67 protein-coding genes (1 of these 67 cut by a window edge) are annotated in these 54,229 nt (G+C 57.3%); 24 read left to right on the forward strand and 43 right to left on the reverse strand.

All coding sequences use genetic code 11. From position 1 onward, the window contains the following. Positions 1–181 precede the first annotated feature (181 nt). Positions 182–523, reverse strand: a complete 342-nt coding sequence (locus A4E33_RS02605) for a hypothetical protein (protein ID WP_292346122.1) — start codon at positions 521–523, stop codon at positions 182–184. Positions 524–623: 100 nt separating this feature from the next. Then, entirely contained in the window at positions 624–827 is a 204-nt protein-coding gene (locus A4E33_RS02610; RefSeq protein ID WP_292346123.1) for a hypothetical protein, read from the reverse strand. Between the two features lie 132 nt (positions 828–959). Here A4E33_RS02610 and A4E33_RS02615 point away from each other — a divergent pair, with 132 nt between their 5' ends. Both A4E33_RS02615 and A4E33_RS02620 read left to right on the forward strand, forming a co-directional pair. Beyond that, positions 960–1,772: a uridylate kinase gene (locus A4E33_RS02615; protein WP_292346124.1), complete on the forward strand. Its 813-nt coding sequence runs from the start codon at positions 960–962 to the stop codon at positions 1,770–1,772. A gap of 195 nt (positions 1,773–1,967) precedes the next feature. Next, complete coding sequence (locus A4E33_RS02620) at positions 1,968–2,363, forward strand: hypothetical protein (protein ID WP_292346125.1); 396 nt, start codon at positions 1,968–1,970, stop codon at positions 2,361–2,363. 92 nt (positions 2,364–2,455) lie between these two features. Here the strand turns inward: A4E33_RS02620 and A4E33_RS02625 are convergent, their stop codons facing one another. After that, positions 2,456–3,094 (reverse strand): formylmethanofuran dehydrogenase subunit E family protein, encoded by a 639-nt coding sequence (locus tag A4E33_RS02625; RefSeq protein ID WP_292346126.1) that lies wholly within the window; start codon positions 3,092–3,094, stop codon positions 2,456–2,458. Between the two features lie 122 nt (positions 3,095–3,216). Beyond that, the gene (locus A4E33_RS02630) at positions 3,217–3,774 is read right to left on the reverse strand and encodes a hypothetical protein (RefSeq protein WP_292346127.1); all 558 of its coding nucleotides are present in this window, start codon (positions 3,772–3,774) and stop codon (positions 3,217–3,219) included. A gap of 242 nt (positions 3,775–4,016) precedes the next feature. Here A4E33_RS02630 and fdhF point away from each other — a divergent pair, with 242 nt between their 5' ends. The 5 genes from fdhF (at position 4,017) to A4E33_RS02655 (ending at position 10,390) form a co-directional block, all read left to right on the forward strand. Next, a complete protein-coding gene (gene fdhF, locus A4E33_RS02635; protein WP_292346128.1) occupies positions 4,017–6,083 on the forward strand; it encodes a formate dehydrogenase subunit alpha in 2,067 nt (688 codons plus the stop codon). A gap of 2 nt (positions 6,084–6,085) precedes the next feature. Next, positions 6,086–7,345, forward strand: a complete 1,260-nt coding sequence (locus A4E33_RS02640) for a Coenzyme F420 hydrogenase/dehydrogenase, beta subunit C-terminal domain (protein WP_292346129.1) — start codon at positions 6,086–6,088, stop codon at positions 7,343–7,345. A gap of 146 nt (positions 7,346–7,491) precedes the next feature. After that, complete coding sequence (locus A4E33_RS02645; protein ID WP_292346130.1) at positions 7,492–8,130, forward strand: DUF2284 domain-containing protein; 639 nt, start codon at positions 7,492–7,494, stop codon at positions 8,128–8,130. Between the two features lie 482 nt (positions 8,131–8,612). After that, entirely contained in the window at positions 8,613–9,305 is a 693-nt protein-coding gene (locus tag A4E33_RS02650) for a methyltransferase domain-containing protein (RefSeq protein WP_292346286.1), read from the forward strand. A 152-nt stretch (positions 9,306–9,457) separates the two neighbouring features. Further along, positions 9,458–10,390, forward strand: coding sequence for an MBL fold metallo-hydrolase (locus A4E33_RS02655; RefSeq protein WP_292346131.1), 933 nt, complete (start codon positions 9,458–9,460; stop codon positions 10,388–10,390). A gap of 71 nt (positions 10,391–10,461) precedes the next feature. Here the strand turns inward: A4E33_RS02655 and A4E33_RS02660 are convergent, their stop codons facing one another. From A4E33_RS02660 to A4E33_RS02695, 8 genes are all read right to left on the reverse strand, one after another. Continuing rightward, positions 10,462–10,872: a hypothetical protein gene (locus A4E33_RS02660; protein ID WP_292346132.1), complete on the reverse strand. Its 411-nt coding sequence runs from the start codon at positions 10,870–10,872 to the stop codon at positions 10,462–10,464. Then, complete coding sequence (locus A4E33_RS02665; RefSeq protein WP_292346133.1) at positions 10,862–11,182, reverse strand: hypothetical protein; 321 nt, start codon at positions 11,180–11,182, stop codon at positions 10,862–10,864. Before A4E33_RS02665 ends, A4E33_RS02660 begins: the two co-directional genes overlap by 11 nt. Before the next feature lie 24 nt (positions 11,183–11,206). Next, complete coding sequence (locus tag A4E33_RS02670; RefSeq protein ID WP_292346134.1) at positions 11,207–12,052, reverse strand: Mrp/NBP35 family ATP-binding protein; 846 nt, start codon at positions 12,050–12,052, stop codon at positions 11,207–11,209. 63 nt (positions 12,053–12,115) lie between these two features. Continuing rightward, a complete protein-coding gene (locus A4E33_RS02675) occupies positions 12,116–12,475 on the reverse strand; it encodes a NifB/NifX family molybdenum-iron cluster-binding protein (RefSeq protein ID WP_292346135.1) in 360 nt (119 codons plus the stop codon). Between the two features lie 159 nt (positions 12,476–12,634). Beyond that, complete coding sequence (gene atwA / locus A4E33_RS02680) at positions 12,635–14,233, reverse strand: methyl coenzyme M reductase system, component A2 (RefSeq protein ID WP_292346136.1); 1,599 nt, start codon at positions 14,231–14,233, stop codon at positions 12,635–12,637. Between the two features lie 335 nt (positions 14,234–14,568). Then, positions 14,569–14,934, reverse strand: a complete 366-nt coding sequence (locus A4E33_RS02685) for a DUF134 domain-containing protein (RefSeq protein ID WP_292346137.1) — start codon at positions 14,932–14,934, stop codon at positions 14,569–14,571. Between the two features lie 64 nt (positions 14,935–14,998). After that, positions 14,999–15,298 carry a hypothetical protein gene (locus tag A4E33_RS02690; RefSeq protein ID WP_292346138.1) on the reverse strand — a complete coding sequence of 100 codons (300 nt, stop codon included), beginning with the start codon at positions 15,296–15,298 and terminating at the stop codon, positions 14,999–15,001. Between the two features lie 20 nt (positions 15,299–15,318). Beyond that, positions 15,319–15,546: a hypothetical protein gene (locus tag A4E33_RS02695; RefSeq protein WP_292346139.1), complete on the reverse strand. Its 228-nt coding sequence runs from the start codon at positions 15,544–15,546 to the stop codon at positions 15,319–15,321. Positions 15,547–15,749: 203 nt separating this feature from the next. Between A4E33_RS02695 and A4E33_RS02700 the strand changes: the two genes are divergently transcribed. Next, on the forward strand, positions 15,750–17,480 hold the full coding sequence (locus A4E33_RS02700) for a histidine kinase N-terminal 7TM domain-containing protein (RefSeq protein WP_292346140.1): 1,731 nt from the start codon (positions 15,750–15,752) through the stop codon (positions 17,478–17,480). A gap of 270 nt (positions 17,481–17,750) precedes the next feature. On the opposite strand, the gene hgcB is transcribed toward A4E33_RS02700, so the two are convergent. The 5 genes from hgcB to A4E33_RS02725 all read right to left on the reverse strand — a co-directional run bounded on the left by hgcB (position 17,751) and on the right by A4E33_RS02725 (position 20,585). Beyond that, the gene (hgcB, locus tag A4E33_RS02705) at positions 17,751–18,095 is read right to left on the reverse strand and encodes a mercury methylation ferredoxin HgcB (protein WP_292346141.1); all 345 of its coding nucleotides are present in this window, start codon (positions 18,093–18,095) and stop codon (positions 17,751–17,753) included. Position 18,096: 1 nt separating this feature from the next. Further along, positions 18,097–19,167: a mercury methylation corrinoid protein HgcA gene (gene hgcA, locus A4E33_RS02710; protein WP_292346142.1), complete on the reverse strand. Its 1,071-nt coding sequence runs from the start codon at positions 19,165–19,167 to the stop codon at positions 18,097–18,099. A gap of 10 nt (positions 19,168–19,177) precedes the next feature. Beyond that, the gene (gene hgcC, locus A4E33_RS02715; protein ID WP_292346143.1) at positions 19,178–19,468 is read right to left on the reverse strand and encodes an HgcAB-associated protein HgcC; all 291 of its coding nucleotides are present in this window, start codon (positions 19,466–19,468) and stop codon (positions 19,178–19,180) included. 108 nt (positions 19,469–19,576) lie between these two features. Next, positions 19,577–20,137, reverse strand: coding sequence for an isoprenylcysteine carboxylmethyltransferase family protein (locus tag A4E33_RS02720; protein ID WP_292346144.1), 561 nt, complete (start codon positions 20,135–20,137; stop codon positions 19,577–19,579). Positions 20,138–20,171: 34 nt separating this feature from the next. Beyond that, the gene (locus A4E33_RS02725; RefSeq protein WP_292346145.1) at positions 20,172–20,585 is read right to left on the reverse strand and encodes a hypothetical protein; all 414 of its coding nucleotides are present in this window, start codon (positions 20,583–20,585) and stop codon (positions 20,172–20,174) included. Between the two features lie 110 nt (positions 20,586–20,695). Between A4E33_RS02725 and A4E33_RS02730 the strand changes: the two genes are divergently transcribed. Next, positions 20,696–21,331, forward strand: coding sequence for a helix-turn-helix domain-containing protein (locus A4E33_RS02730; protein WP_292346146.1), 636 nt, complete (start codon positions 20,696–20,698; stop codon positions 21,329–21,331). Positions 21,332–21,412: 81 nt separating this feature from the next. On the opposite strand, the gene A4E33_RS02735 is transcribed toward A4E33_RS02730, so the two are convergent. From A4E33_RS02735 to A4E33_RS02800, 14 genes are all read right to left on the reverse strand, one after another. Beyond that, positions 21,413–22,108 (reverse strand): tetrahydromethanopterin S-methyltransferase subunit A, encoded by a 696-nt coding sequence (locus tag A4E33_RS02735; protein WP_292346147.1) that lies wholly within the window; start codon positions 22,106–22,108, stop codon positions 21,413–21,415. After that, positions 22,101–22,514 carry an arsenate reductase ArsC gene (locus A4E33_RS02740; protein ID WP_292346148.1) on the reverse strand — a complete coding sequence of 138 codons (414 nt, stop codon included), beginning with the start codon at positions 22,512–22,514 and terminating at the stop codon, positions 22,101–22,103. The genes A4E33_RS02735 and A4E33_RS02740 overlap by 8 nt, the downstream gene beginning before the upstream one ends. Before the next feature lie 45 nt (positions 22,515–22,559). Beyond that, complete coding sequence (gene arsB, locus A4E33_RS02745; protein WP_363053716.1) at positions 22,560–23,639, reverse strand: ACR3 family arsenite efflux transporter; 1,080 nt, start codon at positions 23,637–23,639, stop codon at positions 22,560–22,562. 26 nt (positions 23,640–23,665) lie between these two features. Then, positions 23,666–24,103: a C-GCAxxG-C-C family protein gene (locus A4E33_RS02750; protein ID WP_292346150.1), complete on the reverse strand. Its 438-nt coding sequence runs from the start codon at positions 24,101–24,103 to the stop codon at positions 23,666–23,668. A 52-nt stretch (positions 24,104–24,155) separates the two neighbouring features. Then, positions 24,156–24,845 carry a DUF166 family protein gene (locus tag A4E33_RS02755; protein ID WP_292346151.1) on the reverse strand — a complete coding sequence of 230 codons (690 nt, stop codon included), beginning with the start codon at positions 24,843–24,845 and terminating at the stop codon, positions 24,156–24,158. Beyond that, positions 24,842–25,240 (reverse strand): DUF2703 domain-containing protein, encoded by a 399-nt coding sequence (locus A4E33_RS02760; RefSeq protein WP_292346152.1) that lies wholly within the window; start codon positions 25,238–25,240, stop codon positions 24,842–24,844. Before A4E33_RS02760 ends, A4E33_RS02755 begins: the two co-directional genes overlap by 4 nt. Then, complete coding sequence (locus tag A4E33_RS02765; protein ID WP_292346153.1) at positions 25,237–25,587, reverse strand: putative zinc-binding protein; 351 nt, start codon at positions 25,585–25,587, stop codon at positions 25,237–25,239. The genes A4E33_RS02760 and A4E33_RS02765 overlap by 4 nt, the downstream gene beginning before the upstream one ends. Continuing rightward, positions 25,584–25,865 (reverse strand): ferredoxin-thioredoxin reductase catalytic domain-containing protein, encoded by a 282-nt coding sequence (locus A4E33_RS02770; RefSeq protein WP_292346154.1) that lies wholly within the window; start codon positions 25,863–25,865, stop codon positions 25,584–25,586. The genes A4E33_RS02765 and A4E33_RS02770 overlap by 4 nt, the downstream gene beginning before the upstream one ends. 38 nt (positions 25,866–25,903) lie before the next feature. Beyond that, the gene (locus A4E33_RS02775) at positions 25,904–26,368 is read right to left on the reverse strand and encodes a putative zinc-binding protein (RefSeq protein ID WP_292346155.1); all 465 of its coding nucleotides are present in this window, start codon (positions 26,366–26,368) and stop codon (positions 25,904–25,906) included. 4 nt (positions 26,369–26,372) lie between these two features. Continuing rightward, a complete protein-coding gene (locus A4E33_RS02780) occupies positions 26,373–26,609 on the reverse strand; it encodes a thioredoxin family protein (RefSeq protein WP_292346156.1) in 237 nt (78 codons plus the stop codon). 38 nt (positions 26,610–26,647) lie between these two features. Next, positions 26,648–27,427 carry a pyrroline-5-carboxylate reductase gene (locus A4E33_RS02785; RefSeq protein ID WP_292346157.1) on the reverse strand — a complete coding sequence of 260 codons (780 nt, stop codon included), beginning with the start codon at positions 27,425–27,427 and terminating at the stop codon, positions 26,648–26,650. 125 nt (positions 27,428–27,552) lie between these two features. Then, positions 27,553–27,819 (reverse strand): hypothetical protein, encoded by a 267-nt coding sequence (locus tag A4E33_RS02790; protein WP_292346158.1) that lies wholly within the window; start codon positions 27,817–27,819, stop codon positions 27,553–27,555. Between the two features lie 2 nt (positions 27,820–27,821). After that, the gene (locus A4E33_RS02795; RefSeq protein ID WP_292346159.1) at positions 27,822–28,895 is read right to left on the reverse strand and encodes a permease; all 1,074 of its coding nucleotides are present in this window, start codon (positions 28,893–28,895) and stop codon (positions 27,822–27,824) included. 9 nt (positions 28,896–28,904) lie between these two features. Continuing rightward, on the reverse strand, positions 28,905–29,291 hold the full coding sequence (locus A4E33_RS02800) for a cupin domain-containing protein (protein WP_292346160.1): 387 nt from the start codon (positions 29,289–29,291) through the stop codon (positions 28,905–28,907). Positions 29,292–29,373: 82 nt separating this feature from the next. Between A4E33_RS02800 and A4E33_RS02805 the strand changes: the two genes are divergently transcribed. The 5 genes from A4E33_RS02805 (at position 29,374) to A4E33_RS02825 (ending at position 33,288) form a co-directional block, all read left to right on the forward strand. Continuing rightward, complete coding sequence (locus A4E33_RS02805) at positions 29,374–29,778, forward strand: metalloregulator ArsR/SmtB family transcription factor (protein ID WP_292346161.1); 405 nt, start codon at positions 29,374–29,376, stop codon at positions 29,776–29,778. A 31-nt stretch (positions 29,779–29,809) separates the two neighbouring features. Beyond that, positions 29,810–30,268 carry a nitrophenyl compound nitroreductase subunit ArsF family protein gene (locus A4E33_RS02810; protein WP_292346162.1) on the forward strand — a complete coding sequence of 153 codons (459 nt, stop codon included), beginning with the start codon at positions 29,810–29,812 and terminating at the stop codon, positions 30,266–30,268. Position 30,269: 1 nt separating this feature from the next. Next, complete coding sequence (locus tag A4E33_RS02815; RefSeq protein WP_292346163.1) at positions 30,270–31,001, forward strand: aromatic aminobenezylarsenical efflux permease ArsG family transporter; 732 nt, start codon at positions 30,270–30,272, stop codon at positions 30,999–31,001. 109 nt (positions 31,002–31,110) lie between these two features. Continuing rightward, complete coding sequence (locus A4E33_RS02820; RefSeq protein ID WP_292346164.1) at positions 31,111–32,883, forward strand: aldehyde ferredoxin oxidoreductase family protein; 1,773 nt, start codon at positions 31,111–31,113, stop codon at positions 32,881–32,883. 105 nt (positions 32,884–32,988) lie between these two features. After that, on the forward strand, positions 32,989–33,288 hold the full coding sequence (locus tag A4E33_RS02825) for a ubiquitin-like small modifier protein 1 (RefSeq protein WP_292346165.1): 300 nt from the start codon (positions 32,989–32,991) through the stop codon (positions 33,286–33,288). A 280-nt stretch (positions 33,289–33,568) separates the two neighbouring features. Here A4E33_RS02825 and A4E33_RS02830 read toward each other — a convergent pair whose 3' ends face one another. Beyond that, the gene (locus A4E33_RS02830) at positions 33,569–35,218 is read right to left on the reverse strand and encodes a PAS domain S-box protein (RefSeq protein ID WP_292346166.1); all 1,650 of its coding nucleotides are present in this window, start codon (positions 35,216–35,218) and stop codon (positions 33,569–33,571) included. Positions 35,219–35,426: 208 nt separating this feature from the next. Here A4E33_RS02830 and A4E33_RS02835 point away from each other — a divergent pair, with 208 nt between their 5' ends. From A4E33_RS02835 to A4E33_RS02865, 7 genes are all read left to right on the forward strand, one after another. Next, complete coding sequence (locus tag A4E33_RS02835; protein ID WP_292346167.1) at positions 35,427–35,573, forward strand: hypothetical protein; 147 nt, start codon at positions 35,427–35,429, stop codon at positions 35,571–35,573. Positions 35,574–35,630: 57 nt separating this feature from the next. Next, positions 35,631–35,795, forward strand: a complete 165-nt coding sequence (locus tag A4E33_RS02840; RefSeq protein WP_292346168.1) for a hypothetical protein — start codon at positions 35,631–35,633, stop codon at positions 35,793–35,795. 44 nt (positions 35,796–35,839) lie between these two features. Further along, positions 35,840–37,951 carry a methyl-accepting chemotaxis protein gene (locus A4E33_RS02845; RefSeq protein ID WP_292346169.1) on the forward strand — a complete coding sequence of 704 codons (2,112 nt, stop codon included), beginning with the start codon at positions 35,840–35,842 and terminating at the stop codon, positions 37,949–37,951. 13 nt (positions 37,952–37,964) lie between these two features. Continuing rightward, positions 37,965–38,519, forward strand: coding sequence for a chemotaxis protein CheW (locus tag A4E33_RS02850; RefSeq protein ID WP_292346170.1), 555 nt, complete (start codon positions 37,965–37,967; stop codon positions 38,517–38,519). Positions 38,520–38,556: 37 nt separating this feature from the next. Then, the gene (locus tag A4E33_RS02855) at positions 38,557–38,859 is read left to right on the forward strand and encodes a hypothetical protein (RefSeq protein WP_292346171.1); all 303 of its coding nucleotides are present in this window, start codon (positions 38,557–38,559) and stop codon (positions 38,857–38,859) included. Positions 38,860–38,888: 29 nt separating this feature from the next. Then, positions 38,889–39,062, forward strand: coding sequence for a hypothetical protein (locus A4E33_RS02860; RefSeq protein ID WP_292346172.1), 174 nt, complete (start codon positions 38,889–38,891; stop codon positions 39,060–39,062). A gap of 89 nt (positions 39,063–39,151) precedes the next feature. Beyond that, the gene (locus A4E33_RS02865; RefSeq protein WP_292346173.1) at positions 39,152–39,625 is read left to right on the forward strand and encodes a response regulator; all 474 of its coding nucleotides are present in this window, start codon (positions 39,152–39,154) and stop codon (positions 39,623–39,625) included. 40 nt (positions 39,626–39,665) lie between these two features. Here A4E33_RS02865 and A4E33_RS02870 read toward each other — a convergent pair whose 3' ends face one another. Beyond that, on the reverse strand, positions 39,666–40,910 hold the full coding sequence (locus A4E33_RS02870; RefSeq protein ID WP_292346174.1) for a DsrE family protein: 1,245 nt from the start codon (positions 40,908–40,910) through the stop codon (positions 39,666–39,668). A gap of 294 nt (positions 40,911–41,204) precedes the next feature. Between A4E33_RS02870 and glp the strand changes: the two genes are divergently transcribed. Beyond that, on the forward strand, positions 41,205–42,413 hold the full coding sequence (glp, locus tag A4E33_RS02875; RefSeq protein WP_292346175.1) for a gephyrin-like molybdotransferase Glp: 1,209 nt from the start codon (positions 41,205–41,207) through the stop codon (positions 42,411–42,413). A gap of 2 nt (positions 42,414–42,415) precedes the next feature. Here glp and A4E33_RS02880 read toward each other — a convergent pair whose 3' ends face one another. The 3 genes from A4E33_RS02880 to A4E33_RS02890 all read right to left on the reverse strand — a co-directional run bounded on the left by A4E33_RS02880 (position 42,416) and on the right by A4E33_RS02890 (position 45,998). After that, positions 42,416–44,464, reverse strand: coding sequence for a hypothetical protein (locus tag A4E33_RS02880; RefSeq protein ID WP_292346176.1), 2,049 nt, complete (start codon positions 44,462–44,464; stop codon positions 42,416–42,418). Positions 44,465–44,531: 67 nt separating this feature from the next. Further along, complete coding sequence (locus A4E33_RS02885) at positions 44,532–44,921, reverse strand: YkgJ family cysteine cluster protein (RefSeq protein WP_292346177.1); 390 nt, start codon at positions 44,919–44,921, stop codon at positions 44,532–44,534. A 42-nt stretch (positions 44,922–44,963) separates the two neighbouring features. Further along, positions 44,964–45,998 (reverse strand): hypothetical protein, encoded by a 1,035-nt coding sequence (locus A4E33_RS02890; protein ID WP_292346178.1) that lies wholly within the window; start codon positions 45,996–45,998, stop codon positions 44,964–44,966. Positions 45,999–46,233: 235 nt separating this feature from the next. Here A4E33_RS02890 and hisD point away from each other — a divergent pair, with 235 nt between their 5' ends. Further along, positions 46,234–47,478, forward strand: a complete 1,245-nt coding sequence (hisD, locus tag A4E33_RS02895) for a histidinol dehydrogenase (RefSeq protein ID WP_292346179.1) — start codon at positions 46,234–46,236, stop codon at positions 47,476–47,478. Positions 47,479–47,487: 9 nt separating this feature from the next. On the opposite strand, the gene A4E33_RS02900 is transcribed toward hisD, so the two are convergent. The 6 genes from A4E33_RS02900 to A4E33_RS02925 form a co-directional block, all read right to left on the reverse strand. Then, complete coding sequence (locus A4E33_RS02900) at positions 47,488–48,279, reverse strand: hypothetical protein (RefSeq protein WP_292346180.1); 792 nt, start codon at positions 48,277–48,279, stop codon at positions 47,488–47,490. A 322-nt stretch (positions 48,280–48,601) separates the two neighbouring features. Then, on the reverse strand, positions 48,602–49,129 hold the full coding sequence (locus A4E33_RS02905) for a hypothetical protein (protein WP_292346181.1): 528 nt from the start codon (positions 49,127–49,129) through the stop codon (positions 48,602–48,604). Positions 49,130–49,175: 46 nt separating this feature from the next. Then, complete coding sequence (gene brxD / locus A4E33_RS02910; protein WP_292346182.1) at positions 49,176–50,477, reverse strand: BREX system ATP-binding protein BrxD; 1,302 nt, start codon at positions 50,475–50,477, stop codon at positions 49,176–49,178. Further along, on the reverse strand, positions 50,458–52,266 hold the full coding sequence (locus A4E33_RS02915; protein ID WP_292346183.1) for a lipopolysaccharide assembly protein LapB: 1,809 nt from the start codon (positions 52,264–52,266) through the stop codon (positions 50,458–50,460). Before A4E33_RS02915 ends, brxD begins: the two co-directional genes overlap by 20 nt. Beyond that, positions 52,263–52,970 (reverse strand): dolichyl-phosphate beta-glucosyltransferase, encoded by a 708-nt coding sequence (locus A4E33_RS02920; protein ID WP_292346184.1) that lies wholly within the window; start codon positions 52,968–52,970, stop codon positions 52,263–52,265. The genes A4E33_RS02915 and A4E33_RS02920 overlap by 4 nt, the downstream gene beginning before the upstream one ends. 133 nt (positions 52,971–53,103) lie before the next feature. Beyond that, positions 53,104–53,337, reverse strand: coding sequence for a hypothetical protein (locus A4E33_RS02925; RefSeq protein ID WP_292346185.1), 234 nt, complete (start codon positions 53,335–53,337; stop codon positions 53,104–53,106). A gap of 14 nt (positions 53,338–53,351) precedes the next feature. Between A4E33_RS02925 and A4E33_RS02930 the strand changes: the two genes are divergently transcribed. Next, positions 53,352–53,900: a PaaI family thioesterase gene (locus A4E33_RS02930; RefSeq protein WP_363053675.1), complete on the forward strand. Its 549-nt coding sequence runs from the start codon at positions 53,352–53,354 to the stop codon at positions 53,898–53,900. Between the two features lie 235 nt (positions 53,901–54,135). On the opposite strand, the gene A4E33_RS02935 is transcribed toward A4E33_RS02930, so the two are convergent. Continuing rightward, positions 54,136–54,229, reverse strand: partial view of a tetratricopeptide repeat protein gene (locus tag A4E33_RS02935; protein ID WP_292346186.1) — the end only. The gene runs 686 nt beyond the window's last position; the window shows 94 of its 780 coding nt (coding positions 687–780); its start codon lies beyond the right edge, outside the window — the gene reads right to left on this strand; the stop codon is at positions 54,136–54,138.

Genomic DNA, 54,229 nt, shown 5'->3' on the forward strand with positions numbered 1-54,229 from the left:
ATTTATCTGTGAAGAGTGACATGATATCCTTGGATACTGAGGCTGCTGATTTTACAGCAATATAGAGACACTACCATTGCAGGTTCATATAACCTGCCAGGATCTTCCACATGAAAAGTACAGACAGCGGAATATAATTCAATCATCGAATGACACCAGGAAAAACCCGGGTAATCCGATATCAGGATTTCCTGAACAGTTCTTCAAGGACTGTTGTCCCGAGGATCCCTTCGGTCTCTTTCCGGTAGGTATCCCGCATCAGTCTGATCATCTTCTTACTGCCTTTTTTTGTCGTTACGATTCCTTCCCGTTCAGCTTTGATCACGAGATCTTCCTTCTCCATCATAGCAAATGTGCGGAGTACCAGATAGTGCGGAGTTCCGAGGAATTCCGCAAGCCTGCGGATAGTCGGGATTTTTATCCTGACTGAATTATCGGCAGCAAAGGAAATGACGATCGAACGCTCCAGCAACTGGATGCGGACAGCAGCATCAAAAAGGAGATCAACGGAAAGGTCTGCCATCGCTGATTTCACCGGACCCGTTTCATGCGCACACAGCGTAAAAAAATCCCCTGCGAATCCCGATATCCGGCACCTGCCGGACATTGTCTGCAGAAAAAAATTACTTTTTCTTCTTGTGTTCGTCAGCAACCGGCTTCATGAACACGACTTCTGCTTTTACATCCTTTGCGATCTGTTCGATCTCAAATTTCCGGAAATGGGTTGCCTCAACCTGGATCTCCCCGCCGGTGACGGCAACGATGCGGTACTTGGGGGACTCAACACCCTCGCCGACTTTCTGGCGCTCACGCACATAAATCTTCATGGTCTTTACCTCCATGCCAATACAAACCCGTGGCGTGTAAATCCTGCACGTCCGGTAATATCGGCTCTGATATACCAATTGGTTTACATGGACTTATAACTTTTGATGTTGATAGGCTAACCGGCTGATCATATGGCAAAACGGTTAGAACTGGAAAGCGGCCTGCGGGGCGAGACCCTTGTCAGGAAAGGGATAATGAAAGAGAGGCGGAAACCGTCCCCACAGATCCGGATCGCTCCGGATATCAATATCCTCAAGATCGGGGGCCATGGTGTCATTGATTACGGGCGGGAGGTGATGCACCCGCTCTGTACGGAGATCGGGGCGTTGTCAAAAAAGCACAAGCTCCTGATCGCCACAGGCGGGGGCGGACGGGTCCGCCACATCATGGACATAGGGATAGACCTCGGGATGCCCACCGGTGTGCTTGCCGAACTGGCCGGAAAGATCTCGGAGCAGAACGCGATCATGGTCTCGATCCTGTTGTCAAAATATGGCGGGACGCGGATCCATACCGGGGACCTTCTGGAACTCCCGATGCTCCTGAAACTGGGAATCCTGCCGGTCACCCATGGCACACCGCCGTACGGGCTGTATGAGCACCCGGCCCGGGGTGAGATGATCCCGCCCCACCGCACCGATACCGGTGCGTTTCTCATCGCTGAAGTACTCGGGGCAAGGAGCTGCATCATCGGCAAGAACGTCGACGGGCTCTATACCGAAGACCCACTGAAGAATCCCGATGCAGAGCTGATCCGGGATATCACAGCAAAAGAACTGATCCGGATGAACCTGGAGGATATGGTGCTCGAACCGATGGTTGTCGAACTCCTGAAAGACGCTGTCCATATCAGGGAAGTGCGGATCATCAACTGCCACAAGCGGGGCACTATCGAAAAAGCGATCAACGGCCGGAATATCGGGACTATCATCCGCGCCGAATAGATGCCCTCTTCTTTTATTCCCGTTCTGTTTCGGGAAAGAATTTTTCTCTCGCGCCGGTACCTGCAGGCAAATCTTCGACGGAAAAAGGGGAATGTCCCGGATAAAAGTAAATATAGTATATTTAACACAGATTTTTTATCATTCAACAAAGTAAGTTAACAGTGGTGTGTATCAATGGGTATCTGCTCGGATATCATGAACGATTTCGTGCTGCAGGAGATCAAGCGCATCTGGTCGAGTTACGACGGCTGGACTATCACTCCGAAAAAGAAGGGTTCCGGATACGATACGCTTGTGGTCCTCGAACGGTCGAACAACGGCCACAAGGAAATCACCAAGGCACTCGTTCTGTTTAAAAAGGAAGTGACGCTCGACATGCTGGACGACCTGACCCGGCCGGAGCCGGTCTTCGACGGCAGCCGCCCGCGCTATGACTATGCGGTCATCGTACCGGGCAATGCAGATACCTCTGCCCTGCCAAAAGATCTCAAGGTCTTTGTCATGAAGTCCTTTGCCTTTGAGGGCAAGGAATTGATCTGGCTCAAGAAGCCTGTCCGAAAGGCTGATGAACCGGCAAAGAAAGCTGGATAATCTTTTCTCTCTCTTTATCCCGGGAGCGCGGGAACCGGATCCCGGTAAAAAAAGGAGGAAACCCCTCCCGGTGATGGTTTATCGTCCGATGGTCAGATCCGTTTGTAGTATCTCATTGATCCGCAGGCACCGCAGCGGTCGCCTTGGAACAGGTAATCTGGCACGGTCTCCCAGCAGCAGGGGCAGGTAACTGACGTCCATTTCTTCTTCTTTATGACAGGAACCCGGACGTTCTCAAACGAGAGGATATCCCGGCCGGCCCGGAAGATCTCGTCCCGAAGGCGACCCTTCATGGTGTGCCTGTCATATGCCGGGCTGTTCGCGTACCATAAATCGATTGTCGGGAATTTTTTAAGTTTCTGAAGATCCACGTAAACCCGCACCGCATCCGCGGTTTCACTCTCGGTCGGTGTATTCAGGGTAATGGCAAACTTCCCTATGGGCACGACCCGGAGCCGGTTGTTTCCCGTGGTACAACGGGCAAGTATCTGGAGTGCATCGGGAAGGCACTTGGGCGTTTCGCAGATCGCATAGAGTTTCCTGTCCATGGAAACCCCGAGAAGCTCCAGTGCAAGGTCCACCATGAATGCCCCGATCAGGACGCCGGGCGCGGGATAGGTATGGAATTCCGACAGCCGGAGGATCTGCTCCTGGAGATCCGGTTTTATCCCGGCCTTCTTCATACCGGCCTTCAGCGCTTCCGGGGAGCATTCGTGGTGACCTGCTTGCATGAATATGCTTAGGCAGGTAATCTGATAAACATTTTATGAAAAGCAATCACTGGCACTAAACTGCAACGGCCGGACAGCTGCTTGCCTGACCGGGAGGACCGGCCTTCCACGTCCGCACCTATTCAGTCCGGCAGATGGCTGGCGGAAGGATACCCGAATGCCGCGAGCACGGACCGGGCATCCATACGCCTGCCTTCAGGCAGGGTTCCGGCAAGGGTGGAGAGCGATACCAGCGAAAGCGGGACCCTGACACCAAACATATCGGCCGCGGGGACCGGGAGGGTGTTGCCCTTCACATAGTTCCGCACGCTCCAGCGGTCAACGACAACGCCCATGTCGGCAAGGCAGGAGGAGACGCGGCCGTACGGCATCGTTTCCCCGAGTGTCCGGCAGAGGTCGATGACCGGGGACCCGATCCGGGTGTCCGGGTAAAACGGCTGGCCGGCATACGTGATCTGCCGGCAGTTCCGGCACCGGAATCGCCTGACAAGGACCGATATCACCCGTCTCTTTCCCCGGTCCGTGACAATGGCAAACTGTTTTCTCTTCACATCGTACCCGCCCGGTTCCCCGCCGCAGTGCGGGCAGGCTGCTGCCTCATCGAACAGGATCCCGTCGCATGCAACAATGGTCATCAGCACGAGATCGGCAAGCATCGGGGGGATCCTGGTTTTTTTCATGGCGTATTCTCCCGGCCCGGACAGCTTTTTCCGGGAACTGCATCTCCCGTTAAGGAAATCCTGTTAACGTTTCGGCCTCGCAGGTATATAAACCCACTTCTGTTCACCAGATTTTTGAAAAGTTTCACAACTCTTATATGTGATTTATGCAAACGTAATCTGTATAACAAGATTCACTTAACATTTCGGTTATGGAAACATGTTTTATAACAGGTTTCAGGTGTGAAGTTGGTGAATAGTGCATGAGTGATGAAGATTTACAGCTGAAGTATACACCTACAACGTGTCCCTACTGCGGGGTTGGCTGCGGCCTGAACCTCGTGTCCAGGGGTAATACGCTCGTTGGTGTCGAACCGTACAAGCGGTCCCCGATCAACGAGGGCAAGCTCTGCCCTAAGGGTGCGACCTGCTGGGAGACCGTCCAGAAACCCGGCCGGCTGACCAGGCCCCTGATCAAGAAGAACGGAAAGTTCGAGGAAGCCACGTGGGACGAGGCCCTTGACCTTATCGTCAGCAAGTTCACGGAGATCTCCAAAAAGGGCGGACCCAGGGCCCTTGGTTTCCAGACATCCTGCCGTACCGTGAATGAAGACTGCTACGCGTTCCAGAAGTGGGCCCGTTGCGGATTTTTAACCAACAACGTCGACAACTGCGCCCGCATCTGCCACGGACCTTCCGTTGCAGGGCTCTCGCTCTCGTTCGGTTCCGGTGCAGCAACGAACCCGTTCGAGGATGTCCTGAACTCGGACCTCATCGTCATGTGGGGCTCCAACGCCGTCGAGGCCCACCCGCTCGTCGGCCGCCGCGTCATGCAGGCCAAGAAGAAGGGCATTCCGGTCATTGTTGTTGACCCGCGCCGCAGCCCGACAGCACGGCTGGCCGACAAGTGGATCCAGTTCAACCCGTCGACCCACATCGCGCTTGCCAACAACATGATGTACTACATCATCAAGGAAGGACTCGAGGACAAGGAGTACATCAGGGAGCGGACGAAGGGATTCGACGACCTCAAGAAGGTTGTCGAGAAGTACGCCGATGCCACGAATATCCACGGTGTCCCGCAGGAGACCGTCCAGGAGTTCGCCCGCCAGTATGCGAATGCAAAGAACGCGGTGATCATCTACTGCCTCGGTATTACCGAACTGACCACCGGTACCGACAATGTCCGGTCCATGGGCAACCTTGCCCTGCTCACCGGCAACGTCGGCCGCCCCGGCGTTGGCGTCAACCCGCTCCGCGGCCAGAACAACGTGCAGGGCGCCTGCGACATGGGCGCGTACCCGAACGTCTTCTCCGGTTACCAGGCCGTTGCGGTATCTGAGAACCGTGCAAAGATGGAGAAACTCTGGTTCCTGAAGGAAGGTTCCCTGCCCGACTGGTACGGTGTCACTTTAACCGAGCAGATCAACCAGGCCGGCGACCCGATCAAGGCCATGTACTTCCTCGGCCTGAACCCCACGGTCTCTTACCCCGACTCAAACCACGTCAGGGCGCAGCTTCAGAAGCTTGACTTCTGCGTCATGCAGGATATCTACTGGAACGAAAGCTGCGAGTTTGCAGACGTTGTCCTGCCCGGCACCTGCTTTGCCGAGAAGGACGGCACGTTCACCAGCGGCGAACGCCGTGTCAACCGTGTCCGGAAGGCCGTTGACGGTCCCGGTGAGTCGAAGTACGACTGGGAGATCATCGCACTGCTCGCCAAGAAGATGGGACTCAAGGGCTTTGACTGGAAGTCCGCGAAGGATGTCTGGGACGACATGCGTGCATGCACCCCCGGCCTGTTCGGTGTAACCTACGAGAAGATCGAGAAGCCCGAGGCCATCCACTGGCCCTGCCCGACAATCGAGCACCCGGGAACCCCGATCCTCCACATCGGCAAGTTCTCCGCAGCCGACGGCAAGGGAACCATGTTCGGCCTCGAGTACCGCCCGCCCGCGGAGGTCGCTGATGCAGAGTACCCGTTCACCCTCATGACCGGTCGTATCATCTTCCACTACCACACCAGGACCCAGACCGACCGGAGCCAGACGCTGCACAACGATGTGCCCGAGAACTACGTCCAGATGAACACGCAGGACGCAAAGGAGCTCGGTATCAAGCCGTACGAGAAGATCAAGGTGATCAGCCGCCGTGGCGAATCCATCGCCATTGCACGCGTGACCGATGACCTTGCCCCCAAAGTCATGTACATGCCGATGCACTTCTACAAGGGTGCGAATCAGCTGACCAATACCGCCCTCGACCCGCTCTCCAAGATGCCGGAGCTCAAGCACTGTGCTGTCAAGGTAGAGAAGATCACGGAGGCCTGACCATGACCAAGAAAGGCGACATGCTCTACGCGTGGACCAATGATGCGGAGATCCAGAAGAAGGCCGAGCTCGGCGGTGCAGTTACCACCCTCTGGAAATACGCGCTCGAGTCCATGACAGTCGATGCGGTGCTCGCGGTCACGAAAGGCGTTGACCTGTACGATGCCGTGCCGGTCATCATCACCGACCCCAAGGACCTGGCAAAGACCGCCGGTTCGCTCCACTGCGGTACCCTGCTGATGGCAAAGCTCGTCAAGAAATTCCTTGACGGCGCACATGACAAGAAGATCGGCGTGACCGTCAAGGGCTGCGATGCGATGGCGTTCTACGAACTTGCCAAGCGTAAGCAGATCAGCCTCGACAACATCGTCATGATCGGCGTCAACTGCGGAGGATCGGTCAGCCCGGTCACTGCCCGCAAAATGATCAAGGAGAAGTATGAAGTTGACCCCGAGAAGGTTCACAAGGAAGAGATCGACAAAGGCCAGTTCATCATCGAGTACGAGGGAGGCCACAAAGGCATCTCCGTAGACGAGCTCGAAGAGGCAGGTTTCGGCCGCAGATCGAACTGCCGCCGTTGCAAGATGAAGATTCCCCGGCAGGCAGATCTTGCCTGCGGGAACTGGGGTGTCATCGGTCCCAGGGCCGGCAAGGCAACCTTTGTCGAGGTCTGTTCCGAGAAGGGTGCAGCGCTCGTTGACGGTGCGGTCAGGATGGGAATGATGGCAACCGAGCCGGCAAACGCCAAAGGCCTCGAGATCCGCGGGAAGGTCGAGAGTGCAATGTTCAAGCTCGGCGACAAGTGGCGCAGGCACGACTTCGAAGCTCTCGGCGAAGGCAAGGAGCGCCTGAAGAAGATCATGAGCGAGACCGCCCGGTGCATCAAGTGCTACCAGTGCATCGATGTCTGCCCGATCTGCTACTGCGTGGACTGTACAACCAAGAACCCGGCGTATGTCGCGCCCGGCCATCTCCCGGTTCCCTTCATGTTCCACCTGATCCGGTACGCCCACATCGCGGACTCTTGCGTGAACTGCGGCCAGTGCGAGGAGGTCTGTGCAGCCGAGATCCCCAACGCACTCTTCATGCACGCCCAGCAGGTCGAACTCGAGAAGATGTTCGGTCACGTGCCCGGTGTCAACATGGAACTCCCACTCATGGCGTATGTCGAGGAGAAGGAGGAGCGGTTACGCCTCCACAACACCGGCAGTGACATGATCTACGAGAACGTGTTCAACCCCTTCAACAGGAAGGAGCACTGATCTCCTTCGTCTCTTTTTTCGTCAGCCTCTCGCCTGAAATGTGGCAGGATAGTGCTGAACTGCCGGAGAAGGCACCTGACGCCCGGTAATGGCGGCAGGTATTACATATTTTACACCGTACATTCCTGTGAATTCAGGAGACTGGCATGAGCAGGACGAAAAAGGAATTCGCTGATTTCACAATCCTCATCGAAAAGGCACAGGAACTCGGCGCAGCGGATGCAAAGGTAATCCCTGCAGCCGACATCGTTGTCGAAGACCGCGTGCCCCTGAAGTGTCGGGCCGGCTGCAAATCATACGGCACAAAGCTGACCTGCCCGCCATATGTCCCAACTCCTGATGAGTTCCGGAAGATCCTGTCAGAGTACCGGTACGCCCTGCTCGTGAAGTTCATCTCGCCCGCGGTCGCGGAGCCGGATGTGATCTGCTCAATCTACAAATACTGGCTCGACCCGGCAGCGCCGGCCGACAAGAAGGAGCAGGCCACGAAGTTCTGGCAGGATCATTTCAACGGCACCGGCACGTTCGCCCCGATGATGCTCGAGCTCGAACGGACGGCGTTCAATGCCGGCAACCCGTTCGCGCTCGCGTTCGTCAACGGTTCGTGCCGGCTCTGCGAGACATGCAACGTGAAGGCCGGTATCTGCGTCCATCCCACGCAGGCCCGGATCCCCGAGCATGCGGTCGGTATCAACATGGTGAAGACCGCGGAGAAGGCGGGGATGCCGATCCGGTTCCCGGTGCAGGGGCACCCGGAGCTGATGGCGCTCCTGCTGATTGACTGAAAATACGTGCTTGAGAATACCTGCGAGGCGTAGAATTGGATAGTGATGGAACCACGGGCGCTCGCGGTCTGTCGAACCTCGTAATTCCCTTTGGGCATTGTGAGAAGGATTTTCGATGAATATCATAGCATAGATAAACGACGGGGCTGATGCCCCCATACCCCATTACGATAGTTGCCGCCGCAACCCGCGGGGGCGCTCCTGCCGGCGGCCTTCAACGAACGTTTCCCGGAACCTGCTCTGTCCCCGCTGTGCCTCGGAGAGGCCCTGAGGAGAGAGAGCCCTCATAAATATCCAGATTTCATATGATTATCATCATCCAGGAATGAACTCCAGTTCACGTTCGTTTCTACGAGCGTAATAAAAACTTAAAACGAGAGGTCCGGAACAATGAACGATCAGGAAAATCCATTCCGGTAGCAGATGAACACCGGCGGGCTGGAAACCTACGAGAAGGATATCGTTTCGACTTTGATGGCAGACTGGGTGCCCGATTTCATAACGGCCGGGAATATCGGTCCGGAAATAAGGTGCTGGACGCTGCCTGCGGCACCGGGATCGTGGCGGTGGATCTCAATGAATGGATGCTCCGGGTTGGCCGGCACTGCACCGCCCGCGAAGGCACAACAACCATCGAATGGTATCAGAGCGATATCACCCGGATGCCGGTTTCCGATGGCGAATTCGACATGGTCCTGTGCCAGCAGGGGCTCCGGTTCTTCCCGGACAAGGCAGCGGCCCTGCAGGAGATGGCCCGGGTGCTTGCACCGGGAGGAAGGCTTGCCCTGAGTGTCTGGGGCCGTGCCGAGAAGAGCCCGCACGTGGGCATCATCTGTGACGTGTTCCGGGATTATTTCGGGGAAGATTCGACAACCATTTTCAAGGTTGCATGCTCGCTCTCCGATCCCGCAGTGCTGCGTAACCTTGCCGGGGACGCCGGTTTTACCGGCATCAGCATCCGCTCCGGTGTGAAGATCGCCCGCCATCCCTCGCCCGCTGAGCTTCTGCCCGCGTACTTCTCGGCGTTTCCGGTTGCCGCACAGATATCGGCATTGCCGGAGGAGGAGCGGGACGGGATGTTCCGCTGCATGATGACGCAGCTGGTGCCCTCCACGGAGAACAACGGGCTTGCCGTGCCAACGGAAAATATCCCCCAGACTGCGGAAAAGGAGTAACCCCGCTTTCTGATGAGCGATATATCCATGATCCGGGCGGGAACCTCCATCGGAATCTGAACCGGAAAAACGCCGTCACATGCATTCGGGGTTGCGCACCCGGGGCACGCTTTCTTATAGGCTGAGCGCGATGAAGCCATGAGGAAGCCACTATGACCAGATACCCGCTGAAACCGGCCGACCGGGTCGAGATCATCGTCCTGGTCGATAATTATACCGATTCGCTGAAAATACCGGATACTCCCGTTGACCGCAGGCCGCCGTACGACCCGGGGCGCCATCTCCTTGCAGAGCATGGCTTCTCCTGTCTTGTCCGGGTCTTTGCAAAAAAGAAGGAGCATGCGATCCTGTTCGATGCCGGGCTCTCCTGTGAGTGCCTGCCGTGGAACCTCCGGCAGCTGGGGCTCTCCGCTGCCGGAATAGAGGCTGTTGTCCTGAGCCACGGCCACTACGATCACACCGGCGGGCTTGGGCTTGCGGTCAGCGGTGCGGGGCACCAGGTTCCTCTCATCGCCCACCCTGATGCGTTTCTCCCGCGACGGCGGAACGTTCCTGCCACGGGAATAACCGTTCAGCCGCATCCGGATGCGGCAGCGCTGAAAAAAGCAGGGGCCGATATCAGGATGTACAGTGAACCAACGCCGCTCGCTGCCGGCCACCTGCTCGTAACCGGCGAAGTGGAACGGATAACAGCGTTCGAAAAAGGACTGCCGGGATTTGAGATCGAGAAGGACGGCCGGTGGATCCCTGATCAGTATCTGGACGACCAGGCGCTGGTGATGAACGTTGCGGGCAAGGGCCTCGTTGTGATGAGCGGGTGCGCCCACGCCGGGATCGTTAATACCGTGGAGTATGCACGGAAGATCACCGGTACGAATCATGTCCACGCGGTTCTTGGCGGGTTCCACCTCAACGGCAAGGCTTTTGAATCTGTCATCCCGCCGACCATTGATGCGCTGAAAAAGATCGGCCCTGATTACATTGTCCCGATGCACTGCACCGGGTGGGACGCGATCAACCGGTTCCTGGCCGCGATGCCGGGGAAGTGCATCCTGAATACGGTGGGGACAACGTACGTGTTCTGAACCGGAACGGGGGGTCCTTTCGGGCCGAATCTCCAATCAGGAATATCCCCGATCTTTCCCGTCACGATCCGTTACTCCTGCATATTCTCCTGCGCATACTTTATTCTGAGTACCCGGTCAAAATGCTCTACGGCATCATGGTCAGTAAAAATCTGTACGTGAATCTCAGGAATCTGATCCGGCTCTGCCCGAGGCAGCCTTTTTCTCATGGTACCGGGCCTTTTTGCGATGAGGTATTTTTTGATCGTCTGCGGGTGCGGCCGTGCATCAATAAGAACCCGTTCGATCCGCTCCACCCGGTAGGGGAAGGACATGTACGTGCCGGAGTAATTCCGCTGCAAAAAGCCCGATATGGCCGAAGAGGCCGAAATGTCCAGAGAGAAATGCTCACGGATCTCGCGGACGGTAACCCAGCGCCGGGATTCCTCCGACTCTTCCATGAAACGTTCCAAAAGTTCCGGAACATCCGCGTTACGTACCATGCGCAGTTCCCGGATCGCGGGAATACCGCCGGACCACCGCTTGCGGATCGCGGTGCTTCAGGAGGTACCGGCACCTCTTTGGATCCGACGGAAGTTCCCTGTCCTCCCTCGTGATGTTCGCAACGATGTATGGGAACTGCCCGAAAGGCCCGTGCTCGAGCCTGCGCAGGAACCCGGAGAGCGTGTTGCACTGGTACCGGCTCAGGCCGAACCGTTCGCGAAGCTCCTGGACGGTGACCCATCGTTCCTCCATTCCCTGTTCCAGCATCCAGCCCTCCAGCAGCTCGGGGATTCCTTGATATTTGTTCATACCTGCAATCCTTTTCCCCTCTGGTCAGGACTCGACGCGTTTCTCCAGATTCTCCATGATGGCACCGAACGCTTTCCATGCCGGAGTATCTGCGTGGCGGAGCACGTAGGGGCGGCCTTCATCCCCGGCCTTCACCATTGCCGGATCGATTGGTATTGCCCCGAGATAGGGAACGTGAAGGTCCGCGGCTGCTTTTTCCCCTCCGCCCCTGCCGAACAGGTCGATGGTCCCGCCGCAGTGGGGGCAGACCATCCCGCTCATGTTCTCGATGATGCCGATGACCGGCAGTCCCAGTTTCTCGATGAATTTTACCGCCTTTTTTGCATCAATTACGGCAACGTCCTGCGGAGTGGTGACGATAACGGCGCCCTTCACGCCGGGAGCCAGCTGGGCGATTGTGAGCGCCTCATCTCCGGTCCCGGGCGGGAGATCTACGATCAGGTAATCAAGCGCCCCCCAGTTCACATCTTCGAGGAACTGGCGGATTGCCGCCATCTTCATCGGTCCCCGCCAGATGACCGGTGAGCTTGCATCCGGCAGCAGGAACCCCATGGACATGACCGCAAGGTTCCCGGTCACCCGGACTGGCTCTATGGTCCTGCCAAAGACTGTCGGGTGATGGTTTTCAATGCCCAGCATCGTGGGGATGCTGGGGCCGTGGATATCGAGATCGAGCAGGCCGACCTGCCTCCCGTGTCCGGCAAGCGCCGAGGCCAGGTTGGTCGAAACCGTTGATTTGCCAACGCCGCCCTTACCGCTCAGGACAAGGATGACATGATGTACGTCCATCGTCACTTTCGGGGGCAGCTCTTTCTGGGTAGGAACCGGTCCTTTCGTTTCAGGGATTTTCTTGTTTATTCTCGTTTTCATACTCTCAATCCATCCATGCATTTTCGAATTTCCCTTGCCCAACTCCTGGCAGTATCTTCTTCGTCAGGCTTGCGGGAGAGTTTTCCAGGATTCGTTCTCTGCACAGTTGCGGAGGATCTCATCAATAGCCTGCCGTACCGTTCCCGTATCGCTGAATTGATGAAGCGCAATGTTTGTCCCGGTCAGGAGGGCAGGCGCGTTCTCACCAATATCTCCGGTAATAACCGCGTCCAGCCCGTTGTTTTTCAGGAGCCGGACTGCGTTCTGCCCGATACGCGTATTGCTGATGACAAATCCGTTCCGTATCGCTTCCGTTTCTCCGGTATCGGAATCATAGAAGATAAAAAACGGCGCCCGTGCAAAATGGCGTTCGAACGCACTGTCCAGCGTCTTTCCCCGTGCCGTGATACAGATCTTCATCATCTGCCTCCGCTATTATTACTCATATGCGCATAAATAAGTTAAAACCTTTTGTCCGGGTCGACTACACTGATGGGCGGCGGTAGTATGAAAAGAGGATGCAGATCAGCTCATACTTAAAAAGATGTGGCGGCTGGAGACTGGTAAAAGTGCGGATTCGTGTCATCCCTCTTTCGTGTCCTCTGCAGTGATCTTCGCGAGTATCTCTTTTGCCGGCCCGATGTCGATAATCTTCCCGCCCCGCATCAGGGCGAGCCTGTCGCAGATGTCACTGACAAAGTCCATGTCGTGCGAGACGACGATAAAGGTCTCGTCCATTTCGTCCCGGGCATGCAGGATCGAGCTCTTGACGTCCTGCTTGGTTATCGGGTCCATCGTGCCGGTTGGCTCGTCGAGCACTACGATGCGAGGTTCTTTGATGAGCACCTGTGCGAGGGCAACGCGGTGCCGCTCGCCATCTGATAGTTCTCCCGGGAACCGGTTCAGGATTGCCCGGGCTTTCTCCTGGGAGAACCCTGCCATCTTCAGGGTGATGACCGCTTTACGTATCGCAAGCTCTTTGGGGAATTCGAGACCGATTGAGTCGGTCAGATTGTCGATGACTGTGCGGTGCGGGAAGAGATCATATTCCTGGTGAAGCAGGCCGATATATTCCTTGGCTCTCCCCCGCTCATCAACGCCGGGTTTTGTCATATCAACCCAGTCGTCTCCGATCAGGATGTTCATCTCACCGCTGGTGGGCTCGATGATACCGGCAATGATCCGGGACAGGGTGGTCTTGCCGGCACCGCTCTTGCCGATGATTCCGAAGATCTCTTTTTTTGCCACGTCGAATGTTACGGTATTGACTGCCCGGACCATGCCGCGGTCGACCGAGATATACCGTTTGGTCACGTCCCGGGCAGCGAGAATCTTGTCACCAAGTTCAACATTGTCTGCGTCAACCATCTCGCGATGATCCTTTGTAAAAGACCTGATAACGGACTTAGGGGAACCGATGGCTTGGATCTTCCCGTCTGCAAGGAGGATGGCGCGATCTGTCATATCCTCAATCGTCTGCGAGAAGTGGGAGGTGACAACCATGCCCATCCGGTTCTTCCGGGCCGCCTCGATAAGCATCCCATGAACGAGTTTTGCTGTTACAGGATCGAGCGTGCCGGTAGGTTCATCCGCAAAGAGCATGGCTGGGTTCTTGGCCAGCTGCCGGGCGAGGACAACACGCTGCTTCTCGCCGCCCGAGAGGTCGCGCGCGATGTGCATCATCCGGTGCGAGAGTTTCACCTGGTCGATGAGGTCCGCGGCACGGTTGATCGCGAGTTCCGGCGGGTAGCGTACGTCGTCAAGGGCATGGAGGACATTCTCGATCACCCGGTCGTCGCCATACAGGGCGAACGTGCGCTGGAACATGATCGCTGTCCGGTTCATGACCCTGGATTTCATTCCGTCCGTTTTCTCGTCCCAGAGATCCACTTCAACCGCATCGAGTGTTCCACCGCATTCCGGACATCTTCCGCCGGCCCGGCTCTGCACGTCCATGAAGGTACAGCGGTTGCAGGCAGCCATGTGGTACACGATCGATCCGGCAGTCGGCGGATCTTCGATGCCCCGGAGGAGGTGCATGAGCACGCTCTTGCCCGCACCGCTCCGGCCGATGATCCCGATGACTTCCCCTTCCGGGATCTCGAAAGATACGCTGTTCAGGACTCGGGTGTCCCCGTACTCCATGCACAGTTTCTGCACGCTGATGAATGGATCCGGCATGATCTCCCGCGCTCCCGGATTACGTTGCTTGCCGGTTCTCCGGCACCGGATTGTTGTGGCGGCCAGTCTCTTCCTGTATGCGGCCATCCTGCCCGCAGGGTCCCCTGCCCCGGCCGATAACCCGTCCGCGTTTCAGCGGTCCTTTCCCGTTAAAATTCGGCATTGCGCTTTCCTCGTTTCGCAGGGAATTATTACACATATGAGCATAAAGATTTAAGGATCAGGATCAAAAAAAGAACATGCGGCACGGGCGCCGGCATGCATCTCCCGGATGCCCTGAACAGCTCCGGCATGACGGGTCCCGCCCGCTCAGGAATTACAGAATTGTTCTTCGCTCACGCGTCACTGGTGCGCGGGCATTTCGGGCACCGGCCCTCTGCGGCTTTTGTGCAGCCGGCCATATTGATGCCCTTGCCGTTCACAAGCGCATCTGCGATCTTGCGCCGGGCCTCGTGCAGATCGCGCCATGCGGTCTTACGGGATACGCCAATCCGGGCTGCAGCTTCTTCCTGTTCGAGCCCTTCCAGGTCGATGAGACGGAGGAGTTCGATCTCGTCCGGCTGGAGCGAGACGCCCGGCCCCTCCTGTTCGCGGCAGCAGGGTTTATAACACCGGCACTCCGGGATGCCGACAATCGTGCGCCGAACGCGCGGCCGTCCCCGACGGGGACATCCGGGTGTTTCCTGATCTCCACCTGCCATAGGTTCTCCTGAGTAGTGTGTTTACGCAGAATGGATTAACCTGTTCATCACGGAGACCGGTATTTTACGGTTCCTGGATTGAGGATTTCTTCAGGTGAGGGACCATTTTGCGGATAAGGTACCTGCTGACGTTCCGGTACGGCTGGGCCGGGTCCCGGATCTTCTCGATCCGTATCACCCGGCAGGATGATGTGAACATCGGGTTCTTGTGGATCCTGTGCAGGATCCCCGAAATGAGATGTGTGTTGTTCCTCCCGATCCCGAAATACCTGCGGAATTCCTGTACCGTGAGCCACTGCTCGCCGCCTCCCCGCATTTCGATATACTCTTCAAGCAGGTCAAGGATTGCCGGCTGGCAGGACATACTCTGGACTTCACGGTAATTTACTGGCACCGCGGACCATGGCCGCAGTGGTGCCGGTTTGCCTTCCCGGCAGGGCCCGGTGCACAGCAGCAGCTCTCGCCGAACTTCTTCGGGGACGTGCATTCATCCCGGTGGCTGCGGCTGCCCGGCCGGTGCCAGTGCTGTTCTCCGCATACACAGGTATGCAGGGGCGTTATGTCGTCGCTGTCAGGAATATCTCTGGTTTCTGTGTGTGTGTCTTCTGGCATGTATTCATCCATCGTACAGTACCGTACGATAATTACTCATATGCGCATAAATCATTTAAAGGAATTGTCTGTGACAAGGCAAATCTCCGGAATAATCCTTATTGCCCGTGAAGTGAAGGATACTCCCGGAGATCAAATCCAAAGCCTCAACATCTTCCGTTCCCTACACTCCTGAATATCTAAATTGATCGGCACCGGAAACCATGATCCTCCAGTATTCCCCTTTCATCATCCCGCTCCTTGTCTCGGCTGCCATCACCGCTCTGCTCGCGATCCTGAGTTTCAAGCGACGGGACGACCCGGTCATTCCGCCGTTCATCCTCCTGATGAGCGCCACCACGCTCTGGGCTGCCGGCTATGCCGTCCAGCTCGCGAGCGCCGACCTCCCGACCAACCTCCTCGTTACCGCCATCCTCTACCCGGCCATCGTTACGACGCCTGTCGCGTGGCTGATGGTCGTGATCTGCTATACCGGTCACGAGCATGTCCTGAGCCGGAGGAATGCCGCGCTCCTCTTTGTCGTGCCGGCGATCGTCCTCGCGTTTCTCTACACGAACCCGTTCCACCACCTGTATTACACGGCATTCAACCCCGGGACCCTCGCAGGCGCTGTTGTCTGGGACTTCGTGCACGGCCCCCTCTTCTGGATCCAGGCGGTGTACGGGTACCTCTGCATCGGCGTTTCCATCATCCTCATTATCCAGCGGTTCTTCACGTCTCCTGCGATCCACCGGAGACAGATTCTCCTTCTCGGGCTTGCGGTCGGTATCCCGCTGCTTGCCAACCTGTTCTATGTATTCGGCCCTGATACCCTCCCGGGCATCGACATCACGCCCATCACCCTCACTGTCATGGGGATCCTGCTGGCAATCGGGATTTTCCGGTTCCGGCTCTTCACGCTCACGCCGGTTGCCTACCCGCTCATCTTCACTGCCATCGAGGATGCGGTCATCGTCCTCGACCGGAACGACCTTGTCAGCGATATCAATCCCGCGGCCCGGAAGTTCCTCCCGGCCGGCAGCCGCTCACCTGTCGGCGAACCTGCAAAAGAGGTCCTCCCCCCTGAAATTGCAGAGATCCCGTCCTGCGAAGGGGACGCAGAGCGGGATGTCCGGCATGTCGTGATTGCGGGAAGCGACGGGATCCTGCGGGACTACGAGCTCACGTGCCGGCCGATCCCGAACCTTGTTGGCGGCAGCAGCGGGAAGCTCATCATGCTCCGCGACGTGACCGAGAAACGGAAGGCCCGTACCGCGGTCGAGAGGGCGAACCGGAAACTGAATCTCCTCTCCAGCATCACCAGGCACGACATGCTGAACAAGCTCACTGCCCTCGGGGGATTTCTCGACCTGGCGCTGGTGGAAAAGGACCCGGCGGCACTGAGGCGCTACCTCGTGTCCATGGAGAAGATCACCCGGGTCTTCCAGCAGGAGCTGGAATTTACCCGGGACTACCAGGACCTCGGGGTCCATGAACCGGTCTGGCAGGACGTTGAGGCGCTCATCCGTGCAAAGGCCGCGACCCTCCCGGTCAGTTCCATCCGCCTGTCACTCGATATCCGTCCTGCGGGGCTTGAGATCTATGCCGACCTGCTCCTGGAGAAGGTGTTCTACAACCTGATCGACAATGCCCTTCGGTATGGCGGGAATGGTATGACGGAGATATGGATCACCTCCCGGGAGGAGAACGGGAACATTCTCCTTACGTTTGCCGACAACGGTTCAGGCATTCCCGTGGAGGACAAACCGCGGCTCTTCACAAAGGGATTCGGGAAGAACACGGGTCTCGGCCTCTTCCTCTCGCAGGAGATCCTCTCCATTACCGGCATCACCATCACGGAGAACGGCGAACCGGGGAAGGGTGCCCAGTTCGTGATCACGGTGCCGGCAGGGATGTACCAGATCCGGAAAAACGATCCCGGACGGCAGCCGTGATCTTTACGCTCCTCTCACCCACGATTTTTTCGAATCATAGCCACTACAAGGAAAAACCATCGATATGTGAGGGGAAAGGACATCGTGAACCTGGCTGCACGATGGTTCCTCCTCCATATCCCGGAGCTGCGTGAAAAAAGGGACACTGGCAGGGAAAAAAGAGCGGCGGGGGACGATCTGGTTATGATTTCACACTGAGAGTGTTCTTTTCTTATCAGCCATCAGATGAACTGTCGTTCAGGTCCCCGCGCGTTCGGATACGCACCGGCATCACTTCCCTTCGCACCCGCAGCCCCGCTCCTCCGGTTCCGATGAAGAACCGCAACACGTGCTCTCGTCCCCGCCGCAGCTGCACTCCGTGTCCATGTCCTTTCCCCGTAGGGCTGCCGCAATCATCGCCCATGCGCAGCCTACGCCGCTCTGCACGGTGATGGCTTGCACGGGGCAGTTGAGCGCACAGGCACCGCATTCCATGCAGGCCGCGGGCCGGGCCATTTCAACATGCTCCCTGCCTTCCGTAAAAACCGCATGCGGGCAGACCTGCAGGCAGCGCCGGCAGTTTATACACTGGACGGGATTGAACTTCAGGCTGTTTTCTGTATACGAGTCAAGCATATCAGATCGCCCCCACCATCTTTCCGATTCCGAGCGCAAGTGCAAAAAGCGATCCGGCAACCAGCATCACTGCCATGAGAGGGACATACCGGAATATCTCCTTCTTCACCCCGGTCCGGGATGTAAAGGTGGTGCTGCCCGTGAAGTTGAGGGCAAGGTACGCGGTGATCGCTGGTATGATGAGGAGTGCGGCTGCCGCCCCGAATACCGCTGCCCATACCGGGACCCCGGCTGTCGTGCCGAATACATATACGAAGGGGGTTGCGACAATCAGTCCCAGTATCATCCCTTTTGACGAGAAGTCGTGCGTGGGGATGAACGGAAGCAGGGCGGGGAACAGGATGGTCCCGGCAAGGACGGCGGCAATGATCGCCAACGCTGCAACCGGTCCGGCAAGGAACCAGAGCACAGCCGCAGCAATGGCTGTCGGGAGCGCAGCATGCACGAACTCCACCGGTGTCAGGACCAGCCGGTCCGTGAGCGGGAACTCCACCCGGCGCATGGCCGGCGTTGCCGTGTGTGTCTTCAGGTACTCCGGCAGGTCGCGTGCCCGCACCGGGCCGTACTCCACCATGAATCCGGACTTCCGCAGCACCTCCGGCCACGAGATCCCCGGCGCACCCAGCTGCGGGACGATGATCTTCCTGTGTGTGACGACCGTATCAAGGCCCGCGGCCTTTATCCGCTTCACCAGCTCCGCTGAGCCGAACGTTCCCTTTCCTGCAGCGCACCAGACATTGATCCCCTTCGTGTCGAGCACGAGGATCCAGGCATCAATACCTGCGAGGGCCGACCGGAGCGCATCGAAGCTGAGGGTGTAGTTGGCCGATGCAAAGACCGGTGATTCCGGCGTGGGATTCCCGAGACGGTACAGGCCGGGCTCCACCCGGTGCGCCTCCCGCTTCCAGCTCCAGCGGGCAAGGAAGTGGTCGAGCCGGTTTGCGAACGTGATCGTGCTGTCGGTTGTGCGGATCTCTTCCCTGCACGATTCTGTGGAGTGGCAGTCGCAGGATTGTTCCTGCAGTCCCGGTGAGCAGGAGCAGCAGGAACCGGATTGTTTGTTCGTATCCATGATGTCAGCCTCACGCATTGCCCTGCACGTCCATCAGCGGCCCGATGACATCCTTCACCATACCGCTGAGGTTCTCCACTTTGAGGAGCGCAAGGCAGCAGATACTGCCGTCCCGCTCCCAGCTGATCAGCGCGAGCTTGTCGCCGGTCTTTATTCCGGCCTTCTCCCGCACGTCTTTCGGCAGTACCATCTGCCCGCGTTCATCCACGCTCAGCACCGCCTCGACCCGGCAGCCTGAGTTGCAGGAGCATGACGGATCCTTCGGGTGTTTTGTTGCAGCCTCTCCTTTTCCGGGGGTCATGGTGAAATCTCACTACTATATGCGGCTTCCAATTATTTATACATTTCAGAAAAATCAGAAAAATCAAAAAAGTATTGCGGGTGTCCTGGTGCTAGTCCGGTACTCCCGTCAGACATACCGTCCCACGCGGCTGCAGTACTCCGCGTATTCCCGGCCGAACACATTCAGCAGGTGCTTCTCCTCTGCAAGTACGATCGCGTGGTGGACTGCGATAATGAATGCTCCCAGAAGGATGACGACCGGGTTCAGCGTATAGAGTGACGAAGCTGCGATGGTGGCAAACACTCCGACATACATCGGGTTCCGGGAGAGCCGGAACAATCCGTCCGTCCTGAGTTCTGTGCTCTCCTTCGCGCTCCCGAGGCGGAAGGAGTCGCCCAGCCTGAACCGGCCGGTGTACATCAGCAGGAATCCGAAGCCCCAGAGGCCCAGTGCAACGAGCCGGAGGATTTCAGGAACTTCGACAAAGGAGAGGCTGACGCCCCAGCTCTGCACCACCATCGCGCCCCAGAGGGCAAGGATGGAATACTTGCTCGTGTAAAACACGGTCCGGTTGATCGGAGCCGTACCGTCCTGCTCGATGTTCTTTCGCCGGGACAGCAAACCCCCGCCGAACAGGATGATCAAAAAGCCGGCCGGAAGTATCGTGACAAGTGCAGCTTCAATCATGGTTGTCTGACCCTGTTTCGTCCCCTTGTCTTCTTCAGGCAGCCTGCCGGGAGAATCCCCGGACCAGGAACCAGATGCCGGTAAGGATAAGGAATCCCGCAAGAGCATACGGCCAGACATCCACCGGCGCCCAGACAACACTGATCCCGGTGAAGGCCAGGAACGTCCCGATGAGGAGCGTTGTCACGTTCGCTCCTGCCGCCCGGATGCTTTCCCCGGCCCGGGATTTCCTGACATGGGCGAGCAGTTCTGCCCCGATGAGGCCGAGCCCGAGGCCGACAAGGAAGCCTGAGAACAAGTGATCCAGAAGAATCCCGATACCAAGACCGATCAGGATCCCGGCAGGGATGACAAATCCGCTGTGGGCTTGCTCCCCGGGTTCTGCGAGGCCGCTTTTGAGTTCAATCCGCTTTGCATCAGTCATTTCAGCACAGTTTTCTGTTTTCATGGTTCACACCTCTGGAAACCTGATCATGAAAAGGCCGGCAGGGACGTTATGGATTGAGCCATACATGGAGGGGCGTATATTATATCATGTCCCGCATACCAGATCGGCTCATGAAGAAGATGACGGTCAGGCTCTCTTCGGATATCTTCGATTACTGCAAATCCTATGGCCAGGTCATCGAACGGTTTGAGGTGATCTCGCTCTTCAACATGGTGGATGAGATGCACAGCGAAGTGTGCAAATTCACCATAAAGGAAGGGATCCCGGTTGACCAGATCAGCTGTAACTATGTCTCGAACCTGATCGTGCTCCAGCAGAAGGGCCGTGAATATACCTGTCTTGTCAGGGGGATGTTCTCCGATGATATCACGAAGTTCGTCCGCACCTATGGATCCCGGATGGAACACCCGATCGTATTCGAGAACGACTGCCTGACGTTCAGCATGGTCGGGGACCCGGACGATCTCAATATGTTCGTGAAGGACGCTGCGGAGAAGGGGTGGGGCCTTGATGTCCTCTCGGTCTGCGATTACATTCCGGTAATCAGCGGGATCTTTGATATCCTCACGCCCAAGCAGCGGGAGATCCTGCTGGAGTCGTACCGGCAGGGATTCTTCGAGCATCCCCGGAAGATCAATGCCGGCGAGCTGGCCGAGAAGATGGGCATGCACAAGACCACGCTCCTCGAGCACATCCACAAGGCGGAGAAACGGCTGATCGGGCATATCCTTGCACAGGTTGCCTGATCTTTTTTGGAAATCAGTCTTCAATCCCGTCTTTTTTCCTGGAATACTCAAAGAAGAATGATACAGGACGGAATCAACAGGCTACTCTTCCCTGTTTTTTGCGTCAGCCGTGCCCTGTTTCTTCTTCAGCCGCCCGATCAGGTCCAGCGCCTTCAGTTTTGCCACCCGTTCCCTGTCATCGAGTGGCTCGGCCCACGGCTGCGTGACCTTCCAGGTGAGCTTCCTGCTGAGGGGTGGTTCGGGAAATGCGCCGGGATCGAAAAGTATCTGACCCCGGAATTCTGCGGGCGTCTCCTGATAGCACGACCAGACGGCTTTCCGGATAACAGCCTCATCCTGGAACTGGCAGTCAACGAGCGTCAGCTGCTGCCGGAATCTTTCGATGAATTCCATCGGCACATTGTAAAGATACGCGGAGAGCCCGCTCGTCCCGATGATCCGCTTCTTCTCGTCCACGCCGTTTGTAAAAAGCGCTTTGACGGCATCGCCGGTCTTATGCCCTGCAGACTCCGGCCCGCCCAGGATCAGGTAACGGATATTCGGATTTGCAACAATATTGCAGATGACTTTTTCAATGCCGATATTCGCGGTCTGCAGGGTACCGGACAATGCGGCACCGCCTTCCACACCCGCCCGCACGAGTCTCTCGATCTCCGGCGGAATCGCCTCGGCATCGTACGTGAGGATGATGATGGCCGCGGCCGGTGAATAGTCGTTCCCCCGCAGGTAGCGGCCTTCTTCCGGAGGGTAGTCCGGGTGTGGTTGTACTTTAAGCATCAGTTTTTCCGAATGTTGCATCAATACACTGGGTTATCGCATCCCTAACGTGACAGAATCCCGCCCTGACTCCCTCATCGGACTTTTTGAATCGCGAGGGGTTCGGGAAACTCTGGTGAATCACGTTTTTTGCGCCCGGGAAGAGCGGGCAGGCTCCCTGCGCGGAATCGCAGACCGTAACAACGGTCTCGATCCCTTTGTCGAAGAATGCGTCAAGGAGTTTTGACCGGTGACCTGAGATATCTATCCCGATATCTCTCATCACCACGACTGCCATCGGGCGGACCCGCGTTTTTTCAGGTCCTGCGCTGAACGCTTCGTACCGATCAGCAAACTTCACGTTCATGTACCCCGTCTGGGAGCGGGCGGAGTTGTGGGTGCAGTTAAAGAGGACTTTATTTTTCATGAGATTATCGTGTCCCGGAAAAATGTCAAATAGTCCATTTCCTTATCACCGCAGCGACGGGCTGCACGCGCCGTCATTCTTCCCGCCATACCATTTCTCCCGGAGCCAGAGCGACACGTTCACGAGCCCGATAAGGACAGGCACTTCGACAAGAGGACCAATAACAGTCGCAAATGCTGCCGGTGATGCAATCCCGAAGACTGCGATTGCAACCGCAATCGCCAGCTCGAAGTTATTGGACGCGGCGGTGAACGAGAGCGATGCCGATTTCTGGTAATCGACCCCCAGCTTCCACGACAACCAGAAACTTGCAAAGAACATGATGACGAAGTAGCAGAGCAACGGGATAGCGACCCTGACGACGTCAAACGGCACATTAACGATATACTCTCCCTTAAGCGAGAACATCACGATGATAGTGAAGAGCAGGGCAATCAGGGTGATGGGCGAGATCTTCGGGATGAAGACCTGCTCGTACCATGCCTTCGACTTCATGCGGAGTAAGGCGTACCTGGTTATCATACCGGCAAGGAACGGGATACCGAGATAGATGAAGACGCTCTCCGCTATCTGGAGGATGGTGATACTTACAGCAGTACCTTCACCAAGACCCAGCAGGGGAGGCAGGTAGGTGATAAAGAACCATGCATAAACAGAGTAGAAGAAGACCTGGAAGAGCGAGTTCAGGCCCACGATGGCAGCGCAGTACTCACAGTCGCCTTCAGCGAGATCGTTCCAGACAATGACCATTGCGATGCACCGCGCAATTCCGACGAGGATCAGGCCGTACATGAACATAGGCTGGTCCCGGAGGAAGACCACCGCAAGCATGAACATCAGGACCGGGCCTATGATCCAGTTCTGGACGATCGAAAGGCCGAGCACCTTCGTATCGCGGAAGACGTTTTTAAGTTCCTCGTACCGCACTTTTGCAAGCGGCGGGTACATCATGAGGATGAGCCCGATGGCAATGGGAATTGAGGTGGTCCCGACCGAGAGACCGGTGATCGTTGTCGGTACTGACGGCGCATAGTAGCCGATGCCGATACCCGCTGCCATGGCAAGAAAAATCCAGAGCGTCAGATAGCGGTCCAGGAATGAGAGTTGTTTTACGTGGGGTTCCATCATCAGTTCACCTTTCAGGCATTAATTCAGAGAATCCTCTCAAGTATTTCCGTTGCATCACGGACGCAGGAAGGGCATTTGGTTCTGAACAGGTTTGCCTTTGCGGCTTCATCGTATTCAGCAGGAACGCTCAGGTTGTACCCGAGGATTTTTGTGCAGTTCACCGAACCGTGCTTCTGTTCAAATTCCTGGACAAACTGCCGGGTCAGCGCCCGGGTCTTTTCGGTCGCACCCCCGTCATCGCCCGGTACTTCCTTGCCGTATTTCAGGCCTATCACCATGATTGCACCGGATACCGCGCCGCAGATATTCCCGGTCCGGGAAATTCCGGCGCCAAACCCGCAGGCTATCTTCCGGGCGGTTTTCTCGTCAAGTCCCATATCACTGCTGAACGCCGAGAAGACTGCTGCCGAGCAGGTGATTCCCTTACTGAAACTGTCAAGAGATGTTTCCGGTTTTTCCATACACTGTTCCCCTTATAACCTTCCATTGAGAAGCAATAATTCCTCCACCTGCTTATGTCCGGGCCATCTTCTGGTCGATGATTTTCTCCATTTCATCCATGAAGGTCTGTACCCTCTCACCAACGCCAGGAGCAACCGTGTTGATTGCATGGACAAGTTCCCGGATATGCAGGAGGCCGGACACCTCTTTGTCGCAGGTCTTCCCGAGTCTGGGCGCCCGGCAGAAATGGCAGATCCGCAGACCGTAGTGCTGAAGCTGATCCGGGCTCAGGGTTGTGCCGGGCAGTTCCTTACTGGCTTCGACTGTCGAACCACACGGGGATCCCCGAAGGATCCGGATGCTCTCGATGGTGCCGTCGTTTCGGATCCGGACATCAAATGAAGGTTTTCCGAACGTCCTTGCGAATTCATTGATCTCCGGTACCCATGTATTGTCTTCAAGCGAGCACATGGTTGGCGGTGCAACAATGTTCTCATTGATCTCCTTCGCCTGCCGGAGGAACCCGGGCCCGAAACTGACACCGAGGATCACCGGCTTCTGCTTTTCAATGATCGCGAGCGCTACGTCCGGATGGCGGACATAGGAGATGTAGAGGTCACAATCCGGCAGGGGGAGGTCGATATCGTCCACCATCACTCCGGAGGGGAACGGGACCATGATCCATTCGGTTGGGAATTTTTCTTGGATGATCTCAAACGCCCGGTCGCCGAATTTACCATCGCTGATGATGCCAATCTTCATGGATTCACCCCGAGTGCCCGATACGCAGCATTCCTGATCACCACCGGCGGGATGTCTTCATACCGCTCGTTCCCGATCTCAACCGCCCGGCAGCAGGTACTCTCACCCGCAAACGTACCACAGGAAGGGCAGTCGGTCCATATAATGCCGGCAGCCAGCAGGTCCTCGATCTTTGTCCCGTTCATGAGGATCTCATTCGATTCTGCAATCCGGGTCTTGTCGAGAAGCGTTTCGGTCAGGTTGATCTTCACAACCGCGGGAGTAAACTGGCGCCGGAGTTCATCAACAACGGATTTGCGGGAGTCACCAGTCTTCCCGCACCGCTCGCAGGTTGCGTCATCGACAGAGAAGTGTGTCCCTTCGATCTCGAGACGCTTGTGCCGTGGCATGTTCATGAAATAATACTCCCATGGTTCATGACTGCCTGGATTACCGTCTCGATCTCATCATACTTCACATCTGCCATGCCATTCTTCTCTATACCAAGTTCGGTGGCGATGATGTGAACATCCGCAGACAAGCCAGCTGCAGAGAGTTTCTTTGTCGCGCAACAATCCGTGCACCCGTCGAGCACGATAACACGCTCTGCTCCTTCTGTATCAATCCGCAGGGATTCTGCCGACTGCTTACAGTTCATGCAGAGGAACATACCCGGCTTTCTCTGCATCAGGAGCACCCCGGCCTGTGTTGTGAGTTTGCCGGTGTTCGAGATACCAGAGCAGGTAACAAGGACGTAGGTCATCTGTTGTTTTCCTCCTGGGATCGTTTCATATCCTTCCGGTAATAGATCTGGCAGTGGCAGTGCCCGTCCTTTGCGATCTCGTCCTTATGGTAGATGCAGGGGCAGATGATCGACGTATCCTTCTCCTTGTCCCCGGACCGAAGCCGGCACGGGCAGTACTGCTCCCCGAACTTCTTCCGGTTGCGGACCAGTCCCCGGATGACCGTATCGAGTATTTTTTTATCCGGGTTCAGCACCCAGCCGTTCTTTTTTGCGTACCCTTCCGCCCACGCAAGCATCTCGTCGTCTTCAGTCGTGGTATTTCGCCCCGTTCTGGTTAGCAGATCCCGCCACACCCGCAGCCACAACCGCTGTCTTTTCCGCCGTTCTTCTTGTTCGGGGCGGTTGTCGTTTTCGTCCGGCCTTCGCCCTTCCAGCATGCAGAGACGATCTTCTCGATATCGTCCTGCGTGTAGTTCTTTGAGGGACCTTTGGTGATCCCGAGTTCGGTCATGACCAGGTGCTGTCCCACTGGAACGCCCTGTGCACCGGCAATCTTCTTTGCGCAGAGCATCGGGCAGCCGTCAAGGACGACAACTTCGTCGGCGTTCAGCGCATTCGCGATCAGGCTCTCGGTACCAATCGCAAGCAGGGACGCGCAGGCAATGCTCCCATACCCTTCTTCAGTCAGCTGGATAGCTGCAAGGTTGGTCAGCTGCCCGGTGTTTGCCTGCCCGGCGCAGGGGAATATGATCCGTTTCTTCTCGTTCTGCCCGCATGAACATGATGGTGCTTCTGCCATATTTTCACTCCTTTAGCAAGTCTTTGATCTCATTTACGTCGGCTACCCGGCCTTCTGCAACAACTTCTCCGTTGATGATGAGCGCGGGGGTGAGCATGATCCCTGCCTCAACGATCGCATCCAGGTCTTCGACTTTCACGACATCTGCGGTAATGCCGAGTTCTTTTACCGCAGCCTCCACGTTGTCAAACAACCGCTTGCATTTCACGCAGCCGGTTCCGAGAACTTCAATCTTTGTCATGACTTTCAATTCCTTTCATCAGGATATTCAACTTTGGTTCAGGTCTTCAGTTTCGCATACAAGCCCGGCAGTTTCTCCCGGTACGATGCGAGGATCGCTGCCTCATCAGCACCAAGCGGCTTGACCGGAACAAGGTCCATCACCTTCTCCGGTGGAAGGCCTGATTCGTTCATGGTCGCAAGGACCCCTTCGGCCATCTGCCGGACCGCCTCGCGGGCTTCCTTATCCGCCATACCGAATGCCCGAGCCTGTGCTTCAAGTTCATACAACTGGAACCACAGGTAGGTCGGTCCCATCGCGGTGATGACGGCATAGGCTTCCAGCGTATTCTCTGCAACCTCCGGGCAGGTACCGAATGCGGCAAAGAGCCGGGCAACCTGAATCTTCTCCTGCGCCTGCATGAGTGCAGGGAACACAACCGGGTTATAACCTTGACCGACAATGGCCGGAGCATTGGGGATCATCCGGATAATCCGCAAAAATCCTCCGAGCATGCCGGAAATTTGTGCAACTGTCACTTTTGGCATAAGTGAAACGATGGTAGCATCTTTTTTCACTGCCCCTTTGATCGATCCAAGGACCTCTCCTGCCGCCGGGGGATGGAGGGCAAGGAAGACGATGTCCTGCCCTGCTGCTTCGATGTTCCCTCCGGTTACAGTCCGGATGGACGGGAAGCGCTGTTGCAATCCTTTGAGTGTCTCTGCATTCATGTCGCTGACGACAACCTGGGACGGCAGCTGACTGTGTTTCTCCAGTGCGGCAAGGAGGATCATCGTGACCCGGCCCCCACCGATAAACCCGAGGGATTTTTCTGTCATGATCTTCATTCCATTGTCTGAGTGCCCCGCAAACCGCGGGAGGTCAGTTCACAATTCGTTCAGGATCCGGCACTGTTTTCCTTTCCGGGCCCTGTTCCTGCTATACCGTCATACAAGTGTTCTCATCATGGTCCGCGCTCCCGCCCGCTCTTGTTGTACTCTTCCATAATCGCCCGGGTATACGCTTCCGCTACTCCCGGGGGCACATAGTTGTAAACCCGGATCTTCTTCATGAGCGCCTCGCTGACTGCTGATTCATTCCCCAGATTCTGTTTCTTCACGTCCGCGATGCACTCGTCAAGCATCGTGATACCGGTCATGATACCATTGATGGGGATCTGCCGGATACGCCGGAGCGCTTCTGCCGCACAGCAGGGTTTGACATCTGACATACTTACACCCCCAGATTCCCGAAGGTGAATCCTGCGATCGTCGAGAACACGATCACAAGGCCTGCATACGCCAGTGTCTTCTTCATTCCGATAATCCGGTAGATGACCAGCAGGCTCGGCAGGCTGATGCTTGGCCCCGTGAGGAGCAGGGCGAGTGCAGGACCTTTCGCCATGGATCCCGATAGGTAGCCCAGGGTCGTACCGATGACCGGTACTTCGAGAAGGGTTGGCATGTACAGGATCGCACCGACAATTGCTGCAAGGAAATTCGCCTGCAATGAGTTATCACCGAAGAACGGTTTGAACGTCTCCGGGGGCAGGAAGAATGCGAGCACCCCAAGGGCAAATGTACCGATGACAAGGATCGGGAAAATCTTCTTTGTCAGGTCCCAGATCTCAAGGCCCCAGTCGGTGGTCTCCTCCCGCGTAAAGTAGTAGATCAGCAGGAATGCGACCGCCATCGAGAGGAAGTACACAATGAGGAGCCGGTAAAAGACATCGAGTTTTGATGTGCCGACAAGCAGGATTGCGATCAGGAAGATGAAGAACGCGGTGATGACCCATTTCGGCCGTGTGTCCTCCTTTGCCAACACTGCCCGGCGGGCAGCGGCATGCGTCTTCTTCGTTTCCTCGTCCTGCTGCGGGAAGAGGCTCATCATGATGAGGCCGATGACGATGGAAAGCACGACCGCTGCAACCGCTCGTGCAATCCCGAGATCGAGACCGAGCACCTGCGCTGTGTAAACTATGGCTAGGATGTTGATCGCGGGTCCTGCATACAGGAACGTGATGGCCGGGCCAAGGCCGCTGCCCTTCTTCAGGATGCCGGCAAACATCGGGAGAATTGTGCAGCTGCACACCGCAAGGACAGTTCCCGATATGGATGCGATCCCGTACGAGGTGGTCTTCTTCGTTTCCGGGCTGAAATATTTCAGAATTGCATCTTTCTTGATGAACGATGCAATGGCCCCGGCAATGAAGAATGCAGGGATAAGGCAGGTTACGACATGCTGCGAAAGGTATTCAAGCAGGGTCGTCCAGCCAAGCAGTAAGGCTCCGGTAACAGGGTCGGTCATAGGTTTTCCTCACACCAGCGGCGGGGAGAAAGTGGTGAGTAGCAGCAGGCCGCCCTCCCCCGCATCCACGCGGTGGACCTTGTCCGCGGGCATAACCCCCAGCACGCCCGGCACATACGCGATCTTCTTTCCTTCGAGCGTGCATGTTCCTGATCCCTCCAGTACATCGTGGGTCTCCACCTGGCCGTTGTGGGCGTGGTCGCCGATGGCGCAGCCGGGATCGATCCGGACATGGTGGAGGCTCATGCGTCCTCCGGTATCATTTCCGGTTACCATATGCCGGAGAAAGACACCGGCATACTTCGGGTGGGGATTCCATGGCAGCGATTCAATGAGGACTGTCTGCCCGGGCAGGACTGCTGTGACATTTCTGCCGGATGATTGCTGGGGTTTCATGTTTGTCACTTTATTTCAAATTTTGTTGAATCAATGTGCATAGGGCAAGGTTATATATCTTTTCATTTCAGATTAATTTGAAATGAAACGCACGACCGCATCCTGCTGCGGGACCCCGGCCCGTGAAGGAGACCCGATAACGGAGATACCGGAACCGATCCAGCGGGACCTCGACGCCAGAGGCGGGCTTCCCGCACTGGAGAAACGCCTGCCGTCGCAGAAGAAACTCGAAGAGCGGAGCAGGATTTACCAGGCCCTGTCCGATCCCATCCGCCTGCGCATCCTCTATACGATCCGGGACCAGCCGCTCTGCGTCTGCGTCATCAACCGCTTCATGCGCCTCTCCGGCTCCAAGCTCTCCTATCACCTGAACATCCTGAAGGAGAGCGGCCTTGCCGAAGGGGAGAATGACGGCAACTGGATCGTCTATTCGATTACCGAACGCGGGCGCCGGCTCCTGCAGTGTACGGAACATGCAGGGAAATAAGACTGACGGGGCTGGAATGAACCGATTGTTTATGCTTGTATTGGCCTTTCTTATCCTGCTGTCAGCGGCCACCGGCTGCACTGGCGTTACCCCGCGTACGGATACATCGCCTGCAAACCAATCGCTGGCTGAGAGCACGAACAGTTCGGTCCAGAAAATTGAGGTCTATCATTTCCACGGCAACAAGCAGTGCGCGTCATGCATCGCGGTAGGAGATCTTGCGGAAAAGACGCTCCAGGAGAATTTCAGAAACGAACTCGGATCGGGCCGGATCGTCTTTGCCCATGTAAATTATGATCTTCCCAATAATACTCTGCTGAAAGAGAAATACGGTGTGTCCGGATCGTCGCTCTGGATAGGTGTGTATGGCGGGAACAGATTTTCCAAGGAACAGGATCTCCGCGTCTGGTCCCTGATCAATGACGAGGACCAGTATTCCGCGTATCTGACCGCTGTCATCTCAAAGCGCCTCAACGGGGATCTTTCCTGACATGGACCTGCTGCAGTTCCTCGGGACCATGGGAGAGAGTCCGGTCCCGGTCATCGCTGCGTTCTTCATCGGTCTGATGACCGCGATCAGCCCCTGCCCGCTCGCCACCAACATCACCGCTATCGCCTTCATGTCGAAGAAGATCGATAACAGCCGGCACACGCTGCTTGCCGGGTTCGTGTACACCCTCGGCAGGATGGCAGCATATATCGGAGTTGCATCAGCGATCGTGTTGCTCGGGATGAATATTCAGATCATCGCACTCGGGCTCCAGCACTACGGCGACCTCCTGCTCGGGCCGTTCCTCGTGCTGTGCGGGATTTACCTGCTCGATATCATTCCGTTTGACCGGGTGCCCGGGGGAGACTGGTTCTCCGGGGTCACATCCGGCATTTCAGCACGACTTGCAGAAAAGGGTTACCTGGGCGCGTTCCTGCTCGGCGTAGTCTTCGCGCTCTCCTTCTGCCCGTTTTCCGCGGTCCTCCTCTTTGCCATGCTCATCCCGCTCGCCCTTACGGCGGGCGATCCGGTGATCATCCCTGCCGTCTTTGCCCTTGCCACGGGGCTGCCGGTCATGGTGATCTCGTTTCTCCTTGCGCAGGGGATCGGGAAATTCAAGGGTACGCTTGATAAGATCGGGACTTCTGAAGTCTGGCTGCGGCTGGCGGCAGCAGGGACTTTTATAGTGGCCGGTTTGTATCAGATGGTTATTATATACTGCGGCGGGCATTAGGCGCCAGTAGTTTCCCTTAACAACCCCCCGTGGTTAATATTTTTCATAACATGTTTTTTATAATAACATTTATGAACGGAAATAATAAAGTAACCTGTTAGTGATCATCATGGACGGATACGCTGGAAAGATAGTATACGCCGACCTTTCGGCAGGAAAGGTCCTGATCAAGCCGACGCCACCGGAACTGAAGAAGCTGTATCTCGGGGGCAGGGGATTCGGTATCCGGCTGCTGACCGATATGGTGGATCCAAAGACCGATCCGCTGGATGCAAAGAATGTCCTGGTTTTAGCTGCCGGGCCGCTGACCGGCACCGGCACCCCGCTCGGCAGCCGGTACGAGGTCTCGACCCTCTCGCCGCTCACAGGGGCCGCGATCAGCGCGAACAGCGGCGGTGTCTTCGGCTGGAAGATGAAGAAGGCAGGCTTCGACGCGATTGTCGTGAGCGGGAAGGCGAAGAAACCGGCATGGCTGTTCCTGGACAACGGGAAGGCGGAGATCCGCGATGCCTCCGGGCTCTGGGGGAAGACCACGGGGCAGACGACCGATGCGATCCAGAACGAGCTGAACGACAAGGGCGTCCGGGTCGCCTGCATCGGGCCGGCCGGGGAGAAGCTCGTGCGTTTTGCCTGTATCATCAACGAGAAGACGCGGGCGGCGGGACGCGGGGGTGTCGGCGCTGTCATGGGCTCGAAGAACTTAAAAGCGATCGCTGCGCGGGGCGACCAGATGATCAAACCGGCGGACGAGGCGAAGCTGAAGGCGGTCAACGAGCGCGTGAAGAAGAAACTCGAGGAGAACGGGATCGAGCAGGCGCTGCAGAAGTACGGCACGGCCGTGCTCATCAACATCATCAACGAGAACTACGTGATGCCGACCCGGAACTTCCAGAGCGCACGCTTCGCGGCAGCGGAGAAAGTCTCCGGCGAGACCATGGCGGCTACTATCCTGAAACAGAACAAGGGCTGTTACTCCTGCATCGTGAAGTGCGGGCGGGTCTGCAACGTCGACGGCGAACTGGGGGAGGGCCCGGAGTACGAACCCGACTGGGCGTTCGGGCCGGACTGCGGGATCGACGACCTGAAAGCCGTTGCCCGGGCAAACAACATCTGCAACGAGTACGGGCTCGACGCGATCTCGGCGCCGACCACCATAGCCTGCCTTATGGAGATGGCGGAGAAAGGGTACGTGAAGCACGCCGTCCGTTTTGGTGATGCGAAGGGAATGCTTGCGCTCGTTGAGCAGATCGCGAAGCGCGAGGGTATCGGGGACGAGCTGGCTGAGGGCTCCTTCCGGTTCGCCACAAAGTACGGCCATCCGGAACTGTCGATGAGCTCAAAGAAGCAGGAACTGCCGGCTTACGATCCCCGTGGTATCCAGGGGTATGGTCTTGCAACGGCAACCTCGGTCCGGGGAGGCGACCATGTGTACGGGTACATGATCGCACCCGAGATCCTCGGGTCGCCGCAGAAGCTAGACCCGTACGTCACCGCGGGAAAACCGCAGTGGGTAAAGACCTTCCAGGACCTGACTGCGGGCATCGATGCCTCGGGGATGTGCCTCTTCTCCTCATTCGCGCTGGGCGCGGACGATTACGCAGATCTTGTCGCTGCGACAACCGGAATGAAGGTAGATGCAGCTGAGCTGCTCAAGATCGGCGAACGGATCTGGAACCTCCAGAAACTCTACAACATAAAACGCGGGTTCGGCCGGAAGGACGACACGCTCCCGGCCCGGCTACTGAACGAGCCGCTGAAGGAGGGGGCACCATCGGGGCAGGTGAGCCGTATCGGCGAGATGCTCGATGAGTATTATACCCTCCGCGGGTGGGACCGGGACGGCGTCCCGTCACCCGCGAAACTGAAGGAGCTGGGATTATAACCGGTACCGGGACATGAGTGATGCGGCCGGCACATACTCAGTGTGCGCCGGACCCCCCAGTCCCGATCCAAAAAATCAAAAAGAAAGGAACCGAGAGAAAGGATAATGACCGGTGCAAAAGATCACGTCACCGTCACGGTGAGAGCATTTGCAACGCTCCGCGAGGTGATGGACCGGGAACTAAGGTGTGAATATCCGTCCGGAGTAACGGTAGGGACGCTCCTTCGGGACCTCGTGCAGAAGTATAACGGGCTCGGGGCCCTCCTGTTCTCCGACCCGGAAACCCTCCGCGATTATGTCAATATCCTGGTGAACGGGAGGAACATGGAGTTCCTTGCAGGGCTCTCTACCCCTCTCGCGGACGGAGATACGATTGCCCTCTTCCCGCCGGCTGCAGGTGGATAAAAAGCGCCTTCAGGTATCTGCCGGATCCTGACTGAAGAACGAATATCCGGGTATGGTTTCGGGCTTGTAGGTCTCATCTCCTGACCGGCAGTTCAGCGGTCACCCTTTCCCGGATGCTTCTCCTGCGCACGAGGCTACTAACTCATTCGCCCTTCTGTGGAAAGGTGGATCCGGCGCGTTCTGACCAAAGAATCCTGAAAACAGACAAACCCCTCATCACCCGGAATGACGGCAAAAAGGGCAAGTGAAAACCAGAAGAGTGTACGCTTCTCTGAAAATATTAACGGCGGATTCCTTTATCATCCGGTATTCGCTGCTGCTCCGGCAGGCGGTACGATGTTTCCGGGATGCGTATGACAAAACGGGCGCCGCTGCCGTAGGTGCCGTTCTCGAGAATCGTGAACCCGGTTATGGCGAGGATCTCGCGGATGAGGAACAGGCCGTAGCCAGTGTTCTTCCCGAAACCCCGCTCGAAGATCTTCTCTTTCTCCTCTTCCGGTATCCCGATACCGTTGTCCTCGTATACAAGGCTGAGGGAATCATCCGATATCTCGTACGAGATACGGATACGGGTGACATGATCGCCATGGCGCTTTGAATTGTCGATAAGGTTGAAGAACACCTTCTCTATGAGCGGATCCGCATAGAGTTCGAGGTCTCCCATATCCACCGCCATCTCAATACCCTCAAGATCGAGAGTCCGCAGGAAGGATCTGATCGCATCGCCGACCCTGATCCAGCGGGGAGGTTCGGCGCCGACATTCTGGAAATCGCGGGTGAAGATGATCTGCCGGAGGATCATGTCGGTGATCTCTTTGATCTTCGCGAGCACCTCATCGTTCTGGGCATCGGTGCTCCGCTTCCGGAGGATTGCGATATATCCCTGCAGCGAGTTGATCTGGTTGATGATATCGTGCCGGGTGATGCTGGTCAGCAGGGCAACCTGCTTGTTGGCTTTCTTGATGATCTCTTCGGCATTCTTCCGGTCCGTGATGTCAATCCCAAACGAGATGGTTGCCACAATCTTCCCGTTCTCTGCAATGGTGTTGTTCTTCCAGGAGATATACCGGATACTGCCGTCTTTTGTCACGATCGGGTTCTCGAACGTCTCCTGGACGCCACCGCCCGCGATACTGGTGAATACATTCAGGACGTCCGGGAACCGGTCTTTTGGCACAACGCGATCGAACCAGTTTTTTCCCAGCATCTCCTCGGCAGTATAGCCGGTGACCTCTTCTGCAGCCCTGTTGAAGATGGTCACCCTGCCGGCGGTATCGAGTCCGATGATCATTGCATTTGCCGTACGAATCAGGCTCTCGGCAAAGTCCTTTGATCTCACCAGCTCGGCGGTCCGCTGCTCGACCCGCATTTCCAGCTCGTGCTGGTAGGTCTTCATCTCCGTGATGTCCTCGAGAATAATGCTGACTCCCCGCGCTCCGCTCTCGAAGGTCAGCGGGATGCACTTCATCCGGAAGAAACGGCCGTCGTCCATAAGATCGAACTGAACTTCATGAACGCTCCCTTCCCCGTCCAGTGCCCGCTTGATGGAGGCCATCTCCCCGGAAGAGAAGTGCTGTATGAGGGGCGACTGTGAAATCTGCTTGTCCTTAAGATTCTCCTTCTCCAGCCTGAAATATTCAAGCAGCGCTGCGTTGACTTCCTGGACAAACAGGTCCTTGTCCAGGATCAGGATGGGATCCGATGAAAGGCTCAGGATATTGGTGAGCGGGACCCGCTCGGTCAGGTAGAACAGCTTTGCCGAGCCGAGCATCCGCATGTCCGCATGGCCTGTCAGGACAAATGCATTGAGGTACTTGGCCGCGGTTGTCCGGTTGAGGGAGAGCTTCCTTGAGACTTCCTCAATCGTCAGCCCTTTGGGATTATTCCTGAGGAGTTCGCGGATACTCTCTTCTTCCTGTTCCCTTGCCATCGTTTCACACCCCCTCAGAATATATCTGATTATCACCTATATAAACCAGCGGTAATGATGAACAGTGATAATTAGTGACAATTATCAGAACACAATAAGTTTAAATAGTTTTGAAGATAAGAGGTTATCGTTGCAACGAACCGGGGGCAGTGTGGTCCCGGTCAGTATCCGTGGAAATCTGATAATGAGAAGAGAAGGGATGAGAGCGATGTCAGCAACTGAGGTAAAAGAGATCGTATATCACTGCGAATGCCGGCGGTTCGTGATGGGGGCCGTTGAGACAACCTGCTTATGCCCCGAGTGTGGGAGGATGCATGCGCCCGGCGACTTTTCTGTTGCCGGTGCAGGGGTCTGAAAAACCGGAATCTTCCGGTGCAGGAAACAACCAGAGATAGGAAAACGAGGAGAAGGGATGAGAGCGATGTCAGCAACTGAGGTAAAAGAGATCGTATATCACTGCGAATGCCGGCGGTTCGTGATGGGAGCCGTTGAGACAACCTGCTTATGCCCCGAGTGCGGTAGGATGCAGGTACCGGTGAATAATTACCGTGTAACAGAGGCCGCTGCAGGGTACTAAAGCAACGGCAGAAAAACTGGTGTGGAAAAAAGGAGTGGTAAAGAATGAGTTTTATCGATGACATGAAAATCGGGAAGAAACTGATTGGCGGCTTTTTAATCGTACTCGTTATCATGGCCGTCATCGCATTGTACGGGTATTCGAGCGCACAGGATGCAGCAGCGCGTTCGAAGGACATGTATGAGACGCACATGGCTGCCATGGAATCCATGGGACAGGTCAGCGCTGATTTCCAGCAGATACGCGCGGAGCTGTACCGGTACATTTACGTACCTTCCGGGCGGACAGCAGCTTCAACTACAATTGCTGATCTGAAGACCGATATTAAGAAAAATATCGATGATTACAGTAAACTCGACCTGACTTCGGAAGACCGGGCGGCCCTTGACAAATTCAACACGAATTATAACGTCTTCGTCGCGGAATACGACAAGACGATCAGGGCCGCTGACGCAAATGACGAAAAGAGCATCGAAGCCGCGCTTGCAGCGGGATCCCCGCTGATCACCGCCCGTACCAATACCGTTGCGGCGTACGGTGATATCATCCGGATCAACAAGGAGGGGGCAGCAGACCTGAACAAGGCATCGACCAATGCGGCAGCAGCAGCAGCGCTCTATATGGCGATCCTCTCGATTGCCGGAATCCTGATAGGCCTCGGGGTGGCAATCTACATGTCGAAGAGCATAACGGCCCCGATCGAACAGGTTGCCACAAACCTCAAGGAACTGAGCAAAGGACACCTCGGTAACCGGTTGAAACTCTCCCGGAAGGACGAGGTCGGCGACATGGCAGCAACGATGGACCAGTTCTCGGATGATCTCCAGAACAATGTCATCGGGACCATGAAGCTCATCGCCGAAGGAGACCTATCATCGGAGATGAAGGCAAAGGATGCACAGGATGAGATAACACCGGCGCTCATGACCACGGTCAGCTCGCTCCGCGCCCTTGTTGCGGAAGCCAACATGCTCTCGAAGGCAGCGGTTGCCGGCCAGCTCTCGACCCGCGGTCAAGCTGACAAGTTCAAAGGCGGGTACCGGGATGTCATCACCGGCATCAACCAGACCCTTGACGGGGTCGTTGCGCCGGTCAATGAGGCCATGCGGGTTTCCGGAGAATATGCGCAGGGCAATTTCACCGCACGTGTGGACGAGCGGCTGAACGTCCAGGGCGATTTCATCAGGTTCAAGGAAGCCCTCAACAATGTCGGCATCCAGGTTTCGAAAGCCCTCACCATCATTAATCAACAGGTCGGCGATCTTGCAGCAAGTGCCGAAGAGGCAAATGCCAGTGTCGAGGAAGTATCGGCCGGGTCAGCGCAGGTGGCAAAGAACGCAGGCGGAGTCTCAACGAATGCCGAGAAGGCAACCCAGGGAGTCGAACAGGTACAGAAGGCCATGGAAGACCTCTCCCGCACCATCCAGGACGTTGCCACCAAGTCCGAGGCGGTTGCGAAGATCGTCCAGGACACGACCACCTACAGCAGGGACGGCATGGAGCTGGCCCGCAAGACCGAGAAGGGTATGCAGGGCATCACCAAGTCCTCGAACGATGTCAACCAGATCATCGGCGAGATCAAGGGCCAGATGGACAAGATCTCCGAGATCGTCAACCTGATCACGGATCTTGCCAACCAGACAAACCTCCTCGCCCTCAATGCGGCGATTGAGGCAGCCCGTGCAGGTGATGCAGGGCGCGGGTTTGCGGTCGTGGCAACGGAAGTCAAGTCGCTCGCTGTTGAGTCCCGGGCATCTGCCGAGCGGATCGCTGAGATGATCGACAACCTCCAGCGGCAGACCCAGAGCGCGGTCGATGCGGTGACCGCCTCGAACAACGGCGTCAAGGAGGGCAGTGCGGCCCTGCAGGAGACCCTCGCAAGCTTCAACAACATCGTCACTGCGATCGACAAGATCAGCCAGAACGTGAGCGACGTTGCGGCGGCAGCGGAGGAGCAGGCAGCCTCGGTCGAGGAAGTAACGGCCAGTGTCAACGAAGTGGGCGGCCTCATGCAGAACACCACGCGCGAGGCGACCGATGCGGCTGCAGCAAGCGAGGAGTCCAGCGCTGCCATCGACCAGATCACCAAGGTCGTGGCCAACGTCAACTCCATTGTCGACAAAGTAACAAAGGAAGTTTCGCGGTTCCGGGTATAGGGAGGTTGCTTCCATGACAAAAGCAGCAGTGGAAAACAACAGCCAGGCTATCCCCGCGGGGGTGCCGGATACAGTCCTGACAAAGAAGGACCGGCACCAGTCCGGCACGCTCCAGGTCGTGGAGTTCCTCCTGGGGAAAGAGCACTACGCAGTGGACCTGTTCGATGTGCGGGAAGTGGTGGAGTACACCTCCATCACCCAGCTCCCCAACACCCCCTCCTACATGAAGGGGATCATCGACCTCCGGGGCGAGATCACGACCATCATCGACCTCAAGGAACGGCTCAACATCACTGAAAAGTCCGACCAGCCGGTCGAGAACAGCAGGATCATAGTCCTCGACGAGAAGATCACGAAGGCCAAGACAGGTATCATGGTGGACGATGTCCTCGCTGTCTCGACGTTCGAGAAGAGCGATCTCGACAATACCTCAGCGTCCGGTGGGAGCGGGGATGCCGCAATCCTCGGAATCATCAAGAAGAAGATCAAGGAGAAGGAGCAGGAGCGGCACGAGCTGATCATCTGGATCGATATCCGGCATCTCCTGCAGGACATCGGTGAAGGATAAGAACCAGGAACGGGTTCCGGCAGCGGAGTTGAATGGAATGGTATCAGCAGAATCTGAACAGTGCTCGTCCTGCAGCGGGTGCGGACGGGTGGATTCAGGAACATCGGTGGACAAACCGCGACCCGGGTTCACGGCGCTGTATGGTAAACAGGCGGGGAACCTGATCCACCTCCATTGCACCGGGTGCGGCAGGGACGTCATGGAACAGGATGTCTTCGATATCACCGGCTACCGGTCCGGTGGATCCGGACCGGATGAAGTCACCTTCATCTGTCCGTTGTGCGGGGCAGTCTCGGCATCGATGAGGCTGAGCCGGGCGGGGGATGCGTTCCAGCCATGACCCGCAGTATGCGAGAGCAGGAGGGAACAATGGACCGGGAGCATATCCATAATGCAGTCGAGGGGCTCTGGCTGCGGTACAAAGGCCTGACGATCGAGTCGAACCGGGCGTGGAATCGCATAGAAAACGCGGCATACAGGAACGGGACGCCGACCAGCATCATGGATTTACCGGGAAACGGCGCTATCATGGTCGCGAACTAGGCATGGCAGGAGCCTGTCCCGATGCCAAGAGAACCTGCTGCCGGAGATAACCGGGAAACAGAAAAGGGAGATTACAGGAGATACTGACGGTGACACAGACTGGAACAACCCCGATACAGCCGCTGTCCCCTGCCTCAACGGGACCGGAGGACGGGTACACCGGTCTTCTTTCCGTGCTCTGTGTATCAGAGAATCCGCTCTTCCGCGACCGGATCTGCCGGAATCTCGAACGGGAAGGGAATATTTTTGTCGAGATAGCCGTGACAGCAGAGGACGCCCTCAGCCTTGTGTCCTACCTCGTTTTCGATGTCGTTGTCACCGACTGCATTGCATGGCAGGGAAACGAGAACGGTTTCTTAAAGGCGATGCGGCAGCGGGGGATCAGGATCCCGTTCATCTATTTCATCCGGGATGCCGGGAACCAGGCCCGGGAAGAAATCGCACGGCTTGGCGCTGCCCGGCTGGTCCCCTGGAACGGGCATCCTGACACCCTGCAGTTCGAAAACCTTCTTCAGTGCATCCTTGACATGACTGACAGCCGTTCCGGTAAAGAAACCCGTTGACTATCCATACGACCGGTCATTTCTATCGCGGGCAGATGAACTAAAACACCAGCACCCTCTGGTGATCCGCCTGCACATTACCGGGGGGATAGAAAAGGATCTTTCCGAGACCCGGGTACCCGAGCTCAAGCACGGCTTTGAGAGACTTATCCTTGGCAATACCGCGTTTCTGGAACGAAGGAGTGAATGCAAAAAAATGGAGGTTATCGCTCCCGGCAACGGCATTGATGATGTCCTGAATGTTGTAGGGCAGGTGGTCGGCGGGAGCGTGATGTATGCCGGTGAGTGCATAAATCCCATCCTCCATGAAGATGACCCGGGTCAGGATCCCCGCGTGGGCACAGGCAACAGCAAACGAGACCGCGCCAAAAGCGGTCTCGGTGCTGTACGGGCTTCTCGTAATCAGGATTGTCACGGGCGGAGCAGTACTACTCTTCTCCGCCCGGTCAAATGATGCCGAACCTCCTTTCCTGAACCGGAGGGAACCGGCAGCTGGTGCGAGGATAACATGGTTCTGCCGGAACCGGTCGATCATGACACTCAGGTCCCGGATCTTCACGGGTTTTATCGCGCAGGTCGAGATCACAACACCCTGCCCGTCGTCCCACGTGCTGTATCCCCGTGCGGTTGCATTCCGGTTGCATGCAATGATATGGCACGGGAGGTTGTATCGTACTGCCCGTTCATGGAGTTCTTCGAGACCTGCCCCGATGTTCTCAGCGTCCGTCGGCGCCTGGGCAGTATGACCAATGTGGACCCCGTCAAGATACGCATAGAGTTCGACGCCCAGCCGGTCAAAAAGAGCGGACGAGAGGAACCGGAGGCCGTACAAGGCAGACCGGTGCATAACCGGGGACTCGCACTGGAGCCAGCCGGCTGTTCCCGGCAGGGGCGCTTTTGTCAGACGGGCCGCATTGACAACGTCGTTCCAGAACGAAGGCTGGCCGTCAGTGCCGATGCTGTTTGTCGTGATAACCTGGTCCGGGAACTTCATTTTCAGCTGCCCGGCCGATATGCCGCGGAGATCCAGCTCCTGCCGGTCACAAACGAGTCTGACCGTGGAGAGAGAGAGGATGATTCCCCAGACCTGCTGCGTCTCCGGATCGTCAAGACTGTAAAGAGCATCGCCGGTTAAGAAAAACGTGAAGACCGGGCTTTCTCCTTTCTGCTGGTGCATCATGGTCTCGGGATAGAGCTGAACGAAAAAGAACTTGAGGCATTCTTCAATCCACGAGAGGCGCTCCGGTGATACGGGAGTTGTGAGCAGAAAGATGTTTGCAGTCATGGCGGCCCGGTGTCCTCTGAAAGGGTTCACGCTCGCGTCCCGGGCAGCAGTCATGGTCGGAGATCGGCACCGGGTGCTGTTCCCGCACAACGGAGAAATGGGTGCAGGAATCTCTGGAGCAGTGAGTAATAACCCGGGAAGGATAATAGCCTTTACTGAATTTTCCCGGGATCGTCATGCACCGGGTCCTGCTGCATGATCCATAAGAGGTATACACGATCAGGAAGTAAACAGAGTACGAATAACCATGGGGAGAATCGTGGCAACGCAGGCGGCAGGGGGTTCGGCAGTTCCATGAGCCGTTTCCTGCAGGTTGTGCCGGTAGCGGAGGCGGTGAATGCAGCAAAAAGGATCGCCCCCGGCAGAAATGTTGAAACAGTTCCGGTTGAACTGTCGGCAGGGAGGATCCTCGCCAGGTCAGTTCCGGCAGATACCGATATCCCCGGTTTCGACCGGTCGGTTGTTGACGGGTACGCGGTCCGATCGGCGGATACCGCCGGTGCAGGACCTTCATCGCCTGCCCTGCTCCGGTGTCTCGGACGGATCGCCATGGGAGCCCCCGACCCGGCCATTGTCCTGCATGAGGGGGAATGCACCTACATACCCACCGGCGGTGTACTCCCGCAGGGTGCGGATGCGGCCGTCATGGTGGAATACACCGAAGAGGCCGGCGATACGATCCTCGTGAAAAAACCCGCATCCCATGGCGAGAACGTGCTTCTGCATAACGAGGACTTCTCAAAGGGAGAGACGGTGTTTGTACCCGGCCGGCGTCTGACACCTCAGGATGCCGGGGTGCTTGCGGCATGCGGTTGCGCTGAGGTGCCCGTTGCGAAAAAACCCGTGATCGGAATCATCTCCACCGGCAACGAACTGGTGCCGGCCGGTACCCGGCCCGGGCCGGGGCAGGTCCGGGATGCCAATGCCCCGATGCTTGCCGCATGGCTTGCGGAATACGGGTGCATTCCCCGGCTGTACGGGATCGTGAGGGACGAACGTGCGGCGTTCGAAGCCGTGATCGCCCGGGCGCTTCCCGAATGCGATGTTGTCATCCTCTCGGGAGGCAGTTCCAAGGATGACCGCGACATGACTGCCGGTGTTATCGCGGCACGGGGTGAAGTGATCATCCACGGCATAGCGCTTGCACCCGGCAAGCCTACGATCATCGGCCGGATCGGGTCCACACCGGTCTTCGGTCTCCCCGGCCACCCGGCCTCGGCATTTGTGGTCCTGATAGCGATCGTCCGTCCCTTTCTCGATGCCATGCTTGGCTTGAACAACACCCGGCTCCGGACCGTGAAGGCGACGCTGTCACAGAACGTCCCTTCGCAGCGGGGCCGGGAGGAATATATCCGGGTCCGGGTGGAGAACAGGATCGCAACCCCGCTCTTTGGCAAGTCGGGGCTTTTGAATACTCTCGTAAAAAGCGACGGGCTCATCTGCGTCCCTGCCGGCACGGAGGGGCTGGAGCAGGGAAGCGAGGTCGAGGTCATCCTCTGGTAATCTCAGGGTGACAGGCCCGGGGCACGGGCTGTAACCGGGTCGATGAGGATCTCAACCGTGCCCATCGGGGAGTTCACCGAACGCGTACCAATGGCAGTGCCGTTGCGGTATACCGTCGCGGTGAGCACTGCCCCGGTATTGTCTTTTTTCTGGACCGAGACGAGTACAGGATGGTCAGGCCAGAAGATCGGGTGGATCGTATCACCCGACCCGGAGACCTGCCTCATCATGCCGGTGTTCCCGACGTTCCCGTAATACTCCGAAGTGGAGGTAAGCCGGACCCAGACACCCTCCTGCGGTACAATGACCGGAGACCGGCTGGAAACGGGAAGAACGGTCATGGTTGTCTGAGGGAGAATTGTCGCCGGTGTCCCTGGTACCGGAGAAAGCGTGGTTACCGGCACCGTTCCCGGGGCATCTGCAGGTCCCTGTCCCTGCCGGGGCAACAGGAACGCACCTGCAGCAACCAGCGCGACGACCATGAGCAGGACACCGGCATACGCGAGCGTCGTTTTGATGGATCGGATCTCGCGGGCAGGCGGGACCGGGTGCCGGACGGGAACGTTCACGGCAGCTTCCGGTTCTGTTGTCTGCACCTCTTCCGTTCTGGGAGCGACCGGAGGTTCTGCGGGTGTCGAACGCACCGGGGATGCTTCCGGCACTGCCGGTTCTCTTCCCGCTGCATTCAGGTGGTCGTCGGAAGGTTCGGCAGTTCCCGGAATTGGCTCCGCAGTCACCGCGGCGGATTCCGTTCCCGGGGCAAACAGTTCCGACCACCGGTGAACCGGTTCCTGCTCCGGCCTGATGTCCTCTGCAACCGGTTCCGTCCCGGTATCAGCCGCCACCGGTTCGCGTATCCGTTGGGCGGATACCTCCTCTCCCTCCCCTCCTTCTCCTGTCACCGGTTCAGGTACCTGTGAAATGGATACATCTTGTCTGGCACTCTCATCTTCTGTTTTTCGCTCAGGCATCTGTGAAACGGATACCTCCTCTCCGCCCCTCTCTTCTTCCGTATCCGGCTCAGGGATATTGGATGCGATCTCCTCTCTCTTTGTTACCGGTTCCCTGGGCCCGGTATACAGGGCTTTGAGGATCTCAGGCAGTTCCTTCTCTTCATTGGGATATGGTTCGGGAACCGGCTCAGGAGCACCGGTATCCAGTCCGGTCGAACCGGAATCCGGTTCCGGGGCGATCTCTTCAGCAGCGGCGGGAACAGGTGCCCGCTCTTCGGTAACGGTTACCGGCCGGACCGATGCAGGGATTGTACGGAACAGGGCTTCCTGGTCAATGACCCCTGCCGGGGCAGGTTCCGGCGTTTCCGGCGGGATCTGTTCGGGTTTTACCTTCTCCGGCAATAACTCTTCAATAATCTGGGGGATGATTACCTTTGTGTGAGGGGGAGGTGGGGGCAGCGGCCTGCCCCGTACCGGAGAAAAGTACGTTGCCGGAACTTCCGGGATTTCGCCGTGTGCGGAGTCTGTGATATTCTGCTGCTTATCAGCCTCAGCCGGGTGCGGAATTTCCCCGCTCCCCGGGATATCTTCAGGAATAACCATGACGGGAACTGGTTGCGTGTGATCCGCAATATTCGAGAGCGGTCGTACCATGTCGGGAGCAACACCGTGCCTTGCCATGGGGCGCAGTCCGGCCTCCTGCGGCACCTGCGGTACAACAGGCTTTTCCGGTTCCCGTTCCTTCTCCTGCACATGGATACTGAGACGGATCAGTCCCCGCACCCAGTCATCGCGTTCAGGTTTCCGGTTCTCGTTCGGCATCTGGGAAAAGAGGAGGTTGAGTGGCGGGACTCTCTCCCCTTCCCGTTTTTCACGGAAGACAATCGTGATGACCGGTTCCTGGGCAGGGGTCTTCCCGCCCTGCACGGCAAGGATGGCTGAGAGGGGGATAATGCGGGGTTCCAGCCGGGCCATCCGGTTGTCGATGAGGAACAGCCGTTCACTGGTCAGCATGACGTCATAGGAGACACCTTCGGCCACGACACGGTTTGTCGTCAGGACAATGGTTTCGCCGCTGTTCAGGTACGGACTTCCCATCTTCTCCCCTGTTCTTTAGCTGTTTCGTTGTCTGACGTGATATGCTTTTTAGGTACATCAGGAGCGTTCATGGCGTCGTATCGCGGCAGGCCGGGCAGTTCAGCCCATAGTCGTGCCAGATCGCAGCCCACGGTGCAAACCCGACACAGACTGCAGGCTTGGTATCATGGATCCTGCAGTACACTTTCCCGTCATCGCGCCGCTCGAAGAACGGGCACGAGGAGCGTTTTTTCCCGTCCGGGTCAACCCAGTAGAAAATGCGGTCAATGCGGGGAAGATCGCTTGTTGTAAGCCCGGCAGCGATCCTGTATCCGCCATCCGTAAAACGGACAAGGACGTGGGAAAGGATATCCAGCCGGTTATCTGCAATCCATGGTTCAAGGTCTTCAGGAATTCCTTTCTGGTCCCAACCCCATTTCTCGCAGCATTTCCCGCACTGCCGGCAGTCCTGGGTCACAGGTCAGTCCTCTTCGTTCTGGTTATGAAAAAAGGATCTCACTCATAGGGTCCGCAGGTCAACGTTGAAATCCACGATCCCTTTCGGGGCGCTGGTCGACGCGCTTTTCACCAGTTTCCCGTCTGAAAACATATCGACCGTCAGTTTGCCCCCCCCTGCATCCTGTTTCTGTATCGTTGCCCTTACCATCATATCCCTGACCGAGAGCTGGTAGAGATGAGTGCCGGAATCGGCGATGTCACGGAACCTCCCCGCAGCCCCGGCAGTGCCGTTGTATTTCCCGTCGTAGGTAACCCGGAGATAGACACCGGTATCCGGGGGAGTGAGCACGGCAGGGGAGACAGGGGCGCTGGACACGGCAGGTGTCAATGTCGTGACAGGTATTTCTGTCGTGGGAACCGGTGTCGGTGCAATAGTCTGGGCTTCTGTCGGCGCAGGTGTTGCAGGCTGCAGCGGGGAACCCCCGTTTCCGAAGAGTGACGGGACAAGGACGTACACAACGGCAGCAAGCGCGATAATGACGATAATTGCCACGACCGCTGTAATCGCCATACGGTTCTTTGGTTTTTCCGGCTCGTGCGGTCTTCGCGGCATCAGCGGCGGGTTGCGGAACTTCGATTCCGTCTCATCAGATCCCGGGGCAGCTGCTGAGGTTTTCCCGTCCCCGGTTTCAGGCAGCGGACCGGGAACCCATGGCGGGAGGATCTCTACAGGCTTTGAACCGCCGGCCCGTATCGTGACGATGCTCAGTTCGCGGATCCGGTTCGCCCATTCATCCCGTTCTGCAAAGCGCTTCATCCTTGGCTGCTGGGGGAAGGTGATGCCGATGGATACCGTGACGCCGGGTGCGGTCACGAGCGAGAGGGAGACTACCGGATCCCCGGCGGAATCCTCGCTGATGGTAACCGTCTCGATCGCGTGGAACGGGATGTCCTGGGGGCGGAGCTCCGCATGCCTCGTGTCGATGAGCATCAGGCGCTCGTTGGTCAGGATCGCCTCGGCCGGCACGGAATTGACAACCACGTTATTCGTTGAGAGGACGATCGATTCGTTACTGCTCAGGTAGGGACTGCCCATGGTACCATCTCTTTATTTTTCTGTTGCGTTCTTTATGGCAATATCCCTTATGGGTGGCTGTGCCGGTATCATTGGCTTGTACCGAAGCATTCAGATAACGCGGTGCGGGACTTTTCGAAGAACAGCCGGTCATCTCCCGTATCGTGCGCCCTTCGGGATTCACCCCGTGGGGGTCATGACGGACCTCTCGTAAGCAGAAACATTAACAACCTTTCCGGTAAGAGATATTCGCACTATGTGGAAGGAAGTCGGGATCGAGGCGTGGCTGGGCGCCCGGAAGACGAGCCTTGAGGACGCACGCTCGACCGTTACTGATATCATCGCGCGGGTGCAGAACGAGGGCGATGCCGCGCTCCGCGACATGGCAAAAAAGTACTGCACTCTCGACAGCATCGCGGTTCCGGAGGAAGAACGCGAGGCGGCCTATGAAAAGGTGGATGTCGAAGTTGTCGAGAGCCTTGTCGAAGCCCATGCCCGTATCGAACGCTTCCACGAGCTCCAGAAGCCGCGTGACCTCTGGCTGCAGGAAATGGAGCCCGGTATCGTGCTGGGGATCAAGACCACTGCCCTGGCCCGCGTCGGCATTTATGTCCCCGGAGGCCGTGCTGCCTACCCGTCGTCTGCCCTCATGTGTGCCGTGCCCGCAAAGGTTGCCGGGGTGAAGGAGATCTGCGCCTGCTCACCGCCGCCCATCAAACCGCTCACCCTCGTTGCACTCGATATCGCGGGCGTCACCGAGATCTACAATGCCGGTGGAGCCCAGGCAGTTGCAGCAATGGCGCTCGGGACCGAATCTATCCGCCCGGTCCAGAAGATCGTCGGTCCCGGGAACGTGTACGTAACCCTTGCCAAGATGATGCTCCGTGAGAAGGCGGAGATCGACTTCCCTGCGGGCCCCAGCGAAATAGGGATCATTGCCGACAGCACGGCCGATCCCCGCATCGTTGCCGCCGACATCCTTGCCCAGGCCGAGCACGATCCCAATGCGGCCTGTATCCTTATCACCACCGACAAAAAACTCCCCGCAAAGGTCGGGAAGGAGATTGAGCGCGAACTTGATTCAGCTCCCCGGAAGGAGATCATCAGCGAGGCGCTGAAGAACTCCGGCTACGCGGTCGTTGCCGATATGGATGAGGCGATAGCCGCATCCGATGTCGTTGCACCCGAGCACCTCTCGATCCAGGTTGCCGATCCGCTTGCGGTTGTCACAAAGGTGAAGAACGCCGGGGCTATCTTTGTCGGCAGGTATTCTGCGGTTGCCTGCGGGGACTATGCTGTCGGGACCAATCACTGCCTCCCGACGGCAGGATACTCGAAGATGTACTCCGGTCTCGATGTGCAGCACTTCTGCAAGACCGCATCGGTCGAGATCATCGACCGTGGCGGCCTCGAGACCATCGGCGATGTTGTCGAGACCATTGCAACAGCAGAAGGGCTGCACGCCCACGCCCGCTCGGTTCGGGTCAGAAGGGAACTCTGATTTTTTTCATTACCACTCTTTATCGTTAAAGACCCTTTCCAGGATCTTCGGCATGATATAATCATAGATCTTTTCGACATAGATGATGGCAAAGGTCAGTGCCAGGAAAACGATGAGGAAGAGGACCGCGAGGTTCAGGATGCCGAGCTGGACCGGCGTGCCGAGAACGTTCTGGACCGTCCAGGGAACGAGGAAGAAGACGATCAGGGCGAGGATCATCGATGCGATTGCAGGGACGATAAGGATCTTCTTAAGGTCCCGTTTCCAGTGGGATTTCTCGCGAATCTTCGGACCGCCGATGATAGTACCCCGTATCTCAAGAGCATTCCCGTCCTTTCCGGAATGAAAGACCTGAATCCTGATACCGTCCATGGGATTGATGAACGAAAAGCCGACATCGATGTATTTCGAATACCGGGGCGTTACGAGAAAGTTGTTTGCAGAACCCCGGGTTGCAAGCACCTTGGTCTGGTAGATCTTCGTATCGTCCCGCGCATGGATCCTGATAGGGTCGTCGGGGGAGATATTGCTGTTCTCGATGACCGTATAGCCGGTGTTCTGGATCCTGATAACCGATGATGTCAGGACCTGGACGTCTTCGGATTCACGCTCGGTCCCGAACTGGATCCTCAGGGAAGGCGACGGTGAGAGATCCTTTGAGACTTTTTCCGTGATCAGGTTTGTGCTTTCGATCTCATACTCGATCCTCCTCTCCGTGTTCTCGGAGATAAAAAAGTGGTCGATGATAATGGAGACGACACCCCCAAGGAAAGCACCGATCCCCAGTTCGATCCAGTCCATATATATAAAAATAATGTCTTGTCTTATCAAATTATGCAAATTATTCTGATTTGAGGAAAAAAGGGTCTGTTGTAATAAATAGATCCACGCTCTTGGGGGCTCCTCTTACGCTCTGCCCCCGCCGCTGTGGCAACCCCCGCATTGTGATAGTCACTCAGAAGGTTTTCATGAATTTCTGAGGAACAGTCATTACTCACTATCGCAATGCGCCCCGTTCCCCTGCGGGGGACTGGTGGCGCAAGAGGGGGCACCATCTCCCAAAACGGGATTTATGTTAATCATGAAAAACAGTTCTCCCTCCCGGCTCTATCGGACGGGGCTCCTACCGGCGCCGGTGTGCCGCTGCAACGAACAAGATAATTCCGGTGGCGACAGCCACGACCGGCAGCAGGGGATCGAGCGGTGCTTCGGACCGGGGGACCTGTGAAGGGCGGAAGTTGATATCAACCGTGGCAGAGTCCTTTTCGCCGGTCTGGACCTGCTTGAACGGGGATGCCACAACGTGAATGGTGTAGTGCCCGGGTTTCAGGGTTCCGAGGATAACCGAGGTATCCCAGGAATAGGACCAGGTGCCGTTCTCCATGTTGACGGGTGCCGTAGTAAAAAGCCCGTGACCGGTGGCGATATTCAGGTTGTCGAGTGTTGCCCCGCGGGGGTCGAGACCGGGGCCGGTCACGAAAAGATAAACGGCGATGGTATTGATCCCGGTCACCGTTCCCGACAGCGTGACGGTATCACCGATGTGGGGATTTTCCGGTGTGGCGCTGATGGTCAGCCCCTGCTGCCCCGCGACCGGTACATTGAGGGTCAGCACCGCTGACAGAAGGAGAAGAAACCACACCCGCCGCATATGCGTAGGTTGTCCCCATCCTGCAAAAAAGGTTGCCGATCCCCAATCAGAACCTGACAACCATCACCGCCTCCTCTTCTTTCTTCAGCTCGCCCTGGAGGTGCTCTGTATCGAAATCGTATGCCTGCGACGGGTCATACTCCTCATACAGTTCACACTTGTCGAGGATGTCGACGAATTCCTTGAGGAAGATGCGGGGGATGATATCAATCCGTCCCCCAAAACGTGAGGTGATCTTTTTGATCATTGCGCGGATGAACCGGTGCGAGACGCGCTCGCGGTCCGGTTCGGAATAGGCCTTTGCATATACGTCGAGAACTTTAAGAGCTACCTGCTCGAGCTTTGCGGTATCGAACTTCGCAAGAACGATCTGGGGCTGGCGGGGGTTCCGGAACGTGTCGTCCTGCACGACGCTGATGCGGTCATGGAGCTGCGGGAGGGATCGGATGCCGCGGGACCCGTCGAACAGTGACGGTGTGCCCGTGAAGAGGAAGTAGCAGCGGGGCATCTCCCCCCGGTCGAGCGCATCGATGATGGTGACCAGCGTCTGGTACCCCTTCTCCCGCTGGCTTCGCTGGAGGCCCTGCGTTGTCTCCATCTCGTCAACAGCAACCGCGAGCCCCTGGTACCCGGCCCCGTGGATGACGGTGACAAGCCCCCGGAGAAACGTGAATGCCACTGCATCGTCGATATCGCCACGGATCCCGGCCTTTGCCTTGAACTCCCGGCCGATGTTGGGTTCTGCGGCGATCCAGCCGAGAGCGGCCTGGGCCAGTGCAAAATCCCCGGCATTGTTTGCCCGGTAATAGGTCCGCAGCGCGGCAGCGAGAGCGGTGTTCACCTCGCTTATGGAGGAGAGGGAGGCCTCGATCTCGCGCTCGGTGGCAGACTGGAGCAGCGTGTCATCGGTGCCGCTGCTGCCGACCGACATGAGGCGTTCCTCGATGGAAAAGAGCCAGGTATCGATGATGGTCTTGAGGGCACGCTCCTCCTCCTTCGTACGGAGGCTGGCAGCGATCTGCTGGTAGATTCCCCGGATCTTATGGAGCGGCGCCTGGGGCGATATCACGACCTGTGCCGTGACAAAACCCTTGCCGCGGGCGATCTCGAGGGCGCGTGCAACGAGGAAGGTCTTGCCGCTCCCGTACTCCCCGCGGATGAACTTGGTATCCCCGCCACCCTGCGCAACATAGTCCAGCTGCTTTGCGATGACCCCTTCCTCGATATCGAGCCCGACCGCGATGCGCTCAAGGCCTCCCGCCGGGACAGTCCCACGGCGCAGGGCATTGATGATATTGATGCTTTCAAGCCGTTCACGGCTGATCGGTTCAGGTTCCGGCGTATTCATAGATCTCACCATCCTCCCCGACCCCTTTCTTCACGATCAGGGTCATATCTTTCTTTGCCGCCTTCTGCACAAGCCGGTTTACGATCCCTGCAGCCCTGCGGGTGCCAAGCAGGGTGCGGAGTTCCATCTCGGTTGCTTTCCGGTGTGAGCGGAGAAAGAGCACGATCTTCTGCTCCTGGTCGTCGAGACCGAGCTGGTCTGTCACGGGCGGCTGCGGGGCGGCAGGTTTCCGGTGCGTCCGCGGGACGTTCATGACCGGCCGGTCGGCTACGGACTTCTCTTTGCACACGCTGATGAGCCGGAGGAAGTCAGCGGCATGGATAACCGTGGTATGCGCCGGTATGACATCCATGCCGCAGAGGCAGTAATACTTGCAGCCCGGGTAATCCGTCTCTTCCAGAGCATTGGACGCGGTGATGAAAAAAGCCATTGCAAGCAGCTCGAGCCCGCGGCTGTCGAGGGCGGATCGCCGTTCCTCCAGTTTTTTCACCAGCATGTCCATGAGGCGTTTCAGCCGGAACATCCCCCCGAGCTCGTCAAGGATGACCGATGCCACATGGACGAGGTCCTCCCCTTTCTTTACATTGGAGAGGATATACAGCATCACCTTCTCGCATTCTCGGTCCTCACCGCGGGCCGAGAGGAACCGGGCATATGCCGGGCCGCCGGCAAGGTAATCGGTCCGGTATGCCCGGTAATACCATGCGCGGGCCTCGGTCTCGTTGTTCTGGTCCTCATACAGCCTCGCGGTTTCCAGGAGGCCCGCAACATTGACATCATGGGACACATGTGAAAGGAACCGCACGGTAGCAGCATCGGCAGGCAGTCTCTTCGTAAGGTACGTGCGGTATCTCCCGATGACAAGGCCGAGCATCCCGAGGTCGCTCTTCGATGCCATCTCGTCGCGGACCAGCTCTTCGTACGAAGCGAGGGCCTCATCGTGCCGGCCCAGCGCTGCCAGGAGGTCGGCCCGCACAAGCCGGATCACCGGTTCTTGGGAGCGGGAGAGGAGATCCTCTGTCGTGGCAAGTGCCCGGGTATAATCGCCGGTGGATTTCAGAAGCATGATATAATCGAGCAGGATGTCGTTCTCCGGCGCTGTGCGGGAATGGATGGCATAGGCATCCAGCGATGCAGGAAGGTCGTACCGGGACAGGTAACCGAGATACTTGCGGAGAATGGCAGGGTCCTTTGTCTCCCGGTAAATCCGGCCAGCTGCTTCGGCAGCTTTTTTGAAGTCGTTCGTCCCTGCCAGGGCATCGAGGTACTCGTGGTGCCTGTCGCTCTCCCCGCCCGATCCGGTATGGAGAGCGAGGGCTTCCTCCGCGTCCCCGATCTCGATGAACGCCCGCATCAGGTGCCGGATATCGGAGGGTTTTCTCGCCAGATGGACAAGGCGCCGGAGGACCGGCAGCGCTCCCCGGTAGTCCCTCTGGAGGATGAGGTATTCCGCGTAGCTTCGCAGGGCGTCCTGGTTCGTGGGATCGAGGTGGACCGCGGTCGCGTACTCGGTTATTGCCGCCTCGTCCCCCTGCGCTTCGAGGATCTTCCCGAGATAACTGTGGACATACGAGGAGTCCGGCATCTTCTGGAGGAGGTCGCGGAAACTGGCCTCGGCATCGCTGGTCTTTCCCGTGTAGAAAAGGTTGGATGCGATGAGTACTTCGACAGCGGCATCGCGGTCCGCAACCGGCAGCGCTGTGCAGATTGCAAGCGACTCCTGGTACTTTCCCTCCTCGAAAAGCCGGAATGCCTCTTTTTTCGGATCGTTCTGTTGAGGTGCAGTCATGACCCTGAAAAACCCAGCCTGACCCGGAACAGGCCGGCAACCATCCTCATCATGTCCCGCTTTTTCACCCGGGAATCGCTCCTGTTCTGCCATTCGATAGGAATCTCGGCCACGCTGAACCCGGCCCGGCGCAGGCGCCACAGGAGCTCGACATCGAACTCGAATCCCCGCGATACCATCGCCGGCAGGATCGCATCGATCGCTGTTTTCCGGAACACCTTTGCCCCGCACTGGGTATCGTGAAACTGCAACCCGAACAGGCACCGGATCAGGAGATTGAAACTCCTGCTTTCGACGCGCCGCAGGAGCCCCTGCCTGACCGTGAGGGTCGAGCCGTCCACCCAGCGTGAACCGATGGCTGCGTCGTATCCTTCAAGGCAGGAGAAGAGCCGCAGCATCTCGGGCATTGTCGTCGAGCCGTCGGCGTCGCAGAACCCCACCAGTGGTGCCCGTGCGGCAGACAGCCCGGCAAGAACTCCCCCACCTTTCCCGAGGCGGTGGTTGAAGGTGAGACACCGGATCGTGAGGTCCGTTCTCCTGCGGGCAATCTCATCGACAACACGGGCCGTCCCGTCGGTCCCGTCGCAGACTACAATCAGTTCGCCATCGAAGCGGCCGATGGACTCAAAGAAATTCCGGATGCGGTTCTCCTCGTTATAGGCCGGTATGACGAGGCTGCGGGGGATATCTGGAGGTGCGTTCATGAGAGTTACGGGTGAAAGGCTGGTGTCGTGCGACCTGGTATCCAGGGACCTGACATGCCAGAGCATTGTTCCGGGATCACATGATCCGAATCGTGGTCTGTCCTGTACGTTTTGGTAAAGAATCCCAATAACGTTACTGGTGCTGGCCGAGATGCCGTGCGAGCATGGTCCCGGGCCGGTACTTCTCGGCAATGGCAAGCGCCGTGCTGCGGAGGGCTTTGTGCTCGGCAAGGCAGCTTTCGGGCGGGGGGCTTTTCCGGAGGATAGCGGAGGTGTTCTCCGTCACCTGGATGAGCTCGGTCGCGATGAGGGCATCAAGCCAGATGAGGTCGGCAAGCATCTCTTTGATCTCGTTGTCCTGCTGCATGCAGGAAAGGTCTCGTGCCGGTGATATTAAGGGTGCGGAACAGGGAGACGCGGATCTGTACGCCGGCCGATACCCGTGCTCCCGTGCCGGCGCTGGCGTATGTCAAAGCAACCTTAATCGTTTCCCGTGGCAATCTCTGGTACAGCATGTCATATTCCGAACGGATCAAAAGAGACGGCCGGAAGGCCAACCCGTTCTTCTGTTTCACGGGAATCGATATCGTCAGGGCAGAACCGGGCAAAGCGGTCCTTTCCCTGGTGGTCAGGCCTGAACTGCATAATGGTGTCGGGTGGCTGCAGGGGGGCATGCTTGTCGCCCTCGCGGATGAGGCGATGGCCCTGGCACTCTACCCCCTCCTCGGCACGAACGAGGGGATTGCCACGATCGCCGAATCCACCAGTTTCATCAGGGGCGTACGGGACGGGACGATCCGTGCGGAAGCACGTGTCATCAAGAAGGGACGCCGGGTCGCATTCATGGAAGCAGAGGTAACCGCAGATGACGGCGAAAAAACCCTGCTGTCGCGGACAACGGCATCGTTTGCCGTGACCGCGATGAAGTAAAAAAAATGTGCGCCGGAGAAATCCTGTTTTTTAGGAAATAATGCCCCCCTTGCGCCAGCCCTGACGGCCCTCAGCACCCCTTTGGGGCGGGGGCGCATTGCGATAGTGAATAATTTTCTTTTCTCATGGGTTATGGAAAACCTTCTGAGTGATGATCGCAATGAGGGGGTTGCCACAGCGGCGTGGGAGGAGCCCCCGAGAGCGTGGATCTGAAAATCTCTGCAGAGAAAAAAGATTATCTCTTTCCGGCTTTCTTTTTCTTTCCCTGAGGCTCCGGTTCGGCCGGTTTCCTGAATTTCACATACCAGATGACAATGCCGATAACCGCA

Source organism: Methanoregula sp. PtaB.Bin085 (assembly GCF_002067035.1).
Taxonomy (GTDB): domain Archaea; phylum Halobacteriota; class Methanomicrobia; order Methanomicrobiales; family Methanospirillaceae; genus Methanoregula.

Coding starts and splice junctions, on each gene's coding strand:
- A4E33_RS02605 (WP_292346122.1), bottom strand. CDS start 523: ATGGCAGACCTTTCCGTTGATCTCCTTTTTGATGCTGCTGTCCGCATC.
- A4E33_RS02610 (WP_292346123.1), bottom strand. CDS start 827: ATGAAGATTTATGTGCGTGAGCGCCAGAAAGTCGGCGAGGGTGTTGAG.
- A4E33_RS02615 (WP_292346124.1), top strand. CDS start 960: ATGGCAAAACGGTTAGAACTGGAAAGCGGCCTGCGGGGCGAGACCCTT.
- A4E33_RS02620 (WP_292346125.1), top strand. CDS start 1,968: ATGAACGATTTCGTGCTGCAGGAGATCAAGCGCATCTGGTCGAGTTAC.
- A4E33_RS02625 (WP_292346126.1), bottom strand. CDS start 3,094: ATGCAAGCAGGTCACCACGAATGCTCCCCGGAAGCGCTGAAGGCCGGT.
- A4E33_RS02630 (WP_292346127.1), bottom strand. CDS start 3,774: ATGAAAAAAACCAGGATCCCCCCGATGCTTGCCGATCTCGTGCTGATG.
- fdhF (WP_292346128.1), top strand. CDS start 4,017: ATGAGTGATGAAGATTTACAGCTGAAGTATACACCTACAACGTGTCCC.
- A4E33_RS02640 (WP_292346129.1), top strand. CDS start 6,086: ATGACCAAGAAAGGCGACATGCTCTACGCGTGGACCAATGATGCGGAG.
- A4E33_RS02645 (WP_292346130.1), top strand. CDS start 7,492: ATGAGCAGGACGAAAAAGGAATTCGCTGATTTCACAATCCTCATCGAA.
- A4E33_RS02655 (WP_292346131.1), top strand. CDS start 9,458: ATGACCAGATACCCGCTGAAACCGGCCGACCGGGTCGAGATCATCGTC.
- A4E33_RS02660 (WP_292346132.1), bottom strand. CDS start 10,872: ATGGTACGTAACGCGGATGTTCCGGAACTTTTGGAACGTTTCATGGAA.
- A4E33_RS02665 (WP_292346133.1), bottom strand. CDS start 11,182: ATGAACAAATATCAAGGAATCCCCGAGCTGCTGGAGGGCTGGATGCTG.
- A4E33_RS02670 (WP_292346134.1), bottom strand. CDS start 12,052: ATGAAAACGAGAATAAACAAGAAAATCCCTGAAACGAAAGGACCGGTT.
- A4E33_RS02675 (WP_292346135.1), bottom strand. CDS start 12,475: ATGATGAAGATCTGTATCACGGCACGGGGAAAGACGCTGGACAGTGCG.
- atwA (WP_292346136.1), bottom strand. CDS start 14,233: ATGCCGGATCCATTCATCAGCGTGCAGAAACTGTGCATGGAGTACGGG.
- A4E33_RS02685 (WP_292346137.1), bottom strand. CDS start 14,934: ATGGCAGGTGGAGATCAGGAAACACCCGGATGTCCCCGTCGGGGACGG.
- A4E33_RS02690 (WP_292346138.1), bottom strand. CDS start 15,298: ATGTCCTGCCAGCCGGCAATCCTTGACCTGCTTGAAGAGTATATCGAA.
- A4E33_RS02695 (WP_292346139.1), bottom strand. CDS start 15,546: ATGCCAGAAGACACACACACAGAAACCAGAGATATTCCTGACAGCGAC.
- A4E33_RS02700 (WP_292346140.1), top strand. CDS start 15,750: ATGATCCTCCAGTATTCCCCTTTCATCATCCCGCTCCTTGTCTCGGCT.
- hgcB (WP_292346141.1), bottom strand. CDS start 18,095: ATGCTTGACTCGTATACAGAAAACAGCCTGAAGTTCAATCCCGTCCAG.
- hgcA (WP_292346142.1), bottom strand. CDS start 19,167: ATGGATACGAACAAACAATCCGGTTCCTGCTGCTCCTGCTCACCGGGA.
- hgcC (WP_292346143.1), bottom strand. CDS start 19,468: ATGACCCCCGGAAAAGGAGAGGCTGCAACAAAACACCCGAAGGATCCG.
- A4E33_RS02720 (WP_292346144.1), bottom strand. CDS start 20,137: ATGATTGAAGCTGCACTTGTCACGATACTTCCGGCCGGCTTTTTGATC.
- A4E33_RS02725 (WP_292346145.1), bottom strand. CDS start 20,585: ATGAAAACAGAAAACTGTGCTGAAATGACTGATGCAAAGCGGATTGAA.
- A4E33_RS02730 (WP_292346146.1), top strand. CDS start 20,696: ATGAAGAAGATGACGGTCAGGCTCTCTTCGGATATCTTCGATTACTGC.
- A4E33_RS02735 (WP_292346147.1), bottom strand. CDS start 22,108: ATGCTTAAAGTACAACCACACCCGGACTACCCTCCGGAAGAAGGCCGC.
- A4E33_RS02740 (WP_292346148.1), bottom strand. CDS start 22,514: ATGAAAAATAAAGTCCTCTTTAACTGCACCCACAACTCCGCCCGCTCC.
- arsB (WP_363053716.1), bottom strand. CDS start 23,639: ATGGAACCCCACGTAAAACAACTCTCATTCCTGGACCGCTATCTGACG.
- A4E33_RS02750 (WP_292346150.1), bottom strand. CDS start 24,103: ATGGAAAAACCGGAAACATCTCTTGACAGTTTCAGTAAGGGAATCACC.
- A4E33_RS02755 (WP_292346151.1), bottom strand. CDS start 24,845: ATGAAGATTGGCATCATCAGCGATGGTAAATTCGGCGACCGGGCGTTT.
- A4E33_RS02760 (WP_292346152.1), bottom strand. CDS start 25,240: ATGAACATGCCACGGCACAAGCGTCTCGAGATCGAAGGGACACACTTC.
- A4E33_RS02765 (WP_292346153.1), bottom strand. CDS start 25,587: ATGACCTACGTCCTTGTTACCTGCTCTGGTATCTCGAACACCGGCAAA.
- A4E33_RS02770 (WP_292346154.1), bottom strand. CDS start 25,865: ATGCTTGCGTGGGCGGAAGGGTACGCAAAAAAGAACGGCTGGGTGCTG.
- A4E33_RS02775 (WP_292346155.1), bottom strand. CDS start 26,368: ATGGCAGAAGCACCATCATGTTCATGCGGGCAGAACGAGAAGAAACGG.
- A4E33_RS02780 (WP_292346156.1), bottom strand. CDS start 26,609: ATGACAAAGATTGAAGTTCTCGGAACCGGCTGCGTGAAATGCAAGCGG.
- A4E33_RS02785 (WP_292346157.1), bottom strand. CDS start 27,427: ATGACAGAAAAATCCCTCGGGTTTATCGGTGGGGGCCGGGTCACGATG.
- A4E33_RS02790 (WP_292346158.1), bottom strand. CDS start 27,819: ATGTCAGATGTCAAACCCTGCTGTGCGGCAGAAGCGCTCCGGCGTATC.
- A4E33_RS02795 (WP_292346159.1), bottom strand. CDS start 28,895: ATGACCGACCCTGTTACCGGAGCCTTACTGCTTGGCTGGACGACCCTG.
- A4E33_RS02800 (WP_292346160.1), bottom strand. CDS start 29,291: ATGAAACCCCAGCAATCATCCGGCAGAAATGTCACAGCAGTCCTGCCC.
- A4E33_RS02805 (WP_292346161.1), top strand. CDS start 29,374: ATGAAACGCACGACCGCATCCTGCTGCGGGACCCCGGCCCGTGAAGGA.
- A4E33_RS02810 (WP_292346162.1), top strand. CDS start 29,810: ATGCTTGTATTGGCCTTTCTTATCCTGCTGTCAGCGGCCACCGGCTGC.
- A4E33_RS02815 (WP_292346163.1), top strand. CDS start 30,270: ATGGACCTGCTGCAGTTCCTCGGGACCATGGGAGAGAGTCCGGTCCCG.
- A4E33_RS02820 (WP_292346164.1), top strand. CDS start 31,111: ATGGACGGATACGCTGGAAAGATAGTATACGCCGACCTTTCGGCAGGA.
- A4E33_RS02825 (WP_292346165.1), top strand. CDS start 32,989: ATGACCGGTGCAAAAGATCACGTCACCGTCACGGTGAGAGCATTTGCA.
- A4E33_RS02830 (WP_292346166.1), bottom strand. CDS start 35,218: ATGGCAAGGGAACAGGAAGAAGAGAGTATCCGCGAACTCCTCAGGAAT.
- A4E33_RS02835 (WP_292346167.1), top strand. CDS start 35,427: ATGTCAGCAACTGAGGTAAAAGAGATCGTATATCACTGCGAATGCCGG.
- A4E33_RS02840 (WP_292346168.1), top strand. CDS start 35,631: ATGAGAGCGATGTCAGCAACTGAGGTAAAAGAGATCGTATATCACTGC.
- A4E33_RS02845 (WP_292346169.1), top strand. CDS start 35,840: ATGAGTTTTATCGATGACATGAAAATCGGGAAGAAACTGATTGGCGGC.
- A4E33_RS02850 (WP_292346170.1), top strand. CDS start 37,965: ATGACAAAAGCAGCAGTGGAAAACAACAGCCAGGCTATCCCCGCGGGG.
- A4E33_RS02855 (WP_292346171.1), top strand. CDS start 38,557: ATGGTATCAGCAGAATCTGAACAGTGCTCGTCCTGCAGCGGGTGCGGA.
- A4E33_RS02860 (WP_292346172.1), top strand. CDS start 38,889: ATGGACCGGGAGCATATCCATAATGCAGTCGAGGGGCTCTGGCTGCGG.
- A4E33_RS02870 (WP_292346174.1), bottom strand. CDS start 40,910: ATGACTGCAAACATCTTTCTGCTCACAACTCCCGTATCACCGGAGCGC.
- glp (WP_292346175.1), top strand. CDS start 41,205: ATGAGCCGTTTCCTGCAGGTTGTGCCGGTAGCGGAGGCGGTGAATGCA.
- A4E33_RS02880 (WP_292346176.1), bottom strand. CDS start 44,464: ATGGGAAGTCCGTACCTGAACAGCGGCGAAACCATTGTCCTGACGACA.
- A4E33_RS02890 (WP_292346178.1), bottom strand. CDS start 45,998: ATGGGCAGTCCCTACCTGAGCAGTAACGAATCGATCGTCCTCTCAACG.
- hisD (WP_292346179.1), top strand. CDS start 46,234: ATGTGGAAGGAAGTCGGGATCGAGGCGTGGCTGGGCGCCCGGAAGACG.
- A4E33_RS02900 (WP_292346180.1), bottom strand. CDS start 48,279: ATGGACTGGATCGAACTGGGGATCGGTGCTTTCCTTGGGGGTGTCGTC.
- A4E33_RS02905 (WP_292346181.1), bottom strand. CDS start 49,129: ATGCGGCGGGTGTGGTTTCTTCTCCTTCTGTCAGCGGTGCTGACCCTC.
- brxD (WP_292346182.1), bottom strand. CDS start 50,477: ATGAATACGCCGGAACCTGAACCGATCAGCCGTGAACGGCTTGAAAGC.
- A4E33_RS02915 (WP_292346183.1), bottom strand. CDS start 52,266: ATGACTGCACCTCAACAGAACGATCCGAAAAAAGAGGCATTCCGGCTT.
- A4E33_RS02920 (WP_292346184.1), bottom strand. CDS start 52,970: ATGAACGCACCTCCAGATATCCCCCGCAGCCTCGTCATACCGGCCTAT.
- A4E33_RS02925 (WP_292346185.1), bottom strand. CDS start 53,337: ATGCAGCAGGACAACGAGATCAAAGAGATGCTTGCCGACCTCATCTGG.